Annotated in this window: 50 protein-coding genes and 7 pseudogenes (1 of these 57 only partly in view); 34 read left to right on the top strand and 23 right to left on the bottom strand. The window is 70.4% G+C overall.

The window, feature by feature from the left end:
* A protein-coding gene (locus ACTYVM_RS33065; protein WP_445529505.1) for an AAA family ATPase crosses the window boundary here: on the bottom strand, positions 1-2519 show its 5' portion. It extends 670 nt beyond the left edge of the window; the window shows 2519 of its 3189 coding nt (coding positions 1-2519); its start codon is at positions 2517-2519; its stop codon lies beyond the left edge, outside the window.
* On the bottom strand, positions 2516-3838 hold the full coding sequence (locus ACTYVM_RS33060; protein ID WP_445529504.1) for a metallophosphoesterase family protein: 1323 nt from the start codon (positions 3836-3838) through the stop codon (positions 2516-2518). Before ACTYVM_RS33060 ends, ACTYVM_RS33065 begins: the two co-directional genes overlap by 4 nt.
* Before the next feature lie 134 nt (positions 3839-3972).
* On the opposite strand from ACTYVM_RS33060, the gene ACTYVM_RS33055 reads away from it, so the two are divergent.
* From ACTYVM_RS33055 to ACTYVM_RS33020, 8 genes are all read left to right on the top strand, one after another.
* Entirely contained in the window at positions 3973-4815 is an 843-nt protein-coding gene (locus ACTYVM_RS33055) for a hypothetical protein (RefSeq protein WP_351343782.1), read from the top strand.
* A gap of 50 nt (positions 4816-4865) precedes the next feature.
* Positions 4866-6011 carry a hypothetical protein gene (locus tag ACTYVM_RS33050; protein ID WP_445529503.1) on the top strand — a complete coding sequence of 382 codons (1146 nt, stop codon included), beginning with the start codon at positions 4866-4868 and terminating at the stop codon, positions 6009-6011.
* 41 nt (positions 6012-6052) lie between these two features.
* The gene (locus ACTYVM_RS33045) at positions 6053-7519 is read left to right on the top strand and encodes a hypothetical protein (protein ID WP_445529502.1); all 1467 of its coding nucleotides are present in this window, start codon (positions 6053-6055) and stop codon (positions 7517-7519) included.
* The gene (locus tag ACTYVM_RS33040; RefSeq protein ID WP_386714531.1) at positions 7509-8855 is read left to right on the top strand and encodes an AAA domain-containing protein; all 1347 of its coding nucleotides are present in this window, start codon (positions 7509-7511) and stop codon (positions 8853-8855) included. Before ACTYVM_RS33045 ends, ACTYVM_RS33040 begins: the two co-directional genes overlap by 11 nt.
* Positions 8856-9138: 283 nt before the next feature.
* Complete coding sequence (locus ACTYVM_RS33035; RefSeq protein ID WP_351343770.1) at positions 9139-10623, top strand: DUF2397 family protein; 1485 nt, start codon at positions 9139-9141, stop codon at positions 10621-10623.
* Positions 10620-11915, top strand: coding sequence for a DUF2398 family protein (locus ACTYVM_RS33030; RefSeq protein ID WP_386714525.1), 1296 nt, complete (start codon positions 10620-10622; stop codon positions 11913-11915). The genes ACTYVM_RS33035 and ACTYVM_RS33030 overlap by 4 nt, the downstream gene beginning before the upstream one ends.
* A complete protein-coding gene (locus ACTYVM_RS33025) occupies positions 11912-16921 on the top strand; it encodes an SbcC/MukB-like Walker B domain-containing protein (protein ID WP_445529501.1) in 5010 nt (1669 codons plus the stop codon). The genes ACTYVM_RS33030 and ACTYVM_RS33025 overlap by 4 nt, the downstream gene beginning before the upstream one ends.
* On the top strand, positions 16921-18156 hold the full coding sequence (locus ACTYVM_RS33020) for a DUF2399 domain-containing protein (RefSeq protein WP_445529500.1): 1236 nt from the start codon (positions 16921-16923) through the stop codon (positions 18154-18156). Before ACTYVM_RS33025 ends, ACTYVM_RS33020 begins: the two co-directional genes overlap by 1 nt.
* Before the next feature lie 131 nt (positions 18157-18287).
* Here ACTYVM_RS33020 and ACTYVM_RS33015 read toward each other — a convergent pair whose 3' ends face one another.
* Complete coding sequence (locus tag ACTYVM_RS33015; protein WP_445529499.1) at positions 18288-19016, bottom strand: hypothetical protein; 729 nt, start codon at positions 19014-19016, stop codon at positions 18288-18290.
* A 520-nt stretch (positions 19017-19536) separates the two neighbouring features.
* On the opposite strand from ACTYVM_RS33015, the gene ACTYVM_RS33010 reads away from it, so the two are divergent.
* From ACTYVM_RS33010 to ACTYVM_RS32995, 4 genes are all read left to right on the top strand, one after another.
* The gene (locus tag ACTYVM_RS33010; RefSeq protein WP_445529498.1) at positions 19537-19800 is read left to right on the top strand and encodes a helix-turn-helix transcriptional regulator; all 264 of its coding nucleotides are present in this window, start codon (positions 19537-19539) and stop codon (positions 19798-19800) included.
* A 160-nt stretch (positions 19801-19960) separates the two neighbouring features.
* Positions 19961-20851: a DUF6083 domain-containing protein gene (locus tag ACTYVM_RS33005; protein ID WP_445529497.1), complete on the top strand. Its 891-nt coding sequence runs from the start codon at positions 19961-19963 to the stop codon at positions 20849-20851.
* A gap of 560 nt (positions 20852-21411) precedes the next feature.
* On the top strand, positions 21412-22986 hold the full coding sequence (locus ACTYVM_RS33000; RefSeq protein WP_445529496.1) for a UvrD-helicase domain-containing protein: 1575 nt from the start codon (positions 21412-21414) through the stop codon (positions 22984-22986).
* Positions 22987-23566: 580 nt separating this feature from the next.
* Positions 23567-23746, top strand: coding sequence for a hypothetical protein (locus tag ACTYVM_RS32995; protein ID WP_364515454.1), 180 nt, complete (start codon positions 23567-23569; stop codon positions 23744-23746).
* A 124-nt stretch (positions 23747-23870) separates the two neighbouring features.
* Here the strand turns inward: ACTYVM_RS32995 and ACTYVM_RS32990 are convergent, their stop codons facing one another.
* Positions 23871-25124 carry an SAVED domain-containing protein gene (locus ACTYVM_RS32990; RefSeq protein ID WP_445529495.1) on the bottom strand — a complete coding sequence of 418 codons (1254 nt, stop codon included), beginning with the start codon at positions 25122-25124 and terminating at the stop codon, positions 23871-23873.
* A gap of 43 nt (positions 25125-25167) precedes the next feature.
* Here ACTYVM_RS32990 and ACTYVM_RS32985 point away from each other — a divergent pair.
* A pseudogene (locus tag ACTYVM_RS32985) lies at positions 25168-25509 on the top strand (hypothetical protein); the annotation flags it as partial.
* Between the two features lie 313 nt (positions 25510-25822).
* Here ACTYVM_RS32985 and ACTYVM_RS32980 read toward each other — a convergent pair.
* The 4 genes from ACTYVM_RS32980 to ACTYVM_RS32965 form a co-directional block, all read right to left on the bottom strand.
* Positions 25823-26029 carry a hypothetical protein gene (locus ACTYVM_RS32980; RefSeq protein WP_445529494.1) on the bottom strand — a complete coding sequence of 69 codons (207 nt, stop codon included), beginning with the start codon at positions 26027-26029 and terminating at the stop codon, positions 25823-25825.
* An 87-nt stretch (positions 26030-26116) separates the two neighbouring features.
* Complete coding sequence (locus tag ACTYVM_RS32975; RefSeq protein WP_445529493.1) at positions 26117-26569, bottom strand: hypothetical protein; 453 nt, start codon at positions 26567-26569, stop codon at positions 26117-26119.
* Complete coding sequence (locus tag ACTYVM_RS32970; protein WP_445529492.1) at positions 26566-27582, bottom strand: metallophosphoesterase family protein; 1017 nt, start codon at positions 27580-27582, stop codon at positions 26566-26568. The genes ACTYVM_RS32975 and ACTYVM_RS32970 overlap by 4 nt, the downstream gene beginning before the upstream one ends.
* Entirely contained in the window at positions 27579-27875 is a 297-nt protein-coding gene (locus tag ACTYVM_RS32965) for a plastocyanin/azurin family copper-binding protein (protein WP_445529491.1), read from the bottom strand. Before ACTYVM_RS32965 ends, ACTYVM_RS32970 begins: the two co-directional genes overlap by 4 nt.
* 694 nt (positions 27876-28569) lie before the next feature.
* On the opposite strand from ACTYVM_RS32965, the pseudogene ACTYVM_RS32960 reads away from it, so the two are divergent.
* The 4 genes and pseudogenes from ACTYVM_RS32960 to ACTYVM_RS32945 all read left to right on the top strand — a co-directional run bounded on the left by ACTYVM_RS32960 (position 28570) and on the right by ACTYVM_RS32945 (position 31472).
* Positions 28570-29072: pseudogene (locus tag ACTYVM_RS32960) on the top strand (sigma-70 family RNA polymerase sigma factor).
* A gap of 25 nt (positions 29073-29097) precedes the next feature.
* Positions 29098-29886: an anti-sigma factor gene (locus ACTYVM_RS32955; protein WP_445529490.1), complete on the top strand. Its 789-nt coding sequence runs from the start codon at positions 29098-29100 to the stop codon at positions 29884-29886.
* 455 nt (positions 29887-30341) lie between these two features.
* Complete coding sequence (locus tag ACTYVM_RS32950) at positions 30342-30770, top strand: ATP-binding protein (RefSeq protein ID WP_400036336.1); 429 nt, start codon at positions 30342-30344, stop codon at positions 30768-30770.
* Between the two features lie 285 nt (positions 30771-31055).
* Positions 31056-31472, top strand: coding sequence for a hypothetical protein (locus ACTYVM_RS32945; RefSeq protein ID WP_445529489.1), 417 nt, complete (start codon positions 31056-31058; stop codon positions 31470-31472).
* A gap of 600 nt (positions 31473-32072) precedes the next feature.
* Here ACTYVM_RS32945 and ACTYVM_RS32940 read toward each other — a convergent pair.
* Positions 32073-32411 (bottom strand): hypothetical protein, encoded by a 339-nt coding sequence (locus tag ACTYVM_RS32940; protein WP_376653126.1) that lies wholly within the window; start codon positions 32409-32411, stop codon positions 32073-32075.
* Positions 32412-32749: 338 nt separating this feature from the next.
* Here ACTYVM_RS32940 and ACTYVM_RS32935 point away from each other — a divergent pair, with 338 nt between their 5' ends.
* The 3 genes and pseudogenes from ACTYVM_RS32935 to ACTYVM_RS32925 all read left to right on the top strand — a co-directional run bounded on the left by ACTYVM_RS32935 (position 32750) and on the right by ACTYVM_RS32925 (position 34395).
* The gene (locus ACTYVM_RS32935; RefSeq protein ID WP_445529488.1) at positions 32750-33088 is read left to right on the top strand and encodes a hypothetical protein; all 339 of its coding nucleotides are present in this window, start codon (positions 32750-32752) and stop codon (positions 33086-33088) included.
* Between the two features lie 7 nt (positions 33089-33095).
* Positions 33096-33742, top strand: a pseudogene (locus tag ACTYVM_RS32930) (transposase).
* Between the two features lie 77 nt (positions 33743-33819).
* Complete coding sequence (locus ACTYVM_RS32925) at positions 33820-34395, top strand: hypothetical protein (protein ID WP_445529487.1); 576 nt, start codon at positions 33820-33822, stop codon at positions 34393-34395.
* A gap of 323 nt (positions 34396-34718) precedes the next feature.
* Here ACTYVM_RS32925 and ACTYVM_RS32920 read toward each other — a convergent pair whose 3' ends face one another.
* Positions 34719-34874 (bottom strand): DUF6131 family protein, encoded by a 156-nt coding sequence (locus ACTYVM_RS32920; RefSeq protein WP_400036327.1) that lies wholly within the window; start codon positions 34872-34874, stop codon positions 34719-34721.
* Positions 34875-35085: 211 nt separating this feature from the next.
* Between ACTYVM_RS32920 and ACTYVM_RS32915 the strand changes: the two genes are divergently transcribed.
* Together ACTYVM_RS32915 and ACTYVM_RS32910 are read left to right on the top strand one after the other, a co-directional pair.
* Positions 35086-35487, top strand: a complete 402-nt coding sequence (locus ACTYVM_RS32915) for a SpoIIE family protein phosphatase (RefSeq protein ID WP_445529486.1) — start codon at positions 35086-35088, stop codon at positions 35485-35487.
* 65 nt (positions 35488-35552) lie between these two features.
* Positions 35553-36911 (top strand): FAD-dependent oxidoreductase, encoded by a 1359-nt coding sequence (locus tag ACTYVM_RS32910; protein WP_445529485.1) that lies wholly within the window; start codon positions 35553-35555, stop codon positions 36909-36911.
* 335 nt (positions 36912-37246) lie between these two features.
* Here the strand turns inward: ACTYVM_RS32910 and ACTYVM_RS32905 are convergent, their stop codons facing one another.
* Positions 37247-38503 carry an MFS transporter gene (locus tag ACTYVM_RS32905; RefSeq protein WP_445529484.1) on the bottom strand — a complete coding sequence of 419 codons (1257 nt, stop codon included), beginning with the start codon at positions 38501-38503 and terminating at the stop codon, positions 37247-37249.
* 130 nt (positions 38504-38633) lie between these two features.
* Here ACTYVM_RS32905 and ACTYVM_RS32900 point away from each other — a divergent pair, with 130 nt between their 5' ends.
* Positions 38634-39518, top strand: a complete 885-nt coding sequence (locus ACTYVM_RS32900) for a winged helix-turn-helix transcriptional regulator (protein ID WP_445529483.1) — start codon at positions 38634-38636, stop codon at positions 39516-39518.
* 275 nt (positions 39519-39793) lie between these two features.
* Here ACTYVM_RS32900 and ACTYVM_RS32895 read toward each other — a convergent pair whose 3' ends face one another.
* The 4 genes and pseudogenes from ACTYVM_RS32895 to ACTYVM_RS32880 form a co-directional block, all read right to left on the bottom strand.
* Entirely contained in the window at positions 39794-40084 is a 291-nt protein-coding gene (locus tag ACTYVM_RS32895; RefSeq protein ID WP_445529482.1) for a hypothetical protein, read from the bottom strand.
* A 180-nt stretch (positions 40085-40264) separates the two neighbouring features.
* Positions 40265-40444 (bottom strand): annotated as a pseudogene (locus ACTYVM_RS32890) (telomere-protecting terminal protein Tpg); the annotation flags it as partial.
* Positions 40434-41144 (bottom strand): annotated as a pseudogene (locus ACTYVM_RS32885) (helix-turn-helix domain-containing protein); the annotation flags it as partial. The pseudogenes ACTYVM_RS32885 and ACTYVM_RS32890, both read right to left, overlap by 11 nt.
* A 340-nt stretch (positions 41145-41484) precedes the next feature.
* Positions 41485-42474 carry an alpha/beta fold hydrolase gene (locus tag ACTYVM_RS32880; RefSeq protein WP_445529481.1) on the bottom strand — a complete coding sequence of 330 codons (990 nt, stop codon included), beginning with the start codon at positions 42472-42474 and terminating at the stop codon, positions 41485-41487.
* A gap of 140 nt (positions 42475-42614) precedes the next feature.
* Here ACTYVM_RS32880 and ACTYVM_RS32875 point away from each other — a divergent pair, with 140 nt between their 5' ends.
* Positions 42615-43223: a helix-turn-helix domain-containing protein gene (locus ACTYVM_RS32875; protein WP_445529480.1), complete on the top strand. Its 609-nt coding sequence runs from the start codon at positions 42615-42617 to the stop codon at positions 43221-43223.
* Positions 43224-43391: 168 nt separating this feature from the next.
* Here ACTYVM_RS32875 and ACTYVM_RS32870 read toward each other — a convergent pair whose 3' ends face one another.
* Both ACTYVM_RS32870 and ACTYVM_RS32865 read right to left on the bottom strand, forming a co-directional pair.
* A complete protein-coding gene (locus tag ACTYVM_RS32870; RefSeq protein ID WP_445529479.1) occupies positions 43392-44288 on the bottom strand; it encodes an RNA polymerase sigma-70 factor in 897 nt (298 codons plus the stop codon).
* Between the two features lie 92 nt (positions 44289-44380).
* Positions 44381-45589 (bottom strand): NAD(P)/FAD-dependent oxidoreductase, encoded by a 1209-nt coding sequence (locus ACTYVM_RS32865; RefSeq protein ID WP_445529478.1) that lies wholly within the window; start codon positions 45587-45589, stop codon positions 44381-44383.
* A 268-nt stretch (positions 45590-45857) separates the two neighbouring features.
* On the opposite strand from ACTYVM_RS32865, the pseudogene ACTYVM_RS32860 reads away from it, so the two are divergent.
* The 3 genes and pseudogenes from ACTYVM_RS32860 to ACTYVM_RS32850 form a co-directional block, all read left to right on the top strand.
* Positions 45858-46195: pseudogene (locus ACTYVM_RS32860) on the top strand (MMPL family transporter); the annotation flags it as partial.
* Between the two features lie 161 nt (positions 46196-46356).
* On the top strand, positions 46357-46779 hold the full coding sequence (locus ACTYVM_RS32855; protein WP_445529517.1) for a hypothetical protein: 423 nt from the start codon (positions 46357-46359) through the stop codon (positions 46777-46779).
* Positions 46776-48089 carry an MFS transporter gene (locus ACTYVM_RS32850; RefSeq protein ID WP_445529477.1) on the top strand — a complete coding sequence of 438 codons (1314 nt, stop codon included), beginning with the start codon at positions 46776-46778 and terminating at the stop codon, positions 48087-48089. The genes ACTYVM_RS32855 and ACTYVM_RS32850 overlap by 4 nt, the downstream gene beginning before the upstream one ends.
* A 71-nt stretch (positions 48090-48160) precedes the next feature.
* On the opposite strand, the gene ACTYVM_RS32845 is transcribed toward ACTYVM_RS32850, so the two are convergent.
* Positions 48161-48307, bottom strand: coding sequence for a hypothetical protein (locus ACTYVM_RS32845; RefSeq protein ID WP_445529476.1), 147 nt, complete (start codon positions 48305-48307; stop codon positions 48161-48163).
* A gap of 14 nt (positions 48308-48321) precedes the next feature.
* On the opposite strand from ACTYVM_RS32845, the gene ACTYVM_RS32840 reads away from it, so the two are divergent.
* Positions 48322-48513 (top strand): hotdog family protein, encoded by a 192-nt coding sequence (locus ACTYVM_RS32840; protein ID WP_445529475.1) that lies wholly within the window; start codon positions 48322-48324, stop codon positions 48511-48513.
* A gap of 117 nt (positions 48514-48630) precedes the next feature.
* Here the strand turns inward: ACTYVM_RS32840 and ACTYVM_RS32835 are convergent, their stop codons facing one another.
* The 4 genes from ACTYVM_RS32835 to ACTYVM_RS32820 all read right to left on the bottom strand — a co-directional run bounded on the left by ACTYVM_RS32835 (position 48631) and on the right by ACTYVM_RS32820 (position 51644).
* The gene (locus ACTYVM_RS32835) at positions 48631-49407 is read right to left on the bottom strand and encodes an ABC transporter permease (protein WP_445529474.1); all 777 of its coding nucleotides are present in this window, start codon (positions 49405-49407) and stop codon (positions 48631-48633) included.
* Complete coding sequence (locus ACTYVM_RS32830) at positions 49404-50369, bottom strand: ATP-binding cassette domain-containing protein (protein WP_445529473.1); 966 nt, start codon at positions 50367-50369, stop codon at positions 49404-49406. Before ACTYVM_RS32830 ends, ACTYVM_RS32835 begins: the two co-directional genes overlap by 4 nt.
* A gap of 31 nt (positions 50370-50400) precedes the next feature.
* Positions 50401-51069: a DUF4097 family beta strand repeat-containing protein gene (locus ACTYVM_RS32825; protein WP_445529472.1), complete on the bottom strand. Its 669-nt coding sequence runs from the start codon at positions 51067-51069 to the stop codon at positions 50401-50403.
* A gap of 236 nt (positions 51070-51305) precedes the next feature.
* Positions 51306-51644: a hypothetical protein gene (locus ACTYVM_RS32820; RefSeq protein ID WP_445529471.1), complete on the bottom strand. Its 339-nt coding sequence runs from the start codon at positions 51642-51644 to the stop codon at positions 51306-51308.
* A gap of 163 nt (positions 51645-51807) precedes the next feature.
* On the opposite strand from ACTYVM_RS32820, the gene ACTYVM_RS32815 reads away from it, so the two are divergent.
* Together ACTYVM_RS32815 and ACTYVM_RS32810 are read left to right on the top strand one after the other, a co-directional pair.
* Entirely contained in the window at positions 51808-52176 is a 369-nt protein-coding gene (locus ACTYVM_RS32815; protein ID WP_445529470.1) for a transposase, read from the top strand.
* Positions 52112-52984 carry an IS3 family transposase gene (locus ACTYVM_RS32810; protein ID WP_445529469.1) on the top strand — a complete coding sequence of 291 codons (873 nt, stop codon included), beginning with the start codon at positions 52112-52114 and terminating at the stop codon, positions 52982-52984. The genes ACTYVM_RS32815 and ACTYVM_RS32810 overlap by 65 nt, the downstream gene beginning before the upstream one ends.
* An 82-nt stretch (positions 52985-53066) precedes the next feature.
* Here ACTYVM_RS32810 and ACTYVM_RS32805 read toward each other — a convergent pair.
* Positions 53067-53153, bottom strand: a pseudogene (locus ACTYVM_RS32805) (IS5/IS1182 family transposase); the annotation flags it as partial.
* A 74-nt stretch (positions 53154-53227) separates the two neighbouring features.
* Between ACTYVM_RS32805 and ACTYVM_RS32800 the strand changes: the two are divergent.
* From ACTYVM_RS32800 to ACTYVM_RS32785, 4 genes are all read left to right on the top strand, one after another.
* Positions 53228-53608, top strand: a complete 381-nt coding sequence (locus tag ACTYVM_RS32800; RefSeq protein ID WP_445529468.1) for a hypothetical protein — start codon at positions 53228-53230, stop codon at positions 53606-53608.
* A complete protein-coding gene (locus ACTYVM_RS32795; protein WP_445529467.1) occupies positions 53605-54021 on the top strand; it encodes a transposase in 417 nt (138 codons plus the stop codon). Before ACTYVM_RS32800 ends, ACTYVM_RS32795 begins: the two co-directional genes overlap by 4 nt.
* Positions 54022-54054: 33 nt before the next feature.
* Complete coding sequence (locus tag ACTYVM_RS32790; RefSeq protein WP_445529466.1) at positions 54055-54456, top strand: hypothetical protein; 402 nt, start codon at positions 54055-54057, stop codon at positions 54454-54456.
* 197 nt (positions 54457-54653) lie between these two features.
* Entirely contained in the window at positions 54654-55943 is a 1290-nt protein-coding gene (locus tag ACTYVM_RS32785) for an Ig-like domain repeat protein (protein WP_445528196.1), read from the top strand.
* Positions 55944-56082 lie beyond the last annotated feature (139 nt).

Raw genomic sequence — 56082 nt, 5'->3', positions numbered from 1 at the left:
GGGTGGAGCGCTTCGGGTGTTGTCAGATCGGCGTGGGTATCGAAGCCGTCGACATCGGTAAGTGCGGCGGCGCACTCGCTGAGGCTGTTCTGGGCAGTGGCTGCGTGGTCTGCGGCGGCGACGGCACGCTGGGTGAGCTTGTCACTCAGCGTTGAGGTGGTCGTCGACAGTTCGGAGGGGTACGTGCGGACTTCGGCGATCTCTGACTGGGCCGGTGCCTTCGGCGCCTGGTGCTGGTCGGAGGCATCGAGATGCGTGAGGGCCTGAGTGACGGCCTGCGCCCACACGTCCAGTCGGCCGCGCAGTTGGTTCAGCGGGTGCTCCAGCCGGACCTGAGTGTCCTTGTCGAGGGCACGCTGTTCGCCAAGTACCTCGGCGTTCTCCGCCCTTGCCTTTTCCCTCTGGTCGAACAGCTCTTGGACTTCTGCCTGCCGGGTGGTGACAGCGGCGGCGGCAGCGGCTGCCTCATCGGCGAGGATGGCGATCGCGTCGTGCGGCAGCATCGCTTGGATGCGGGAGGGCAGCGTGCTGACCTGGGCGGTGGTCCTGGCCACGGCACGGGTGTGAAGCGCGGAGGCCTTCGCGGTGTCTTCAGTGTGGCGTTGATGGGCTCGCGTGCGCTCGGCCAGCGCCTTGCGGCCGGCTTCGACCTCGGCGATGCGGCGATGCCCTTCGGCCTGCAGTTGCTCGGTGTGCCTGACGGCTGCCTGCTCGCATGCGGCGATCGCGTCGGCGATCGGTGCTGTGTTCTGCTCGAGTGGTGCAGGGCCATCAGCGGTCGGGGCAGCCAAGGCTGCGGTGGCAGCGGTCAGTGCGAGTGATGCTGCTTCGGCGTCGAAGCCTGCGTCGGTTTCGGCGGCCAGAGCAGCGAGGTCTGCGAAGGCGCGCACCGCGTCTGCACTGGTCTCCTGTGCTGTCTGCTGTGCGCTGTGGTGCTCTCTCTCGCGTGCAAGGACCGCCTCTTCGGCGGCGGTCATATCGGCGCGGGCTTTAGCGAGCCGTTCGACGGCCGTGTCACGTGCGGTTTTTGCCCGGCTCAGCCGGTCCGTCGCCGCGGCCAGCTCGGCCGTATGAGTATCCGTCGGGGGTGCGAAGTAGTCCGGGACCTGCTGGTGGCATACGAGACAGTCGTCCCCGGGGCGCAGTTCGGCGGCGAGCGCAGCAGCCGTGTTGCGTTGTCGCAGCGCCTCCAGATGAGTGTCGGCTTCCTTGACAGCTTTGCGTGCTGCCTCTGCTTTCGCCTCCACTGGGCCGAGATCGTCACGGGCGGATGTGCGCCGGTCCACTGCGGCGGCGTGTGCGCTCGCGGTGCCGGCGACGCGGCGGGCTGCCGTGAGGGCTGTGGTCAGCGCGGTGCGGACGGTGGTGGCGCACGTGCGGATCTGGTTGCTCGTCTTTGCGGCGGCACTGGCCTGCTCGGCCAGCGGTTTTGCTTGTTCGGCGTCCTCGTCCAGTTCTGCCTCGGCTTCGGTGATGGCGTCGCGTTCGTCGGCGAGTTGTTCGGCGAGTATGGCGAGCCGGTCACGCTCACTGCGGTGTTCCTCGGCGTCTGCCGCGAGGGTTTTCAGGATCATGGCGGCTTGGGCGAGCGCGTCCTGGCCTTCTCCTGCCGCGTCTGCCGCGGTGATCGCTGCGGTCAGTTCGAGTTCACGGGTTGCGGCTTGTACGGCGCGTTGGTCCAGGGCGTCGTGGCGTGCGGCGATGTCGGTGGCGACGGGCTCGAGTGCGTTGAGGACGGCTCCGGCGTCGGGCACTGCGCACGTTGACAGTGTTTCGGCGGTGCTGGTGGCCGACGCCGCGGTGGCCCGGGCTGCCAAGACCTCGCTCCGCAGTGCGGTGATGCGCTCGATGGCGGTCTTCAGCCGTTCAACATGGGCGGTGGCTGCGTCGGCTGCTGCGCCGGCTTCTGCGGCAGTCTGCTTGGGGTTGTCCGGCATGGGGGCGCGTTTAGCTCTCGCGTCGCTCAGCAGTGCCTGGAGAGTGTGGCTGTGGCGGGCGGCCATCTGCTGGACCAGTTCCAGTGACTCGGCGCCGAACAGTTCCCGCAGCCGTGGGCTGCGTTCCTTGGGTGTGGCGGTGAGGAGTTGGTCGAACTTTCCTTGTGGGAGCAGTCCGACGCGCAGGAAGGTGTCGTAGCCCATCTGCAGCACCGCTTTGATGCGGTTGTCGACGGCGGTGGCGCCGTCGGTCTCCTCGCCGGTGTCCAGGTTTTTCAGGTGGTGCCGGGCGGCGTTCGGGTTAGTGGCGTGCATGGTCCGGTGTACGTGCCAGCGTTGTCCGTCGTGCAGGAAGGTGAACTCGACGCTCATGGCCTGTGCACCATCGGCGATGAGATGCCGGGGTTCTCTGGCATCCCAGGTGCTTTTGCGGAACAGGGCGAAGACGACGGCGTCGAGCAGGCTGCTTTTGCCGGCGCCGGTGTCGCCGAGGGCTGCGACCAGGCTCTTGCCGGTGAAATCGATCCGGGCCAGGCTGGGGTAGCTGCGGAATCCGGTGAGAGCGAGTACCAGCGGTTTCATCGTGCCGCCTCCGCTGTGTTGGTGTCGGTGCCGGTCAGCAGGCCGGAGTGGTCGATGCTGTCGAGGGGGCGGCCTGCGATGGCGGCGGTCAGCAGGTTCTCCTCGCAGCACGGTGCGGGATCGTCGGGGTCGGGTTCGGCCTGCAGCTGGGCGAAGGCGGCCATGACACGGTCCAGGGCCAGCCCGGTGGTGCCGCGGCCGGGCAGATAGTCACGCAGCAGGTCTTCGATGCCCGGCAGTTCCCTGGTGGAGGTCTCCCGGTCCAGCACGCGGTGGGCTGCATCGGCGCGGCGTTCTTCGACGTCGACGATCGTCGCGTGCGGCAGCATCGCAGTAAGGGTGTTGGACAGGGACGGGTTGAAGGCTTCGACGTTCACCACTGCTTTCACCCACGCGTCTCCGACCCGGCCAGCGCGCTGCGCGATCTCTTCCAGAGTGCCTTCCAGGCGGATCAGACGACGGCCGGCGGTCAGCGGCACAGTCTCGATGAGGGGCTCCCTGCCCGGGCCGATCTCGGCCAGCACGACGCTCTTGGTGTCGCCCCTCTCGCCGAAGTCCATCTGCAGCGGACTGCCGGCGTAGTAGGCCGGGAATCCGGCGCGGGCGACGCGCTGCGGCTTGTGGATGTGGCCGAGGGCCCCGTAGGCGACGCCGGGCATGTCGGTGGCTGCGGCGGCGTAGTCGTCGGCGATGGAGATTTTCCTCTCCGAGTAGGAGGGGGCGGCTCCTTCGACGAACAGATGAGCGGCGAAGACCAGAACGTCCCCGGCGCCGCTCCCCGCGGTCAGGCGGCGGTAGGCGTCGGCCTGGACGGTGCGCATCCGCTGGGCGTAGGTCGCGGTCGTCAGGGCGGGATCGGCGAAGTCATAGGTGAACCGGTTGGGGTGCAGGTAGGGCAGTGCGCCGATGCGCAGCGTCAGGTCCCCGTCGTTGGCGGGGTAGTCGGCGACGAGCAGCCGGCCGGGGCGGGCGTCAGTGGCGAAGCGGACCCGGGCCTGTTCGTGTTCGCGGCTGCCCATGTCGTTGAGGACGTACTCCACGAATGCCAGAACGTGAGTGGTGTCGTGGTTGCCGGCGACGACGACCACGGGCGCGATCGCGCCGAGGCGGCGCAGTGCCTGTGCTGCGCGGCGTATGTCGTCCAGGCCCGGGCGGGAGCTGTCGAACAGGTCGCCGCTGTGCACGATCAGGTCGGGGGCGAACTCGTCGGCGATGTCGATGATTTCGTCCAGGACGGCATCAACTTCGGCGTCGCGTCGGTAGCGGCCGATCTGGCGGCCCAGGTGCCAGTCGGAGGTGTGGAATACGCGTGCCGTCACGGGGGCGCCTCCAGGGGGACGGTCGGCGGGCGGCCGCGGCTGCGCCGCTCGGCCGGAGGTTCGGTGGCGCCGACTGTACACCGAACCTCAGGAAGGAGTCTGGAAAACTCTGGAAGTCTGGTAGCGTCTGGGGCATGAGTGATCCGCTGGACGCCCTGGAGAAGAGCATCAGCACCCTGCGTCGTGCGATCCGCGACGCTTCCGCCGCCGGTGACACCGAGCGCGCCAGCGAGCTGCGGGCGCAGCTGCGCCGTGCCGAGCGGGCCTGGGACGCCCTCCTCGACGCCGACGAACCGGCGCCCGCACCGCCCCGGCTCGCGCTGGAAGCGGCCCCGGCCGCCCGGGGAGCGCAGCTCCCGGCACGTGAGCACGTCCACCGCGCCCTGATGCTGCTCGGGACCCCGGCCGCCCCCAAACTGATCGTCGGCGTGCACGAGGCGTTCTTCCCGGGCGAGTTGTCCGCGTCGAAGCTGTCCAGCCTGCGCCGGGACGAGGAGCGCTCCTACCGCTCCAGCCCCGGCGCCCGGCCGTACTACCTCCCCCCGGCACTGGCGCACGACCTGCTGACACCGGTGCGGGCGCTCGTCACCATCAGCACCTGGACGCTGGAACAGCGCATCATCGGACCGCACTCACCACGCGTCGACTTCCTCACCGGCGCGATCCGCATCGCCGAGGCGGTACACACCGCGGCACAGTCCGCGGGAAGCGGGCCCAGCCCGGAGGCGCTGCGGCTGCTGTGGCGCTTCGCCGTGAACATCCCCGACGCAATGCCGAAAAGCGCCTCCGGTCACGAGAATGCTCTGGATCCGGAGCAGGTGATCGAGGCCGCCCAGGCCGAGCTGGACGTGCACGCCGACGCCGACCGAGCCGCCCGGGCCGAGGCCTCGCGGCGGGCCCGCAAGTCGCTGAGCGACGACCAGCAGCTGTTCGGCGCACCCTCGCAGGGCGTCACACACCTGCGGGCCCGGGCCTGACCCTCTCCTTCAACAACAATCCCCTCTCCCCTGCAAGGATCTCCGACACCGTGAAAGCACCCGTCGACGACCGACTGGACGCGCTGCGCGGATCCGCAAAGCGCCGGCCCTACAACGCCCGCTCGCTGGCCGCCCTGGAAAACAACCCGCGCTGCACGCTGCGGGCCCTGCTGGACGCCTCCGGATCCGACAAGGCCGCGATCGCCGAGCACGCCGGCTACCCCTCCCCCTTCGGCCAGTCCGCCTTCGCCTTCGCCCGCGGCAACACCTTCGAAGCAATGGTGAAGGACAACGGCTGCGCGGAACTCCTGCGCGTCCTGCGCGAGACGCTGAAGCTGACGCTGCCCGAGGTGGCATACCGGGACCTGAACGACGTCGGCGGCGACGGCAGCAACGAGACCCGCCGCGACCACACTGCCGAGGCACTGCTGCAGGCAGCCCAGGGCACCGGCGACGGCACCCTGTTCGACCACCCGATGCTGTACCTCGAGGTCGGCGGGCAGGAGGCGTTCCTGGAGCCGGATCTGGTGGCCTTCCGTATCGACGGCCGCTTCTACATCGTGGAGATCAAGAGCTTCCCGATCATCGACGGGCAGGCCGACCCGGCGCAGGTGCGGTCGGCGACCACACAGGCATGCGCATACGTCATCGCCCTGCGCGCTCTCCTCGAGGAGGCCGGGATCGGCCCGGAGGCCGTGTCCGACACCATCGTGCTGGTCGCACCGAAGGACTTCACCAACCGCCCGACCGCGGCGTTCGTCGACGCCCGCAAGCAGGTATCCGCCCTGACCCGTCAGCTGGCCCGCATCGAGCGCATCAGCGACCTCGTGGACCTGCTGCCCGAAGGACTCACCTTCGACCTCGACATCAACAAGGACAACAAGCGGCCCCGCCGCCCGGCCGAAGAACTGGCCGAGGCGCTGGAACAGGTGCCCGCGACGTACCGCCCGGACTGCCTGAACCACTGCGAGATGGCGTTCTACTGCCGCGCCCGCGTCCGCGCGGAAGCCTCACTGGACGTCCTCGGCCCGGCGGTGCGCGAACAGTTGGGCGGGATCGACACCGTGACCATGGCCCTCGGACTGGCCCGCGGGCAGCTGACACCGACCGCGGACCAAAGCGACATGGCCGCCGCGCTGCGACACGCCGCACGGCTGCGCGCCGAGCTGACCGGAGCGTCCGGGGGTGCCGCGTGAGCATGCTGTCGGCGTTGGCGCACGTAGAGGCAATGGAAACCATGGAGGCGGTACACCAGACCGAGTTCCGCCACCGGCGCCTGTCGGGCCGGCCACTGGTGATCATCCCGCTGACCATGGCCGGAGAAGCCGGAGCTCCGCTGGCGGCCATGGTCGGCACCGCCAAGAGGGACATAACGCTGCTGGTCGTGCCGCAACCCCGCAACCGCGATCAGAGGTTTACGTTCGCCGCCGACCTGGGCCAGATCGTGATGAGGTACATCGACTCCTACCGCCAGGACCGCCGCGGCGACGGCGAGCGCTCCCATTACAGCGACGCGCCGCAGATCCTCGTCCCCAACCACGGCGGCATCAAAGCCCTGGCCGACCTCGGACGCATGTGCCGCTTCCGCTCGACGTCCGGCCCCTACGCCGTACCGGACGTCGTCCCCGAGTTCGGCATGTGGCTGACGTACCTGGTCGACACCGCCGAAATGGTCGGCACCTCCATGCTGCTGCCCGTCACCGCGATGCTCAGCGAGCACTGGGCCACCGGCCAAAGCACGCTGGAGGACCAGAACCTGGCCTCGCTCATGGCCTGGATCGCGCCCCCGGACGGGCTGAGCGTCGAGCAAGCCCTGGCCGACGCGGAGAATCCGGACATCTGCCCGCCGGCGGGCCCGGCGACGTCCCCGGAGTTCGACAACCGGCACCTGGCACCTGCGATCAAACGGTTCGACGCGGCCCACGCCCTCGGCGACCCGCACACGCTGGCAACTGCCCAGGCCGAGTTGCGCGACCTGGTCGCGGAACAGGTCAAGCCCACCTGGCGCATGATGTGGACAGCCATATCGCTGCTGCGGTCCGTCCCCGAAGCGCCGCGGACCGCCAAGCGCTTCGAACGCGACTGCGTGTCCTTCACCTCCTACTCCGACTACCGGGATGGCGGCGGCTTTCCCCAGCGCAAGCGGGACACCGCGATCGGCGCGGCACAACGCCTGAGCCGGCTGGAGCGAGCGCTGGCCGACTTCGAAGCCGATATGGCGTTCGACGACCCGTTCGTGCTGGCCGACCGGCGCAGCGCCGGGGAGGCGTTCGCGGGAACGGTCGAGGAGAGCGAGCCGGGCCGGGTGGTCACCACGGCCAAGAACAGGCGGGTGCCACGCCCGTACGTCACCGTCCGCACCGACGACCCCGTACGGCTGGCCGCCGGCACCAAACTGATCAGCCCGTCCATGCCGGCAGGCCACAAGGCCGTCATCGCCTCCGTCCACCCCGACGGCGACGCCACGCTGGTCACCGTGGAGGTCACCGGCGGCATGGGACGCTCCCGCACCCCGAACCCGGGCACCGTCCCGGAGCCCGGCCAGCGCCTCGCCTACCTTCCCGACCCGGGCTGGCGCCCGACACCCGTGTTCCCGGCATCCGATCACACCCCGTGGACACACAGCCCCGGCCCCGACGAGCCGGACACCGACTCCGCCGTACCCGAGGACGCCGCCGCAGAGGAGTGGGGCCATGAGGACTGACGACACCACTGCACCCGACCCGGCAGCGTCCGCAGACGCCGCCACCGCGGCGATCCTCGCCGACCTGGCCGACACTCGGCACAAGGCCGTCGTCGTCGACTCCCCGCCCGGCGCCGGCAAGAGCACCCTGGTGGTCCGCGCCGCCCAGGAACTCACCGCATGCGGCGAACGCCCAATCATCGTCGCCCAGACCAACAACCAGGTCGACGACCTGATCGAGCGCCTCGCCACGACGCACCCCGACCTCCCCCTCGGCCGCCTGAGCGCCAGCGACTACAGCCCGCCACCGGCCCTGGGTGCCCTGGCGAACACGACCGTCGGCCGCACCCTGGGTGACCTGGCCGGATGCCGGATCATCGTCGGTACCGCCGCCAAGTGGGCCACCGTCCGCGACAGCAAGTTCGGCTGGGCGATTCTGGACGAGTCCTACCAGATGCGTTCGGACATGCTGCTTCAGATCGTCGAGCGGTTCGACCGTGGTCTGTTCGTCGGCGACCCGGGCCAGCTGGACCCGTTCACGATCGTCGGCACCGAACGCTGGATCGGGCTGCCGCACGACCCGACGCAGAACGGCGTCAGCGTGATGCTGGAACACAACCGAGGCATCCCCGTGCACCGGCTGCCGGTGTCCTGGCGCCTCCCGTCCTCCGCCGCGCCCACCGTCAATGAAGCCTTCTACCCGTTCACCGGCTTTACCGCCGGAACCGCCCACGGCACACGCGCCTTGGAGTTCCGCACCGCCGGGTTCGGCAGCACAGACCTGGACGAGACCCTCACGATGGCGTTCACCACCGGCTGGGCCCTCCACGAACTCAAGCGCCGCCACGTCCCGCGCACCGACACCGAAACCATCCAGACCGCGGCCGACCTCGCCGGCCGGTTGCTGGACCGGGGAGCGGTCGCCACCTGCGAGCGCCACCGCGGCGGCCGCCCCCTGAACGCCGGCGACATCGCCATCGGCGTCGCCCACCGCGACCAGGCCGACCTGGTCCGTACCGCGCTCACCCGGACCGGCAACCCGGACGCTCCCGATGTGGCGGTCGACACCGCGAACCGGCTGCAGGGCCGCGAGTTCGAAGTCGTCATCGTCGTACACCCGCTGTCCGGCCGCCGGGACGCCACAGCCTTCCACCTGGAGACCGGACGGCTGTGTGTCCTCGCCTCCCGCCACCGGCAGGCATGCATCGTCGTCGCCCGCGAAGGCATCGCCGACCTCCTCGACAGCCACCCCTCGATGGATCCGGTGCACCTGTCCGTGCCGGCCAAATTCCCCGACGGCTGGGAAGCCAATCAGGTCATGCTGGCAAAACTCTCCCAGCACCGCGTCGCCGCATGACTCCCGGGCAACACCCTGACGCGGGCATGCAGCTCTCACGTCGAAATCGAAAATCCATTCTTTTTCTGGGATTCGTCAGTACCGGCGGCCGGGACGGCGAAGTACTGATGGGTGGCGCTTTGTGTCCTGGCGGGAAACGGCCGTTGTTCCCAATTCGTGGGAGATCTGTCAGCGATGGCCTTCAAGCTAGGAAGCTCTGTACACGTGGGGAACGTACGAGGCGAGGGGTGGAATGGATCAATCGCGACAGTGGTGGCGGAGCGTTCTGTCCAGCGACTGGACTGTGTTCGCCCTGCCCGAGGACCTCGTGCGGGAACGCTATACGGCCCTGCTGGCTGCGTTGGAGGAATTGTCTACCCGCGGCCCGATGTGGACACCGGCTCAGATCCTCGAGCAACTACGCACCGTGGGTTACCACGATGGGCTGGCCGAGGAGCAGTTGCTGTCGTCGCTTGAGCAACTGGCCAAGTGGGAGCTGGCCAAGCCGTTCAGGGACTATGCGGCGCCGGTGCGCAACTATCGCGGGGTGATCTCGCGGCAGGAGGCCTGGGCGTTGACGCTGCGGGGTCGGGCGCTTGTAGCCGCCGTACGGGCAGCGGTGCTGGACTCCCGTCGTGCACTGCAGCTGCCGAGCCGGCTGCTGGACGGTGTGGAGCAGACGGTCCGCCGGATGCTGGAGCATTTCACGAGTGATCCTGGGCTGCTGACAGGTGATCTCGATGATGTGCGGACCCGGATCGACGAACTCCAGCGGGTTACGGCCGACTTCTACGGTGCGCTGGCGCAGATGGTCCAGTCCGATGTCACTGACGACGACGTGTTCGGCAGGAACCGGGACCGGGTGCTCGAGGCGCTGCGGCAGTTCCCGCGGGAGTATGGGCGGGCGCTGCGGCGGGTGGGGGACGCGCTGGCGGCGTTGCGGGAGGTGGGCCACGGTCCGGTCGTGGAGACCGCGGCCGTGCACGCGGGGCTGGTGGATCCGGCCGAGCAGCAGCGCTGGGTGGACGAGCGGATGCGTCGCTTGGCCGACTTGGAGGCGTGGTTCACGCCGGACGGGACGGTTTACCGGTTGATCGCTTCGGCGACTGGTGCTGTGCACACGCTCCTGATCGCGATCGACCGGCGATACGCGGCCAGGAGGCGGGGTGCGGATCTGGGGGCTGACTTCCGCTCTGTGGCGCGCAGTTTGCACCGGCAGGGCGGCGAGGAGCAGGCGCGGCGCGTGTACGGGGCGGCGTTTGGGGACTGGCCGGCGTGGCACGCTCAGATCGGGCCGGCCGAGGAGGACGTGGCGCATGCGACGGTGGCTGCAGCCGGACTCACGGTGCACCGCGTAGAGGTGACGCTGCGTGAGCATGAGCGGGTGGGGAAGCCTGGAGGCAGGCCCCGGAAGCTGGCGGACACCACCGTGGACCGGGAGGGCGCGCTGGCGCAGGCACGCGAGGAGGCGCAGCTGCGCCGCCGGTTTGCCCGGGTGCTGGTGACGCCCGGAGAGGTGGGGCTGGAGCATTTCGCGGGGTTGGCAGCGGATGCCTCGGTGATCTTGCTGCGGGCGGTGGAGGCGGCGCTGCAGGAATTCGACCCGGTGCTGGGGTTCGGGTCTGCGGTGGCCGAGGGGGCCAACGTCGTGGTGCGGGTACGGCCGGGGATGGCAGACCGGCAGGTCCGGGTGGAGTTGGCCGAAGGGGTGCTGACCGGCCCGGATCTGCGTATCCGTGTCGATGCGAGCGAGCGGGCCGACGAAGCGGATGTGCAGGGGGCGGCATGAGCGGCGAGGTGTTGGAGGCCGATCTGCGGGATGCGGCCCGGGTGCTGGCGGATCGAGGACGGCTTCGCGCCGAGGCTGAGCCGGAGCTGTACCGGGCGGCTGTAAAGGGGCAAGCCTCGTTGGCGGGGCTGTTCCGGTCGGAACTGGGCTGGACGTTCGAGGTACTGGAGGTGGCGCAGCTGGTCCGGCTGCACAAGCGGCGTGTGGATGTCCCTGGCGACCGGGGGCCTTCGGTAACCCGCGGCGGAGGCCGTCCGGTGCTCCTGTCCCAGGAGGCGCTGGTGCTGGTGTGCCTGGTGTGCGAGCAGTTGTGGCGGCGGCCGCGGTTGAGCGTGCGGGAGTTGATGCAGGCGCTCGCGCAGGTGTGCGCAGAGGAGGCTACCTCTGGTGGGCTGCCGCGGGTGCAGTGGGTGGCAGGGGAGGGGACGTCGAAGCAGGAGGCCCGCTGGCACCGGCAGAACCTGGTGGACGCGTTGCAGGTGCTGGAGGCCGAGGGTTCGGTGGAGGCCGACTCCGACCTGGAGCGGGTCGTGATGGACGAGGACGCTGACCTTGTGGTGACGGCCTCGAGGGACCGGCTGGCGGCACGGTTCTCGTCACTGTCCCCCGCGCTGCTCGGCCTGGACGCGCTGCCTCCGCAGGAGCACGCGGCGGCATTGTCGACCGCTTCGCTGCTCGACCCGATGACGCCGGAGCCGGATCAGACGGCGTCGTTGGAGGAGCGGCGGCTGCAGGCGCTGCGGCGGCTGGTGGACGACCCGGGCGTGGATCCCTTCGACGAGCAGACGCCGGGGACGGCATACCTGCACACGCTGGCCGGCCGGGAGCGGGGGCTGGCACTGCTGGCCAGCCTGGGATTGGGGGTGACAGTGCGCCGGGACTGGTGGGAGGTCACCAATCCCAGCGGGCTCGGGACCGCAATGGACTTCCCCAACGGGCGGCGGATGGAGCGGCAGGCCGCGCTGGCGCTACTGGCTCATCTGTCCGAGCGGGGCCGGACTGGTTCGGTGGTGCAGGTGGGCGACGTAGTGGAGCTACTGGAGGAGGTGCGGGCGGTGATGCCGAACTGGGCGGCCGGTCACAAGGCGCAGCTTCCCGCGTTGGCGCGGGCAGCGATTAGTGAGCTGGCGGCCGCGCGGCTGCTGGTTCCGGTGGTAGGTGAGACGGAGCAGTGGCAGGCGACGCCCGGGGTGCACCTGTGGCGGGTGCGGGTGGCGCACGCCGCCCGTGGAGCAGCGGGGCCGGAGCCCGGCGAGGCGTCCGGTGCCGAGCCGGCTGAGGGGGACGTGTGAGGATCGCCGGAAACGGGCCCCTCCAGGCCGGTGGTCTTGGGCTGGGAATGCCGGTCGCGGAGGGCCGCTGGCAGCCCACACGGGCCGGAGTGGTGAACTCCTGGGCCTGGGCCGAGGAGGAACTCCTGTTCGCCAACGGGTGGCTGACACTCGCGGGACCGAACGGGTCGGGGAAGTCCTTGTCGGCATCGATGCTGGTCACGGTGCTGTTGGACGCGGATGTGTCGCAGACCGCCTTGTCGGTGTCGGGGAAGGCAGCGGGGACGTTGCTGAGCCGGCACACCGACCGGGACGAACAGCAGGACCGCACGGGGGTGTGGTGGCTGGAGTACGGGCGGCGCACCGATGGCGGGACTGTGGAGTATGTGACGACCGGGTTGTGGCTGAGGGCAGTCGGCAAGACGGTGCACCGGGTGTTCTTCCTGGCGCGGGGACGAGTCGGGGAGCAGCTGAGTCTGCAGGTGGACCGGGAGCCGGTGCGGATCGGTGACCTCGCAGCGCAATTGGCTGCCTGTCAGGGGCAGGCCTTCACCTCCAGCTCCTCGTCTGCGGCCTCGAACCGGGCGCGGTTGTCGGAGCATCTGCGGGTGGTCGGGGACGAGCACGACTACCGGCGGGCGGTACGCGAGGAGTTGTTCGCCCCGCTGGACGAGGTGCAGTTCGACGCGCTGGTGGGAGTGCTGCGCAGCCTGCGCAGTGTGCGCACTGCCGAGGCGATCTCCGCAGCCGAGATGGGCCGGCTGCTGTCCAGCGCACTGCCTGCGCTGGACAGCGAACGGCTGACGGTGATCGCTCAGGCAATGGAGCGGATCTCCGAACTCGAGGACCAGTTGGAGCGTGCCCAGGCGGAAGAGAAGCTGCTGCAGGGCGCGGAACGGGCGTATCGCCGGTACGTGGAGGCGGTGGCGGTGGTCGAGGCCGCCTCGCTCATCGCGGCGAACACCGGGTTCGACGCTCAGACCAGGCGTGAGCGCCAGGCGAGTGAGGAGGCGCAGCAGGCCGGGGCGCGGGAAGCCGAGGCCGTGGAGCTGCTGGCCGGGACGCGAGCCGAGATCGGGGAGTTGGAGGGTCGCAAGAACGCGGCGGAGGAGGAGCTGCGTGGACACGCGGGCGCGGTCCTTCCGCAGCGTGAGCAGCGGGCGGTCGAACTGGCCGCTGCCGCCCGCACGGCGGCCAAACGGTCGGACGAGGTCGGCGGCGAGGCTTCCCGGGCTGAGGGCGCCGCCCGGGAGTCGGCGGATGGCGTCCGGTCGGCGCAGGGCGCCGTGTCGGCGGTGTCCGGGCCATTGCGGGTGGTGGGGGGCCGGCTGGGCGCGGATGCGGCCCTGGAGGGACTGCTCACCCTCGACGAGCGGCTGGTGGCGGCCGAGGCCGCGGCAGTGGCTGCAGGCGTGGTCGACGAGGCGTGCGCGGCACCGCTGGCGTGGGTGGACACCCGGATCTCCCAGATGCGGAAGGTAGAAGCCGCGCTCGGAGACCATGCGACGGCGCAGGGAATGGAAGTCGCGGCGGCGGCCGATCTGCGCGAGGCCGAAGGGGTCGAGGAAACGGACCGGGCCACGGCCGACCAGAAGGGCAGGACGCGGGCGCGGGCCGAGGACACGCTGCTGGACGAGATGCGGCAGTGGGCAGATGAGGCAGTGGAGTTGCGCGGTCCCGCCCTCGAGCTGCTCGTGCGGGACGGTCGCGGCGACGGGGAGCGGTTGCCCGTCGGGAAACTGACAGCAGGGCTCGCTCAAGTCGCGGGCGAGGCGCGGGCGAGGATCGACGCGGCAGGGCACCATCGGCAGGCAGTCGCGGACCGCGCGGTGGCCGAGCAGGCGGCCGGGGCATGGGAGCAGGCACGCACGCTGTGGGAGCAGGCACTCAGCGCGGCCGAGCACGCCTCGAAGGCATTGCGCGGGGCGCAGGAGGAGGCCCTGGAGCAGGACGCGGCCGAGCAGGTGGCCCGGGAGCAGCACCAGGAGACGCACCTGCGGCAGGTCGCACAGGCGGAGGCCGCAGTCGCGCAGGCTCAGGAGGCAGCGGACGGGGCCGGATCGGCGGCCGTGGCGGCCTGGGAGCAGTGGCAGGGCCTGGTCGGCCGGTGGCGGCATGACGCGGTACTGATCGACGTCGGCATGGTGCCGGAGCCAGCCGGGGACGGGACCACGGTCGACGCCACGCAGACAGTCGCGCAGATCCAGGTGTCCCTGGAGCGAGCGCACGCAGCGGCCGCCGGACGGCTCCAGCGTGCGGTGGACGCCGCCGACCAAGCGGCGGGACTCGCGCAGGAGACAGTCCGCGACCTGGAGCAGCAGCTGGAGCAGGCCCGACAAGCGGCGCCGGTGCCACCGGCACCGCTGTGGCGCAGCCGACAGCCCGTGGACGGCACCCCGTTGTGGGCGCTGGTGGACTTCGCCGAACACCTGACTGACGAGGCCAGAGATCGCCTCGAGGGTGCTCTGCTGGTCAGTGGCCTGCTGGACGCACTGGTCCGTGCCGACGGACAGGCGGTGGCAGGGGATGTGACCCTGCGACCTGGAGCTGCGGCGGCGTCGGGAGCGAGTCTGGCGGACGTACTCCGGCCCGACGCGCAGGGCCGGATCGCCCCCGAGCGGGTCCACCAGCTGCTGCAGTCGATTCCCCTGGACCCGTCGGCGGACGATCAGGTCACGATCGCGGTGGCGACCGCGGTCGCACCGGCCGGCTACCAGGCGCGGTTCATCGGGCAAAGTGCCCGCGAACGCGCCCGGCTCCAGCACGTAGCCAGCCTGGAGCAGCAACTCGACCATGCGCAGGGGGCATTGCATCGGGCACGCGAGGAGACTGCGCGCGCTCGCGCCCGGGTGAACGCCGCCGCGATGGAGCGGGACCGGTTCCCCTCCCCCGCCGGGTGGGAGCAGGCCCGTGAGAGGTGGCAGGGCCTCCTCCGGGCGCTGCAGGAGACCCGCAACCGGTCCGCCCAGGACATCCGCCTGGCCGAACGCGGGCTGGCGCAGGCACTACACGCCCTGGACGCGGCTGCCGCGCGGCGCCGCAGCGCGCTGGAGCTGCTGGCCCAGGAGGCACGGCACACCGAACAGGTGGCGACCGCGGCACTGGCCGCAGCCCGGGCGGCTGAAGGCACGGCGCGGGAGACGGCCGGGACCGCGGCCGCCAGTCACGCCGGGTGGGAGCAGGCAAAGGACGCCCAGGCGCACGCCGATGCCGAGCAGGCCGGTTTCCCGCCGCTGGATCAGGTCTTCTCGGCCCAACAGCAGGAGGACGACGCGAGCGAGCAGTTGCAGCACTCCATCAGGCGCACGGCCGACGCGCGCGAGCGGCACCGCCGGGCCGGCGAGGCCGTGCGTCAGGCGCTGCGGGCGTTGAACCGGGCAGCCGACGCGGGGGGCGGCACCGTACTGCCCACGGATCCGAAGGCGGCCGATGCCCACCGCGAGGACACCACCTTGATGTTTCGGCAGGTCGAGGCCTGGCGGGGCGCCGCAGGGCGGGTGATCGACCTCGCGGGACGGGCACGCCAGGACGCGGCAACCGCCGAACGCTGGCGGACCCTGGCGGCCGACGCCGCCCGGGAGGCAGAGCAAACCGCCGTGGACGCGGGACGCGAGAAGGCGGCTGTCGAGGAGATGCGGCGCCTGCACGGCGCCGAGTACGAGGAGCTGCGCGCCTCGCTGCAGGAGGTCACCGGTGCGCTCGACCGCGCCCGGGCACGGGTGGAGGAGCTGCAACGCGCCAAGGAAGAGGCTGCTGCTGACGCGGCGTCGGCTCGGGCGCGGCTGGATGAGGTCGCGCCGCTGCGTCAGGCGGCCGAGGAGCACCGCGATGCCTGCCTTACCCGGTTGGGCCGGCTCGTCGACGAGGGCCTGGCCCTGGTCGGCGAGGACATCTCCACCGGGCCGGAGGGCCGGCCCGCGAACCTGACCGCGGGACTGGCCTGGGCCAGGCACCTGCTGGCCGACCGCCCCACCGGGCCAGGCGCGGGGGTGGGGGCGGACCGGCTCGCCGCGGCGTCCCGGGCCCGGGACGCTGCGCTGAAGACCCTCGAGGGCGCCGCCCGCACCGCCAACAGCGCACTGGCCCGGTTCAACCGCCAGGTCATCCTCACCAACATTTCGGGCACCGGTTGGCAGCGTGCCGAGGTCGCCGACCCGGCCGCCGCCCGCGGCCAGGACCTGCGCGCAGCGGTGGAGGCACTGCGCGCGGCAGTCGCCCAGCTGGAGCAAGACCTGCGCGCCGACATCAAGAAGGCCATCAAGACCAGCATGTTCGCCCAGCTGCAGCGCGACGTTCAGGTCCGCCAGGATCTCGCGCAGCAACTGGTGCGGCAGATCGGCCAGACCCTGGCGGACGTGCGTACCGGGGTGGCCCGGGTCGGCGTGAAGGTCGAGTGGGCGGTGCGCAAGGACGCGGACGCGAAGGCCATGGTGGAACTGGTGAAAAGTCCCCCCTCGGACGAGATGTTCGAGCGGATGTATGACGTGCTGCGGCAGCGGATGGACGAGTCCGTCGGGGACACGTGGGCGGATCGGGTCGCGCACACCTTCGACTACCGGGCCTGGCACGAGTGGACGATCTCGGTGACACACTCCTCGTTCAGCGATGGGGACGGTGACCGCTTCAAGGAGGTCAAGCCGCGCGGCATGAACCCGCTGGAGACGTTGTCGACCGGGGAACGGCGCCTGGCCACGATGCTGCCCCTGCTGGCGGCCGCGTGGTCGATGTACAGCGGGGAGTACCGCGGGCCGCGGCTGCTGTCGATCGACGAGCTGGATGCGGCGTTCGACGACGCGAACCTTCGGCAGATGCTGGGACTGCTGCGCCGGTGGGAGTTCGACGTGCTGGCGACCGCCCCCTCGATGACCCCAGTGATCAAGAAGGAGGCCGGGCAGGTCGTCATCCACCAGGTCATCACCAGCGGGAAGCACCGAGTGACGGTGCCGTGGCTGTGGCAGGGCCACGGCGAAGCGCAGCCGCTGACGCTGGACCTCGGCCTGGGCTTCGACGGCGGGATGGCCGACTGATGGGCACGACATGGGAATGGGTCGCGGACGATGAGGCACTGGCCCCGCTGTGGTCCGCCGTGCACGACCGGCTGTGCGCCGGGACGGATCCGGCAGCAATGGCAAGTGTGCGGGTGACCGGGCTGCCGCCGGCGGGGATAGCAGCGTTGCGGGCGTGGCTGGACGACGCAGGGCGGCTGCGGCGCGGCACCTCCGCAGTGGTCGTGGACGCCCGCGGGGCGCGAGTGCCGGTACGAGCGCTACGCCAGGTGCTGCAGCTGGAACCACAGGACCTGGTGGCACTGGTGGAGCATGCCGTGGGACGGCCGGTGATCGACCGCGCACGGCAGCGCATGAGCGACGCGGCGCTGCGCCAGGATGTGTGGCAGTACGCGGCCGCACAGCTGCCAGCATGTCCGGGGCTGGTCGCGCGGATGCGCGCCGCCGGGATCGGCGTCGACGATGGCACAGGGGTGCGCAAGCTGGTCGACGCCCTCGCCGCTGTGGCAACACGGCTGCCGGCCGACCCTCCGGTCTCGCTGCCCAAGCTCGCCCACGACACCGCCGGCGATCCCCATTTCTTCGACCTCGACACCCTCGCCGGCAGTCGACTCGTCACACTGGTCGCCGAACTGACCGGACAGGTCGAGCCGACACGGCCGGACCGCATCCGTGCCCTGCTCGAGCAGACCGGAGTCGTCCCTGACCGGCTCACCGCCACCGTGCTGCTCCACCACGTCCAGGCCATCGGCGACGGACCGGTCGACCAGCGCCTACGCGACGCCGTCGCCCCGGTCGCACTGCACCTGTTCGACCTCACCCGCACTTCCCCACGGCTGGACCCGACCCAGGTCCTCACCGTGGTGGAGAACCCCTCCGTCCTCGAAGCCGCCCTCGCCTGCGGCCACACCGCGCCGCTGGCATGCACCAGCGGACAGTTGCGCGCCGTCGACCACGCCCTGCTGCAACTCGCCGTCGACCAGGGCGTGGCGCTGCGGTATGCAGGCGACCTGGACGGGCCAGGTCTCGCCATCGCGCACACCGTCGCCCGCCTGTACGGCGCCAGACTCATCGCCATGGACCTGGCCACACTCCACGACGCCGGAATCCACCCATCCGCAGTGTTACTGGGCCCGCTACCCGCCGAAGACATCGACCTGCAGCTCGCCCGCGAACTGCGCAACGTGGGGCGGGTGGTGTTCCAAGAACACGACGCCGTTCTGGACCGCCTCCTCCCACCCGCTTCCACCTACTGAGCTTGACTCATGAAGTCGTTGGGGTGAGGGACAGTCCGGTCCCGGTGAGGCCGGCCGTCCGCCAGACAGACGACGTCCTGTTCAAGATCAAGCCTGCCACGGTCTCTTTCGCCCGAGCGGCTGTCGCACACTCAAGATCGTGCTCCTGCCTCATCCGTATTGTCTGGAGCGGCTGTGTCGTACTGGCGGCTGGTGTCGTGGATTCCCCTTCCGCGCGCGAGGGTCCAGTGCAGGTCTCCCGAGTCTGGGCAGGCCTGCCATGACCTGAGCAGCCCGGTTGCTGCCAGTTGGTCAAGCAGGGTGGGCAGTTCCACGAGCGGGACGCCACAGGCGCGCGCCATCTGGTCGAACTCGCTCAGGCCGCTGCCTTCTTGCGGGTTGGCGTGTGCCGAGAGGTAGGCGCTCGCCAGTTGCGGCAACGGTCCGATTACCTTTGCTGTCGAGGAGGAGCTGACGCGCAGCGCCCAGTCCGCGGCACGCATCCGATCGGGGCGGGCCGGGGCTTGGCCTAGCAGCGCAGCGTCGAGTAGCTCGGCAACAACCTCGTTGGCCGCGTTACCGGGGATGATGCGCAGCCATCGCGCGTGCTCCAGCTCGCGCCACGGGTCCTGGACGGCGTTGAGGCGGAGGCTCCGCAGCACGCCATTGGGCAGCCGGACGTGCATTCTGATGTTCACGCGGAGCGCGCACTGCAGCGCGAGCAGGCGCGCGGCGGCCGAAGTGCCGGCTGGAAGGGCAGCGGCCAGGTAGCTGAGGATTTCACGTACCCGGGTCTGTTCGCCGGGCCCCTTGGGGCGGCGTCTGCGCCGCCGGGCGGTTGTCGGGTGCAGCGGTACGTGGGCGAGGACGGTGTCGGGCACTACGGCGGCCTGTGCTGTCGCTGCGGCGCAGGCGCTGCAGGCGTCGGCGAGCCGCCATAGTCGTCCGCCCCTTTCGCGTGCGAGGAGGAGGCGGATGGGGCCAGCGCAGCCGCGGTGGCGGGGGTGCCAGTGGCAGCCACGTTCATGACATTGGCAGATCCGTAGGTGCGAGGGGAGGAGGTTGCCGCGTGCGTGCCGTGCGAGGTGGGCGAGGGCGGTTGCGCGTGCGGACGCTGCGGTGATCTGCCCGCTGGCGTGCGGGCATTGCCGGCATACGAGAGCAAGCCCGCCGGCGTGCGGGCGCAGTTCCACGGTCCAGGCGCGTGGTGTCGTCGGACATGCTGGGCGCAGCCTCATGGGCGCGTGTTCCTCCTTGTCACGTCCGCGCCGGTCCCGTTCTTGGGTGGGGCGGCCGCTAACCGTAGTGCAGACCTCTGCCCTGTTGCGGGCGCTGTCACCTGGGAAAATAGGGCAGAGGTATGCACTGGCAGTGCAGGGGCCTGCACCGTCGGATGGACGGGTGACGATCTTGCCGCCCGATCCGGACCTCACTGCGCTGCGGTTCGAACTCGCGCGCCTGCGGGCCGCGCGCGGGTGGAGCCATGACGAGCTTGCCTCCCGCAGCGGCCTGGCCAGACGCACCGTCATCGAGATCGAGCAGGGCCGCACCATCGGCACGCTGAAGACCTGGCACGCCCTCGCTCACGCCCTGAACACCCCGCTCGACGAGCTCTTCAGCACCCTGTGTCGCGGGCACGACCTGCCCGGCCCGGCCCAGGACTGACTCCCTGCCCGAGCGCCTGTCGCAGATCACCCGAACCGGCGAGACCCTCTCGAACACGCAATCATGCATTCGCACTCCAGTCGCACCGTATGAGGCTGACCGGGCGATCCGGCATAGCTGCTGCCGCGGATCCAGCGTGTTGGCTGGCAGGTTCGTCCGCATGCGCTCCACACCTCCTCCCCCGGCCCGGCGCTGGGACGGAAGCCCTCTCGCCCACCGCGTGCGCCGTTCCCTGCACGTCTCCCCCGACGGCGTCAGCCGGCTGCTGCGCTGCGGCCAGGGCGACCGGTGCCGCGAGTGCGGCAACCGGATCGAGTGGTACCACCGCGGCACTCAGCGGCCCGTCCGCCTCCATCCGCACGAACTTCCGGCCGCCCAGGTGCCCGCCGTGTGCCGCTGGCACGTCAGCTCCGGTGTCGCCTACCCCGGTGGAGACGGCAGCAGCTGGTGCCGTCTGCCGCACGCCGCCGTCTGCCCCGCCCGCGACACTCCCCCGCCCCCTCCCGAGCTGATGGGGCTGCGTCGGTCGCTGGCCGTAAACACCCGTCGTCTGATCGACGCCAGCGCCTTCACTCCGTGCCCGGCCTCTCCGGGCAGCCCGGCCCAGCGAGGGGACGCGGCGGCCTGCCGCCCGGCCCGCCCCGTCGTGCAGCTGCTGTACGTGCGCTACCTCGCCGCCCGCCCGGTGGACGAGATCCAGTGCATCGCCCAGACCCGGCGCCGTCACCGCTGCACCAGCACTCTGCTCTCCCCCGAGACCCCGGCCGGCACCTGGAGGCTGGTCCCGGCCACCGCGACGAGCGGGCAGCTGGCCCTGCCCTCCGCGGTTATGGCCATCTACGACCTCAGCGCCACCCCGTACGCCGAGCAACTACGCTGGCGCACCCAACGCTGCCCGCAGCACGCCACCATCCCCACCGCCGCCGACCTGGCAGTGGCCGACTGGGAGCCCTTCGACCCCCTGGCCCACCACGAGCACATCCACAACCGCCTGCCCCGCACCCGACGCCCAGGCCCCACCGGCAGGACACGCGAGACAGCCCGCCCATGACGCCCTTCCACGCCCTCGAGCTCACCCCACCAAGGCCCGCCACCTGCACCGAGCTCGGCACGCCCGGGCAAGCGTCCGGCCGGCCGCGAACGCGGACCGTACCCGGCTGATGACGGTGCAGAGCGCGCAGCCCCGGCGGTGCCCTGCACGTGCCACGGCACCAACGGGGCACGCAGTTGCCGACCGGCATCCTGGCCACGCACTACCCCAACCGGCGCGGCCTGATCCTGCTCAACATCGCTCTCGGCCCCTTGAGCCGTTGCAGGCCCGGGCGGCGTCCGCAGGATGCGCTCAGCCGGTGCGTTGCCGGGGACCTTGCCCAGTATGAGCAGGAACGCGCTCGGCGCCCGGCGAACCGGCTCGAGAGCCTGCCCGCCCCCCCCACTGTCGAGGAAGTCCTGGTCTGCACGGTCCGAATCCTGCACAGCCGGCATCACCGCTGCATCCCGGCAGCGGCATCTGGGGCGCTGGGCCTTGCCGGGACGGCAGTCAACACCGCAGACCTCGCTCATCGCCCTTTCCCTCGTTCGATCTTTTTCTTCTCTTTCGCGGAGTTCTTGTTGCACACGCCTACCGACGAACAGGCGCACGCTGCCGACGCCTTCCGGGCCGGTCACCATCTCATCCTGCAGGCCGGCGCCGGGACGGGGAAGACCAGCACCCTCGGCCTCCTCGCGGCCGGAACCCACCGCCGCGGCCGCTACCTCGCTTTCAACAAGAGCATCGCCCAGGACGCCGCCGACCGCTTCCCCCGCACGGTGCTGTGCAAGACCGCCCACGCCACAGCCTTCGCCGCCGTCGGTCACCGCTACACCCGCCGCCTCAACAGCCCCCGCCAGCCCGCGTGGAAGACCGGCCAGGCGCTCGGCATCACGCGTCCGGTCCGCATCGGTGCTCACGAGATCGGCCCCCGCGCGCTCTCCCACACCGTGCTGCGCACCGTCACCCGCTACTGCTACTCCGCCGACCGCACCCTGACCGGCCACCATGTGCCACGACTGCGTGGCCTGGACACACCCGGCGACCATGCCCGACTTGCCGACGAGGTCATGCCGTTCGCAACCAAGGCCTGGGCCGACCTGCACAACCCCGACCAGGGGGCGGTCCGTTTCGAACACGACCACTATCTGAAAATGTGGGCCCTGACCGAGCCGAAGATCGAAGCGGACTTCCTCTTCCTCGACGAGGCCCAGGACACCAACCCGGTCCTGGAAGACGTCTTCGCCGCCCAGCGCAGCCACGCCCAGCTCGTCATGGTCGGCGACTCCGCCCAGGCCATCTACGGCTGGCGCGGCGCCCGGGACGTGATGACCGGCTTCGACGCCACGCCCCTCACCCTGACCCGCTCCTTCCGCTTCGGTCACCTGATCGCCGAAGAGGCCAACCGGTGGCTCACCCTCGCCGACGCCCCCATCCGCCTGACCGGCAGCGACACCATCCCCACCGACATCGGCAGCCTCGACCGGCCGGACGTAGTGCTGTGCCGCACCAACATCGGCGCCATGGCCGAAGTCATGCGCCTGCTCGCCGCCGGCCACCGCGTCGCCCTCACCCGAGGCGGCCAGCAGCTGGCCGCGCTCGCCCTCGCGGCCCGCGACCTCAAGGACGGCCGCCGCACCTCCCACCCCGAACTCGTACTCTTCGCCTCCTGGGGCGAACTGCAGGACTACGCCGCCCACGACCCCGCAGGACGCGACCTCCAGCCCTTCATCGACCTCGTCGACACCCACGGCCCAGACGCCATCCTCACCGCCGTCGACCAGCTCACCGATGAACAGCACGCCGACGTCACCGTCTCCACCCCGCCCAAGGACACCGACCAGCACGACGCCCAAGGACGCCCCATCCCGGAACCCGTCAGCGACACCGACGCCCGCCTCGCCTACGTCGCCGTCACCCGCGCCCGCCACCACCTCGACCTCGGCGGCCTCTCCTGGATCAACACCCACCCCCCCCTGCAGCGAGCGCGGGCTGAAGCCCGCACAACGGGTAGCGTCATGACCTGCGCGGGGCTAACGCCCGGCTCCCCGCCGAGCAGCAGGCCCACCGGCCAAAGGAGGCCACACGATGACATTCACGTCTGCGGAGCGAGAGGCGATCGCCGCCCACTCTGCTGCTCTGGGCCTTTCCGCTGATGAGTACATTCGTCAGACGGCAGCCGCCCGGGCCCTGTCCTGGCAACGCGAGCGGGAAACTTTCCACGCGATGGCACAGCGACGCGGCTGCACTGCCGACGAGCTCGTGCATCGCGGAACCCTCACCGACAACAGCCACTAACCAGCCCGCGTCCATAGCCGCCGGGGCAAGCTGCCACCCGAGAGGTGCGGCTCGTCCGACAACGCCACTGCCGGTGGCCGACCCGCCTGTTCAGCCCTATTCGCGTGCTCCGCCTTGCCCTCCGGCAGAAGGCACTGCTGACGGCCGCCCGGACCACACGAGTAAAACTCTCTATCGATAAAGTCGGCCTCGCAGGTCAGCAAGGGGCCATCCCCACGTAAGTAGGGGTCTATCCACGGCCGCACCACCGGCGGCGTCACCACCTGGTTCTTCCCCACGTGGGTGGGGGTCCTCCCTCAACGAACGCGGCCAACCGGCTGCTGAGCAGTCCCCACGGCTTCCCCTGCTGTCACGGCTCCACGCTACGAGGGGAGGCTCAGGGTGGCCCAGGCGGCGCACTGCAGTCGTCTGTCGGGGCGTCACGGCGGTCAGGACGGCTTGGTCAACCTCCTCGACGACGCTCTGCTCTCCCATCGCCTGGGCCAGGAGCACATCGTCGGCCCGCGCGAGGCGTTCCGTGCCACCGGCGGCACCCCGCCGCTGCCGCCCGTCGCGGCCTGGGCACCGGACCGGTTCAGACCGGCCGGCCCCGGCCTCTCCCCCGTCGACCTGGTGTAAGGACTTCTGCTGGCCCTGTTGTTATGGAGACATCCGAGGTTGGCGGGCTCTCGCGCTCGGTCGCTGGTTCTTTTGTGCGCGCCGGAGCGAGACCGGTCGGCACGCTGCGCGTGTATCGCCGCGCCTATTGGCCGAGCAGGACCTGGGTGATCGGTCCGCCGGTCACACCTGGCTCAAGCACGAGAGCTGGGGTGTAGCGGGGCCTCCCAGGGGTCGCGCCGTCCCACTCGTAGACGACGGTACGCAGCGTGTTGAGGTATCGCCCTACGAGTAGGGCCATCGTGTACGGGCCGTGGAAAGCGAGATGCACCTCCGCACGGCCGCTGCGTGCGGCCAGCGCTTTGATCTGTTGCGCGGCAGCCGCGCTGAGGCGTGCGGCCTCGCGCGGGTCGAGTCGGTCTTCGCCGACGACGGAGACTACGGCGGCCGCCGCGAAGCGGTCGCTGGACTCGTGCAGGAGCTGCTCGAAGGCGGTCCGATCTGGAGCGGCAGTCAGGCTGATGAAGATCGCGATGCGGTCGTGGCTGTCGCACGTATCCGCTTGTTCGAGGTCAACTGGTTGCGTATGAAGTTCGCTGGTCAGCGGGTCGTCACCAGCTTCTGTGGACGTCCACAGAGCGCCATGGGCATCGACCACCTCGACATTGCCGATCTTGGTCTCGGGCAGGGCGGCTCCCAAGGCCAGAGCTACCGACAGGTGAGCTCCGCCGGAGACGCGTACCGCTTTCGCATCGGCTGCGTACACGGCGTCGCTGATCAGGGGCAGCGTGGTCTGCAGGAGTGTGAGTCCCTCGCGCGAGGGCAGACGTCCGTCGCCGGCGGATCTGATGCGGATGTGCAGGTCGTCCTCGCCCGCGTCCATGGCGAAGGGTGCGGGGCGGGTCTGTACTCGGATCGTGAAGGCGCGGTTCTCGCTGCGGATGGCGGACTTTCGTTGTTCGACTCGGTGCATCAGCAGGTCCCGCACGATCTCGCTCTCGCCGGACGGCTGCAGCATGTTGCTTTGCTTCTTGTCGGCGAGGGTCCGAGAGGGAGCGAGTCTCAGGAGTCGGTCCGGTGCCTCGTAGTCGCACTGTGTATTGCTTCCCGCTCTGGCAATCTTATTCGCGATGCACAGGCTGAAGGCGGGGTCCTCGTCCAGTTGAAGCAGCCGAGGCAGCTCACGTTCTCGGATGATGTCGCTGTGGACGATCTCCGGTGTCACGACGAGCACGGCTGCTGAAAGCCCTGTGGTCAGGGCTTGTTCGAGGCGATCGGTCGTCGTGCCTGGGCGCAGGTCGGTACGGTCTCTCCACACGACGAGACCGGCGGCCCTGAGCAAGCTCTCGATCGAATCGGCCTGCGGGGAGCCATCCGACTGCCGGTAGGAGATGAACACCGCGCCGTCACGCCGAACCGCATCCCCCGAACGTGATCGGTGAGCGCATGTGACGGCCTTCGTGGTGCGCCGGTTCGTCGACCGCGGTCTCCTGGTCGACCTGAGCGCGAACCCGGACGGGGACGCTGCACCACCCCGACCAGGTCGACCAGGTCTGCCGCCGCGAGGACCTGGCGGACCTGGTCGCCGCCGACATCCCGCTCGGACCCGAGCGGGCTGCCACCCGGCTCCGAGTGCGCCGTGCCGACTTCGACCGCATGGTCCGGCTCGGATGGGTCCGCTCCCCGCAGTCGATCGAGGTCAGCTTCGGCACCAGCCGGGCCGGGCCGTCGACGTCACGCTCTGCACCACGGCCTCCGTCGACGCGGTCGTCGCCCATCCCGATGGGTTATCCACAGGCCCCAACGTGGTCGGCGGTTCCTCCGTGACAGTCGATCATCCGCCGGCGATCCCCACCGAGACCGGCGCGAGCGCGCCAACCAACCCTGCCCGTGCCAGCCCTCTCCAGCCCGTTCCCTGGCCAGTGGTGATGGTGGTCAGGGGTCCTTGGCGAACAGCCGACGTCAGTCGTCGGACTCCGGCGACGGGTTGTGGGCGCCCGACACGTCCTCCGACGCGAAGCTCTTGCCCTCGCCAGGGGACGGCTTCTTCCGTGACCCTGCCCGACTGCACACGGCCGGGCGACAGCACAGTTCCGGTCAGTTCCGCCGGTGGTGGAGCAGGGCGGCCCGTAGGTCGTGCTCGGTGATGTGGTCGGCGGGGCGGTGGAGTGTCCAGCGGTGGGCCTCGCCGTCCATGGGGAGCACGGTGACGACGGTTTCCAGTGGTGGGTGGCCGGGCTCGGTGTACGTGAATTGGCGGATGACGACGGCGGTGTCGTCGTCAAGGCCGAGTATGGCGCGCACGGTGTCCCTCAGTGTGCGCAGGCGTGGGCTCAGACCGGCGGTTGCTGGTCGCGGTTGCGGTGGCATGGGGGAGATCTCCTTGGTTCGTCACTTTGGTGGTGTGCGGGTGGTGGCCTGGTCCCGGACAGGTGCCTTGAGGGGAGGCCGGGCAGCGCGGTGTTGTCCGGTCACGATTGCCTGCCGGATGGCGAGGAGCAGCAGCGTGGCAGTTTCGGCCAGGATGCTGAGCAGGGCCTGCGGGGCGGGCCGCAGGCCGTGTTCGGTGAATCCGAAGACGCCCACGGTGCGGGAGGCGGCGAAGCCGCCGAGGGCGCCCAGCGCCACCCCCGCGGCGGCGAGCCTGACCAGTGGAGGCATCCCGATCAGCAGCAGTGCGGCGACCGCGAAGGAGACACTCGCCTGGAGCAGGAACAGGGGGCCCACGATATGGATGAAGCGGTACTCGTCGATGTAGAGGCGGGCGTGGATGTATCCGCTCCCGGCGAGCGTGGCGGCGATCGCGACTCGCAGGGCCGGGGCGAGGAGTCTTCCGAGGGTCATGTCAGCCTCTCGTCCTTGATCGCCAGGTTTCGGTCGCCCTGCCGGTAGCCCACGGTGCGGATGCCGAGTGCGTCCTTGAGCTGCCGGGCGGGTACGACCTGGGGAGTCGGGGCGGGGGCCCGGCCGGGCTTGGGCAGCGGGTAGGCCGTGGTGGTGGCGGAGTGGAAGGTGATGTTGCCGTCCGTCTTGGTGAACAGCTGGTGGACATGCCCGTTGAGGCAGGTGACGGAGGAGAAGCGGCGCAGGAGCGCGATGACGCGCAAGGCGTCGTCCGTGCTCCAGCCCCACTGCGGGTACATGGCGAACAGGGGGATGTGGCTGAAGACCACGATGGGTGTGTCCGGCGGCAGTCCCGTGAGGTCCCTGCGGACGAAGTCGATCTGCTCGTTGCCGAGATGGCCGAGCTTCTCCAGGCTCAGGGTGTTGACCAGGGCGATGAAGTGCACGCCGTGGGTGTCGAAGCTGTACCAGCCGTCGCCGAGTGTGCCGTTGCCGAAGGTCTGCCGGTAGGCGCGGCCCGCGTCGCCTATGGAGTCGTGCTCGCCGGGCACGGTGAAGACGCGGTCGGTCCGCATCCCCGTCATCATCTGCCTGACCTGGTCGAACTGCGAGGACGTGGACAGGTGGGTCAGATCGCCGCTATGCATGACGAAGTCGGGTCGGAAACCCAGTGAGTTGACCTGGCGGATCGCTTCGGAGAAGGAGCCGGCCACGTCCATGTTCGCCGGACCCTGAAAGCCGATGTGGCTGTCGGAGACCTGCACGAACCGCAGTGTGCCGCTCGTCGTCGTGCCGGCTCCCGCGGCCGCGGTTCCGGCGGTGGTCCCGGCGATGCCGCGGCTGTCGGCGATGTGGCTGATCACTTCTCCGCCGGCCACGGTCAGCACCACGGCCCCGCCGAACCACCCTGCGTGCCGGAGGAGTTGGCGTCGGGACATGCCGTGTTCGTCGGGTACGGGCGGTTCGTTGCCACCGATCGGTGATCCCTGGTGAGGGTCGTGGTACTCGGTCATCGGGTCACCTCCACGGTGGCGGTCATGAACGGATGGATGGTGCAGAGGTAGTGGTAGGTGCCGGGCTGTGTGAACCGGTGGCTGTACGTGGCGTGAGTGGCCAGGGCGGCCGAATGCAGCGGGCCGCCCGATCCGGCGCTGGTGACGGTGTGGGCGTCGGTGTCCTGGTTGGTCCAGGTCACCGTGGTGCCCGCTTTGACCTTCAGCGTGGCCGGGGCGAACGCGAAGTTCTTGATCGCCACGGCGCTCCCGGCCACCGGCGCGGTCGGCTTACTGGTGCTCGGAGGGCTCATGGGCATGGTCATGCTGGGCATGGGTGAGGCGCCGGGAGCGGAGCCCGCCGCGTGTCCCGGTCCGGAGGCGCCGGGCATGCCGGCCGTCTGGTGCTGACCCTGTCCCGGTGTAATGGCACCGGCATGGGGGGACGAGGAGTGCGACGACTGGCCGCATGCGCTCAGGAGCCCCAGTGCGGCGACGGTGGCGACGGCAAGCCCAGCCGCAGCGCGTGATCGCCGGCCTGGTGTACGAAGGTGCGGGTACATGCTGTTCGTTCCTCACGATCAGGTTGAGATGGGCAGTGCGCCGGCCGAGTGCGCAGACGAAGCGAAGTCGCAGGCGGCATACGGCAGTTCCCCGTCTGCGGGCCGAGAATGGCTTGGGCGTGGGCGAGAGATGCCGCGTATGTCGGCTCTTGTCTGACTCCACGGGTGGCGGGGGTCGTACGGTTCGGTCGATTCGCAGCTTTTATGACACTTTCTTCAGGTCACCGCAGATCGATCAGCCCTCCGGCGCCCCGCGCGCGGTCCTGGCAGTACTCACAGAGGGTGACCATTTCGATACGGAGCATCACAAGGCAAGCCAGTAAATACGCGCAATGATCGCCTTATGCCCTGGAGTTCCCGAAAACGTGACCCAAGGACCGATCCGGATCGCTCCGCGGACCGTGTCTCTGGTAAAGGGACGCTTTCGGACACGGACGAGGAACTGCTGCGCACCCTGTACGCCGAGCACGCGGGCCCCCTGCTCCACTACGTGCTTCGACTGACCTCAGGAGACCGGCAATGGGCGGAGGAGATGTCGTGCAGGAGACGTTGCTGCGAGCGTGGCAGCATCCCGCCGCCTTCGACCCCGCACGAGGCCCGGCCCGGGCATGGCTGTGCACGGTCGCTCGGCACCTGGTTGTCGACGCCCGCCGGCCTCGGCAGGCCAGGCCTGCCGAGGCCGGCGGCGAGGCACTGGAGCGGGCCGCCGAGCAGACACCGGGAGAGGACGAGATTGAGCAGGCACTGCAGAGCTGTGCAGTTGCCGACGCCTTCCGGACGCTGTCCCCGGACCACCGCGCGGTCCTGCTGGAGACCTACTACCGGGGCCGGACCATGGCGGAGGCCGCCGATGTGCTGGGCATTCCGCTGGGCACCGTGAAGTCACGGACGTACTACGCCCTGCACGCCCTCAGGCTGGCGCTGCTGGAGCGGGGCATCGAGTCATGACCATGCGATGCAGGAGGTGGCGACCATGAGTGCCGAGCACGACGCCCTCCGGCTGGCGCTGGGAGGATACGTCCTGGGCGCGCTGCCCCCGACGGAGATGGAACAGGTGCGCGACCACCTCGCAGGATGCGCCGAGTGCCAGGCGGAACACACGCAGCTGGCGCGACTGCCCGCACTGCTGGCGACGGTGACCGCGGCCGAAGCCGCAGGCCAGACGATGTCGGCTGCCGACGGAGACCTGGCCGATCGGCTGGTGGCGCGGGCAACTGAGAGCACGCAGGGCTCTCCGCCCGCGCGGCCCGCCGCGGCCGGGGCGCCGCATGCACGCGAGGCGGGGGTACTGGAGAGGCTGCTGCAGCAGGCCGCGGCCCGGCGCCGCAAGACGTGGCGGCTGCAACTGGCGGGCGCCGCCGCCTCCCTGATGCTCCTCGCGGGTGCGGTCGGCGGCACCTGGCTGGCGACCACCGGGTCCGTGGTCAGTGAGGCGACGCCGCCCGGACCGACCACCCCGGCTCCGTCGCGCACCTTCTCCGGAAGCGATCCCACCACCAACGTCTCCGCCTCGGTGAAGGTCTCGCCCTCTGCCTGGGGCAGCGTCCTGCAGGTCTCCGCCAAGGGGGCGCCTGCCGGGATCACCTGCCGGCTGCAGGCGGTCGGACCCGGCGGGGCCAGGGCGGACGGCGCCACCTGGCGGGCGGGCGAGTACCCTCCCGGCACCACGATCCCAGGGGCGGTTGCCATGTCTCCGGGTGCCATCGAGCACTTCGAGATCGTCGCCGGCAACGGTCAGAAGCTGGTCACCATGCGGGCGTGAGATCGCCAGGAGTCCGCCCGACCCCGCGTCAGGCGGGCTCCTGGCACACCGGACCACGGTCGTTTACAAGACTCCGGCCCGCTCCCCTCCTGCGCTCGCCGAACCAGTGGGACCGGTCGCCCTCGCCGCCGATTCCCGCGAAGAAGGCCAGCCCCTGGCCGACTTGACGCGTAAGTGCCCAGCCCGGGGCGTGCAAGTCCCCCGATCACCGGCCACCCGACGACCGGTGTCCTCGGCTCCCCTGACCGAGGCGAACGAGTCAGCCTTCCACCGACCTTGACCTGACCCACAGGAAGTGGAGCAAAAGGTGTGAATTGCTCGAACCGTTCGGCATGCGTCGTCCGTGGAACTGAATGAACACTCCGATGCAGGATCCGGCATACCGACCCCTCTTCGAATGCCTTGGCAGTCTCCACGTTCCGGTCTCCGCACATCCACAGAAGAGTCAGAAGACCATGTTCGTAACCGATTCCCCCCGCCCGAGCCCACCGCTCTCCCGGCGTTGTCGCCACGAGGCACTGCTCACCCTGCCCGCGCAGGAGGCACACGTCTCCGCCGCTCGTCACCTCGCGGCCGATCTGCTGGAGACCTGGTGTGTTCCCAAGAGCGAGCGCGAGTCCGCCGTTCTCATCGTCGACGAACTCGCAGCCAACGCCGCCCAGTACGGCCGCGAGCACATGACCCTGCGGCTCGTCCTCGACCACGGCACCCTGAACATCGTGGTCAGTGACTCCGGAACGGCCGTGGAGCGCCATCGCCCCGACATCGCCCCGGACGAGCACGGCCGCGGCACCGGCATCGTCCAGCACCTCGCACAGTCGACCGAGGTCCACCAGACACGCAGCGGCCGCGAAGTCCGCGCCTGCCTGAGGTGCTCGCCATGACCCGGCCGGACGTTCGGCACGAGGAGCTGCGACCCCCTGCCGGTGCTGGCACTGCAGCACAGCGACGAGTCACCAGGGGCGGCAGCGCCGGGTCACCCGACGCCCCCACCGAGTGGCCTTCGCCACCCACAGGCTGTGCCCCATCGACGGCTGCCCGGGCCCGGCCCAGGTTCCCATGCGGTCCGCGGCACACCCATCGACCCTCGATCACGGCGACCCCGACCACGACACGGTGCTGTGTCAACGCTGCGGCGCCGGCCCCTACGAACCGGCGGAGGTGTGAGGGTGAACGCCACCCCGAACAGCGGCGAGGGCATCAGCGCCCCGCCCCCGCACGAGGCGTACGCGAATGCGCCAAACCTGCGCCGCGAGATGCACCGAGTGCTCGCTCTCGGGGCCGAACGCGACGGCCGCGAGGCCAGGCCCGTCACCGGCCCCCCGGTCGACGCGACGGCCGCCGAACGCGCCTGGCGGCTACGCCGGGCGGTCCTCATGGACCGGATGGCCCTGGATAACCCCGGCCCCGGCCCGGTCGCAGCCGCCGCAGAAACCGCCGAGCAACTCCTCCTGCACGACCGCCGCCATCCCAACCTGGTGGCCGGCCCGCTCCACCCCGACGCGATCACGCTCGCCCCCAGCCGCCGCCTCTACGTCCGCCAGGAGTACGCCGCCTGGACGGCCGCCGGGCGCCCTGCAACCTGAACCGCCCCCGACCCGATAGGAAGACGGACACATGACCCGCAAGGACAACACCCGGCACGCCCCCGCAGCAGCCGGCCAACTCCACTCGCCTCGCCTTCCACGCCCGACAGCCACGCGTGCGCACCGCGCCAGTCTGCAACAGGAACGGTCACTCCAGGGAAAACCGATGAACGCACCGTGGTCGAACGCGAAGACCCATCGGCTGTTCCAGGTACCCGAACGTGGTTGCTCCCAGGGGCAGCGACTGAGCCTCCATCGGGCCCAAACGCCCCCGCACACTCCGCGGGCCAGGCAGCCGGCGCAGGTGGCCATGCAGGTCACAGGCGGACCTCGACGGCGATACGCGCATTTGACCGGCCCCCGGCCGCCAGCCTCGATCTTGCATGAGGGTCCGTCAGCAAGCTGACGGACCCTCATGCAAGATCGAGGTTAAGGAGCAGCCGACCGCCGAGGAGACCGCGGCACAGATCAAGAACCTATCCGACCTCGCGGCCTACAGTGGCACGTTGAAGCGCGTGGTCAAGGTGCTGTCCGTCCTCACGAATCGGCCAATCTGAGGCGTGTTCGTGCTCCGAATGCGCGCACAGGCCCGCTGGGGAACTACTTCCATGCGACGGCCACGACGACTGCGGCCGCCGTGAACGTCCCAACGGCGTAGAAGGCCCACGCCTGCTTGTTGCGCATGCCCACCAGCGCCGCCACCGCTACCAGGACGTCCAGGGCCAGTTTCACCCCCATCTTCGCGTTGTCCACTGGAAGGTCCAGGGACGTCCGGGTCCATATGAGTCCCGCACCGGTGACCAGCTGAACGACCGCACTGATCGGCATGTAGCTGCCGGTCACCGGGTCCTTCCCTCTCAGCTGGTAGAAAAGGCCGCCCATGATCGCAGCAAACCCGAAGAGGTGGAAGACGAGGAACACGTACCGAAGAATCTCCATGGCGGTGATCGTTCCATAGGATCAACGCAAGTTGACCAGCTCTTGCACGAAAGCTCGACCACGTCCGCACCACCCTCGCGACCGCCACCGCCATGGTCGACGATCTCAACGAGTGGCACGAGCTGCGACCGGGCGGGCGCCTTCCTCAAGGAACGGGTCGGTTCGGCAGTCGCCGCCAGCGGCATGAACGCCGATGCGCAGACGCATTTCCGCCACCCTTCCTCGCCCCGCTTCGGCAGAGCCTTGCCGGCGAGGGGCCTGCGGCTATCGAATCCGGCCACCACTGGAGCGTGGCGATCGGCGAGACTCTGACACGGCGGCTATGGCAGCCTGCGGACATGTCAGAGCTGCGTGTTCATGCAGGCCGTCACTACGCCCTCCAGTTCCACTACGCCTTGCCGGACGATGCCTGGTGTGTGGAGCTGAGCGAGGCCGTCCCGGCGCCAGCCTCGTGGGCTGAGGTTCCCAACGCAGAGACACACCTGCCGGGAACTGCCTTCCTGGTGGCCGTGATGTCCGACGAGGATCCTGGCCTGGAGCCGACCGTTCACATCCACAGCTACGACGAGCACGTCATCCCCTACGAGATCATCCGCTGGTTCATGGAGCAGGTGGCCGAACAGGTCGAACGCTGCCGCATCGCGTTCGAGCGGAGAGAACCCGAAGCAGTGAAATGATCACGGAGTGACCGGTGTGATCACGGCGTCAGAGCCTTCCTGGATAACCCCGTTCAGCGGACTGAGCCCACGGCAGTTCGGCAAGCTGATCACCGCGCTGCGGCGCGAGGGCGTAGACCCGGTTCGCAAGGGCCGGCCGTGGAGCCTGCCGTTGGAAGACCGGGTGCTTCTGGTTGCCGCGTACTGGCGGACCAACCTGACGTGGACGGCTCCCTGGTCCCCACCCGCGACCACACCGTCGCCGAGCAGTCGAAGAACTACCGGTACTCCACCAACCACCAGGTCGTCATCAACGCCGACACCCGGCTCGTCGTCGCCGTCGGCCGGCCCCTGCCCGGCAACCGCGACGACTGCAAGGCGTGGGAGCTGTCCGGCGCGAAGGACGCCGTCGGCCGCACCACGGTCATCGCCGACGGCGGCTACCGCGGCACCGGCCTGGTCATCCCCCACTGCCGCGAACCCGGTCAGACCGAACTTGCGGCCTGGAAAGAAGAACACCACCGCTCCCACCGAAGGGTCCGCGCCCGCGTCGAGCACACCTTCGCCCGCATGAAGACCTGGAAGATCCTCCGCGACTGCCGCCTGAAAGGCAACGGTGTCCACCACGCCATGCTCGGCATCGCCCGCCTGCACAACCTCACCCTCGCCGGGTGACCGGGAAACGACGCTGGTCATGCATGGCGTAGATCATTTACGGGACAGCACTTAGTGATCGTTAACGGATTTGTCAGATGCGGGTCCAGATGCCCGCGCTTCCGGAAAAGGGAAAGCTCATGTGGAGTGCTCAGGACGTGGCGCGGGATCAGGTCCGGCGTCAGGCGAGTGGCCTGGACGTCGCTGCCGTTGCGGAGAAGATCGCGGAGGCCGCTGTCCGTGAGCGGGAAACCGCGGAGCAGTTGAGGGGGAACGGTTCCTTCTACGAGTTCGAGATGGATCGGGAGCGGCTGGCTGCCATCTGGCTGGCCAAGCATGCTGAGTGGCGGCGCGTCAGGGACTTGATGACTGCGGTCGGTTGGAGCGTGTACGAGCCGGAACGGGATGCTCAGGGCTCGGTGTGGGCTCGCGAGCGTGAGGAACGGTTTGCTGGTGCTCTTGCGCCACAGGCCGCCTTCGGGGAACGGCGGCGGGAGGGAGCGGATGAGTTGCGAGCGGAGGTCTGGCTGTCCGCCGCGTCCAGTCGGCTGATCCAGGTGATGGCGGACCGGGCGGGGCTGCGCCCCTCTCAGGTCCTGGCCCAGCTTGCCGAGCGGATCGTCGTGGGTGAGGACGGCACGGTGTCCGTCCCGCCCTTCACGCCGTCCCTGTGATTTCCGAAGCGAGGGGATGAGAAGGCAGAGGAGGAGTGCGGGGATGCTGGGTATTCAGCTTCGGGAACACCAGGTGGCCCAGAAAGCGAGTTTCCGTAAGTGGGTGGGCACGCACCGGTCAGCGGCGGCAGCCCTACGAGGCTCGCCGCCTTCTCGGGCAGCAGCTCAACCGTGCACACCCGGGCGTCGATCCCGCCCCCACTGAGGCGTGCTGAGGTGACGCCAGGAATGCCGCAGGTCTCGCCAACGTCGGCACCCTCTGAGGCCGTAGGGATTTCGTCAAGTCGCCAGCTGCGAGGGTGCCTTGGGCGGTCCACCGGCGATCACCAGTAGTGACGTCGTCCGCCGACAGCGTGTCCGAGTGCTCCGAGGACCCACAGGATGGCACCGATCACCAGCAGCACGATCCCGATGGTCCACAGGATGGAGATGCCGAACACGAAACCGAGGATGAGGAGGATGACTCCGAGCGCAATCACCGGGGCCTCCGATCTTCCAGGAGGAGGAGTAATACCGTCCATATGCCCGGTTACTTATGATGTAGGCCCATCTCGCGCGGAACCCGCGGACCGCCCACGCCTGGCCTGCTGGCGGCGCCCTGCTCCCATCGGTTCACCCTCGTGCGTACGGGGCAGAAGGCCTCAGGCATGACCGTGATGACGTGCGTGGCGCTGCCCTGGGCACCTTGGGGTGGTGGCGTTCGCCGTTGCCGCCACGGTTGCGCGCTTCGCCGGGGCGCGGGTCGTGCAGGGTGCGACCGCCGGGGAGCTGCGGGTCGCCCTGGTCGTCGGCGACGTCATGGGCACTTCCATGGCCTCGGCCGCGGTCACGGGCCGGCTGCGTGTCGCCGCACGTGCACTGGGCAAAACCGCCCTCCGGCCGGCAGAGGCCTGGAGCATCGGCTGGCGGTGTGAGGTGTCGGCCAGAGATCTCACACCAACGGGTGAAGGACCCGCACAGGGCGATCTGCCGGTTGAGATGCGGATTCCTGGCCATCGGGTCGCGGGAAGCGCCGGAACGCGGCCAACGCGCCCTGTGGAGCGGGATACTGGTGTCTTCCGACGACGGGGCGACCAGGGGGCGCATCAGTGAAATCTACGGGAAGGACGGGGCGTTGGAGTGGGGGCGGCGGGCGGGGCGCTCGGCATGCGGTCGTCGTGGGCGGAAGCCTTGCGGGGCTGCTCGCGGCGCAGGTCCTCGCCGAGCACGCCGACCGGGTGACCGTCGTGGAGCGCGACCGGTTCCCGGACGGCACGATGGCGCGGCCCGGTGTACCGCAGGGCCGGCATCCGCATGTCCTGCTGGAGGGTGGGCAGGTGGCCCTGGAGTCGCTGCTGCCGGGCTTCCTGGCACAGCTGCGGGCGGCGGGTGCGCCCCGTGTGGGCATGCCGTCGGACATGGTGCAGAGGCAGGACGGGCGCTGGTTCCGGCGGCTGCCCGCGACGACGCACATCTACACGGGTTCCCGCGCGCAACTGGAGGAACTGGTGCGACGGCGCGTCCTCGCCGATCCGGTGATCAGCGTGGTGGAGGGGGCCGATGCCGTCGGGCTCCTCGGTGACGCCTCGCGCGTGCGGGGCGTGCTGCTGCAGGACCGCTCCGGCGATGCCCGAGGGGAGCAACGGGCCCTCGAGGCCGACCTGGTCGTCGATGCCTCCGGCAGGGGCACGAAGGCCCGGCAGTGGCTCACGGCGATCGGGGCCGAGTCCCCACACGAGGAGACCATCGACACAGGTCTCGCGTACGCCTCCCGCGTCTACCGCGGCAGGAGCGGCGTCCTCGACGGCGACACTTGCGGCTACTACGTCTACCCCAGTCCCGCCCAGGTCCACGGCGGTGGTGCGCTGCCCTTGGAGGACGGCACCCACCTGGTCGTCGTCTCGGGGCTGCGCGGTGACGAGCCGCCCACGGGCGACGACGAGTTCGTGACGTACGCCAAGAAGCGGCTGCCGCATCCGCTCCTGCACCAGTGGCTGGACGAGGCCGAACCTCTCTCACCGGCGTTCGGCCATCGTCGGACCTCGAACATTCGCCGCCGCTACGATCTGCCCGGCCGTCGCCCTGCCGGATTCCTCGCCACCGGCGACGCTCTGTGCGCGTTCAACCCGATCTACGGGCAGGGCATGGCCGTCGCCGCGATGAGCGCCCTCGCCCTGCGTGACGCACTGGCCGATCCGCGCCGGACCCCCACGACGCGGCGCGTGCAGCGGGCACTGCTCGCCGCGTCCCGGCAGGCGTGGGACATCTCCGCCGGAGCGGACCGCAACATGCCGGGCGCGGTGGGCACTGCGGCAGCCGCCGGAGCTGCGGACCGCGTCGCCGACTGGTACTTGCAGCGCGTCCTGGAGCGCTACCCCGGCGACCCTGTAGTCGGGCCCGCCTTCCGCTCCGTACTGACCCTCCGCACGCCCGTCGCCGCCCTGTTCACCCCGCCCGTGGCCCGGGCCGTCCTCCTCCGCCCGCCCGCCCCGACGCCCACCGAGCCGCCGACGGCACCAGAGGAACCGGGAATCTGAGCGAAGCCGGCCGCTGACGGCAACCAGCCGATACACAGCTCGGTGCCGATCAGCAGCAGGCCACCGTCATTGACCGGACCACGCTGCGCGATCTTCGACACATGGTGAAGAACATGGAGCGGGGTGTGGCCCGCCGAACCAGCCCCTCGCCGGGACGACGGCCAGTGGATCACCTCCCCGGTACCGTCGGACGGCACGGTGACGGACCGTCCGAAACGTGCCCGGTGCCAACCGGCGACCACCGTCGAAGTCGACGACGGCGCCGCCCGTCGCCGATGCCGGCTCTACCCACCCCCGAAAGCCTGCGCTGCCGGCCCGGCCTGGGGTGTTTGGTGTCAGGCGAGGTCCCGGCGGCGGCCCACCGGGACCGTGAGCAGGTACAGCGGCGGCAGGAGCGCGGCTGTGCACACCGTCCACAGGGCCGCGTGCGTCCCCGCGTAGGTGGCGAGCAGGCCGGCGATGAGGGCGCCGAGCGGTTGGGCGCCCCAGGAGACGAAGCGGACGGTGGCCATGACACGGGAGAGGAGCTCAGGCGGGGACTCGGCCTGGCGGTGGGTGCGGGTGGTGATCGACCCGATGACGACGCCGAAGGCGAAGCCGGCGTTGCCCAGGGCGAACCAGTACGTGTTGGCTGCGGACGTGGTCAGCGGGGCCAGCAGGGCGGCAGTACCGCCGGCCAGCGCGGTCCCGACGAGTCCCCGGGCGGTGCCGAACCGTCGGGTCAGTCGGACCGCCACGGCGGATCCGGCGAGCGCGCCGATTCCGTCCGTGGCGAGCACGAGGCCGAGTTGTACGGGCGTCAGTCCGGCCTCACGGACCAGGTAGAGGGGCGTGAGGGCGACCAGGGCGGCGCAGACGAAGTTGGTGGCGGTGGCCCAGAGCATGCAGGGCAGCATCACTGGGTGCCGTGTCACGTACGTCCAGCCCTCGCGGATCAGCCGGAGGGCGCCGTCGCCGGTGCGGGAGGCGGGACGGCGCTCGGGCAGGGTACGCAGCAGCACGGCGGAGAGCAGGTAGCTGGCCGCGTCCACGAGGAGCGCGCCGACCGGGCCCGCGGCGTGCACGAGGAGGCCGCCCCCGGAGGGCCCTGCGGTCTCGGTGACGGCGTGTGTGCCGGACATCAGGCTGTTGCGGGCGGCGAGTTGTCGGTTCGGGACGATGGCGGGCAGAAAGGTCGAGTTGCCGATGTCGAAGAGTACGGTCGCGGCGCCGGTGACCAGAGCGGCGAGCAACAGGTGCGGGTAGCTGAGCCGGTCGAGCCACCAGGCGAGCGGGAGGGATCCGACGGCGACGAACCGTACGAGATCGAGGGTGACCTGGAGGCGGCGGAGCGGGACGCGCTGGGCGATCACTCCGGCCGGGAGGCTGAGCAGCAGCCAGGAGATCTGTCCGGCGGCGGCGAGCAGGGCGGCCTGGAGGGCGGTGGCGTCGAGGACGGTGAGGGCGACCAGGGGGAGGGCGAGGGCGGTGACGGCGGTGCCCGCGTTGCTGACGGTGGCGGCGGTCCAGTAGCGCCAGAAGACGACCGGGGGCGAGGTCGCGTGGTGGGTGCTGCGGCGATCGTGCTCCGGGACCGTCGGTGTCTCGCTCATGCGACGCCCACCCTCCAGTGAGTCTCTCATGGGAACTTACCTGGTTGCGATTGAGTTCCTATCGGGAACTGACCGCATGGCGCAAGATGGTTTCGAAGACGGGACGTTGTATCCGGAAGACGGGAGACCCATGGTCAGGTCGGTGCCCGAGCGGGACGCCGCGTGTGCGATCGCGCAGGCGGCGGCGGTGGTCGGCGATTGGTGGAGCCTGCTCCTGGTGCGGGAGACCGCACGCGGGCACCACCGGTTCGACGCGCTCCAGGAGGAGTTGGGAATCTCCCGCAAGGTGCTGACCGAGCGCCTTGCGCACCTGGTGGAGGCGGACGTCCTGGAGAAGGTTCCGTATCACACCGGCCCGGTGCGCTACGAGTACCGGCTGACGGAGAGCGGGCGGGGGCTGCTGCCCGTGCTGCTCTCGATGCAGGACTGGGCGGACCGCTGGCTGCTCGGCAACGGCTCGCTGAGCGGCACGGCCGACGAGGAGAGTGCCGAGGCGCGGCGGGTGGCGGGCCTGTTGGGCGAGCGGCTGCCGCGCCTCGAGTTGCCGGGGCACTGGGACGGTGAGCCGCTGGACCCGGTGGCCGAGGCTGCGGCCACCGTCCTGTTCTGCTACCCGGCAACCGGTCGCCCGGGCCCGTTGCCGGACGACTGGGCCGACATCCCGGGTGCCATCGGCTGCACGCTGGAGAACCGGCTGTTCCGGGACGCGTACGACGACTTCCGCGCGGCGGGCGCCGAGGTGCGCGGCGTGAGTACGCAACGCCCGGATGAGCAGCGGGTGTTCGCGGTCGAGGAGGGCATCCCCTTCGTTCTGCTCTCAGACGTCGACCTGCGCCTCGCCGCCGCTCTGCGGCTGCCGGTGTTCCGCGCCGGGCAGGCACTGCGGCTGAAGCGGGCGGTACTGGTGGTGGACCGCAACCGCGTGGTGCGCCAGGCGCGCTTCCCGGTGACGGACATCCCGGGGGCAGTGCGCGAGGCGCTGGCGGTGGTACGGCGGGTGGCGGCGGGGAGCTGACGGGCGCGGGCGCGGCGACGGCACATCGCCCACCTTTCCCGGGCCAACGGGGGTGAATCAGATCGGTCTTGACCAGGCCGGTCCTCGACCTGGTGGGCGCGGGCGAGAGGCTCCCGGGCCGCCGATCCTGTGCCTGCCGCACGGCCGGTGGCCCTCTGGTCTCTCCCGCGGACGGCTTGCCGGATCAGCGGCTGACCCGTTCCGGGTGATGTCGCCCGCGGCGGTACGGGGATTCGACACCGATCTCGCCCCACGGCCCGCCACGAACGCCGAGCTCAGGATGTGCCCTCGGCCTCGGCGCCGTTGTCGCTCCCGGCCGTTTCGTCCCGTGTCATGCCGAGGAAGCGCCGGACGGCTTCGACCGGCATGTCGAGTCCCTCGGACGCGGACTGCTCGTCGCCGAAGACCTGCACTGCCTCAGTGACCGCCACGGCCAGTTCGACCTCCGCCTTGCGGACCTTGGCCTCGGCCTTGTCCACGGTGTCGACCACCGCCAACTGACGGCGCTGCCTCTCCTGAAGTCTCTGTTTACGGGAAGGGGTTTTGTCAGGGTTCTGCACAGTCATGACCAAGATCATAATCAGTTGGGTGCACGCCCATGAAATCGGCAACTCACCGGCATTACCGGGGCGTTCACGGCTCGAAGGCTCAGCACCGGCGGCCCCGTGAAGCTGTTGCCCAAGGCAGGTGCGGTGCCGGGGCGTCGTCACTCGGTCCGGGCTCGCGGGCTGTTCGGGGTGCGGCTGCTACAGGTCGAACTCCAGGTGCTCGATGTCCGTGAAGCGGACCTCCTCCAGCCGGCCCGCGCGGCGGCCGTTGTCCTGGAAGTACACGTCCTTGAGCGCTTCGGCGGCGATCTCCTCGAGGCGCTGCTCGGTGGCGCCCTGCTCCTGGGCATCGAAGAGGCGGGCGGCGTAGCGGGTCGGCGTCCTTGCCCGGACCCGACAGCTTCGGCTGCCCGAGCTTCGCTTCCTTGAGAGCCCACTCCACCAGGGACGGGATGGTCTTGGCGGGCACGTTCAGGACCAGGCCGCCGACGCCGTACGCGTACGCCTGGCCCTCGGCGTCGACGTCGACGACCACGAGCGGACCGTTCTCGAACCGCGTATCGGTGCTACCGGCTGGGGTGCCGGCGAGGGCGGCTTTCCGCGCGGGCGGGCGGCGCGATGTCGGCCTGGTCGCGGCCGCCGGATGCGGTACAGCGGCGGGGCGCAGTGCGGTGTTCTCGGACGCAGGCTCCAGGATCGGGCCTGTGGGTTCGGTGCGGGCTTTGGGCGGTTCGGTGCGGGCTTTGGGCGGTTCGGCTCTCGTTGACGCAGGAGCGGATGGGACGGCAAGCGTCTCGGGGACCGCCGTGTCCGTCGCGGGCGCCGCGGCGTTGGGGTCGGCGGGGTAGAGCTGGGCGAGTTGCTCGAGCATGCGGGCGTAGGCGTCACGCTCCGGCGGCCGCGGCTCGGTCCTGCCTGCCTCCCAGCCGCTGACCGTCGCCCGCCGCACCCGCAGTGCGGCGGCCACCTCGTCCAGCGTCAGGCCATGTGCCTGGCGCAGCCGCCTGCGCTCCGCCGGGGGCGGCAACGGGGAACGGGACGCGATGAGCGCGTCGACCGCGTCGAACAGCTCGGACATGCAGAACCTCCTGTCCCCGACCCTAGCGTGAAGCGCACATTTCGCGTACGGAGCGCGTACGGACAGCGTTCGCGTCGTGATCTCGTGAAGCTGGGCAGCGGCCAGGACCGGCAAGAGCCCGGTGGTGGTTGTTGCTTGGTGAGCCCCTGGCTTGGCAGCAGCGTAGAAGACGGGGTGGGCGAGGTTCGCGCAGGCCGGGCGGGAGTGGCTGGGGCCGCTGGCCGGCACCGACTACGGTGGCCCGCTGACCTCCTGGATGGGCAGCGTCATCCGCCTCCGCCGCGGGGCGGCCGGCGGGCCGCCCGGAGCAGGCGCGGTGACGGCGGGCACGGCCGGTGATTCAGCCCTGGAGGGAGGCGAGCCAGGCGGTCAGCAGGCGGTTGACCTCCTCGGGGCGCTCCTGCTGGATCCAGTGCCCGCAGCCGTCCAGGATGTGGGTGGAGGTCAGGCCGGGGAGGGTGGCTGGGTAGGCGTCGATCGCGTCGGCCATCCAGGTCGTGGAGGCATCCAGGGCGCCGCCGATGAACAGGGACGGCTGCTTGATGGGGGCGCCGCGGTACTGGGCGAGGTCCTCCCAGTCGCGGTCCATGGTGCGGTAGCGGTTGAGGGCGCCGGTCATGCCGGTGCGCTCGAACTCCCCGGCGTACACGTCGAGGTCGTCCTCGGTCAGCCAGGTGGGCAGCTTGCCGCCGGGGAAGCGGTCACGCAGCCGGCCGCCGGTGCGGGACACGAAGTGCGGGTCGGGCTCGCCCTGGGCGGGCATGGTGTCGGCGGACAGGGCCGCGTAGAAGCCCGCGAGCCAGCCCCGGACGTCGGGCTCCATCTCCGCTTCGGCCCGGCCGGGCTCCTGGAAGTAGGAGACGTAGAACTCCTCGTCGCCGCCCATCTGCGCGAAGACGTCGGTGGGGCGGGGGCCGCCGGGCGGCGCGTAGGGGACGCTCAGCAGTCCGACGGCGCGGAAGACCTCGGGGTGGAGCAGGGCGGAGGCCGCCGCGATGTTGGAGCCCCAGTCGTGCCCGACGACCACCGCCTTCTCCTCGCCCAGGGCGCGCACCAGGGCGACGTTGTCCTCCACCAGGTCGAGCATCCGGTAGGCGTCCGTCGCGGCCGGTTTGGAGGAGCGGCCGTAGCCGCGCACGTCGAGCGCCGCGGCCCGGTACCCCGCCGCCGCGAGGGCCGGGAGCTGGCGGCGCCAGGAGTACCAGGACTCGGGGAAGCCGTGGACGAGCAGGACCAGCGGTCCGGTGCCCTGCTCGACCAGGTGCAGGCGCCCGGCGGGTGCCTCGATGGTGCGGTGGCTCAGGCCGGCAAACGGCGCGGACTGGTGCATGGCTTCTCCTTGGTTCACGGGTGGCCGCGGTTGTCCACCGATCATGTGGTGCTGTGGCCACCCGACGCGAGTACTCTTGCCATGCTGGCAAACTGGCAGGTCAGGGTGGTGGAAGCGGCACGGCCGGAGGGAGCGCGGTGATGGTGACGGACGACGGCGTAGCTGACACGCTGGCGGCCATGGGCCCCCGGCTGCGGGCCGCGCGCGAGCAGCGCGGCGCCACGCTCACCGGTGTCAGCCGTGCGACCGGGATCTCGCTGAGCACGCTGTCGCGGATCGAGACCGGCAGGCGCAAGCCGACCCTGGAGGTGCTGCTGCACCTCGCGAAGGCGTACGGCATCTCCCTGGACGAGCTGGCCGGCACCGCGCCCGTCGCCGCGGCCGGACCGCGCACCCCGATGTTGCAGCGTCCCGGCGACAAGGCGGTGCTGCCGCTGACCCGGTACGTGGGGGGCCTGCACGCCCACAAGCACGTCCTGCCCGCCGTCGGCGCGCCGCCGACGCGGCCGCGGCAGGTCTCCCACGACGGGTACGAATGGCTGTGCGTCCTGTACGGGCGGCTGTGGCTGGCGCTCGGGGAGCAGGACCTCGTCCTGAGCGCCGGGGAGGTGGCCGAGTTCGACACCCGTACCGCCCATGGAGTCACCAACGCCGGACCCGGCGGCCCGGTCGAGTACCTGATCATGTTCGGGCCGCAGGGAGAGCGCCTACGACCGCGCGCCCCAGCCCCCGGCCGCGGGGTCCGGTAGTGCGGAGCACAGCGTCCGGGACCATCCCCCCGGCGACAGTGGTGACCGGTGACCACCCAGCCGTCGGTGTCCTTGACGTCGACCACCCCGAAATCTCCTGCAGCAGAGCCCGCATGCAACAGGACCGAACTCGCTGCTTGACGTTCGCGTGTCGGGGATCGGTGGTGTTCAGCGCAGGGTGAGCGGGGTCGTGGATGCGACGTGGGACAGTTTCTCCGGGTTGCGGACGTAGTAGAGGCTGGTGACGCGGGCGTCCTCGATGTGGATCGCCATGACGCCGTCGATCTCGCCGTCCAGGCGGACGAGGAGTGCCGGGTTGCCGTTGACCACGGTCGGTTCGGTGGTGAGCGTGCCTTTGAGCTTGCCGATGCCGCCGGCGAACATGCGGGCCACCTTCTCGGCGCCGGTGACCGGCCGCAGCGCGGCGTGTTTGATGCCGCCGCCGTCGCTCATCAGGACGACCTCGGGGGCGAGCACCTCGAGGAGGGCCTGCGGGTCCCCGGTTTCGAGCGCGTGCTGGAACGACTTCAGGACCGCCTGGCTCTGGTTCGCGGAGACCGGCCGGCGGGGGCGGCGGGATTCGACGTGTCGGCGGGCGCGGTGGGCGATCTGGCGGACGGCCGCGGGGCTCTTGTCGACGGCGGCCGCGATCTCGTCGTAGCCGATATCGAAGACCTCGCGCAGCACGAAGACGGCGCGCTCGGTCGGTGACAGCGTCTCGAGGACGAGCATCAGCGCCATCGACACGCTCTCGGCGAGTTCGACGTCCTCGGCCACGTCCGGCGCGGTGAGCAGCGGCTCGGGCAGCCAGGTGCCGACGTATGCCTCCCGGCGGCGCTTCATGGTGCGCAGCCGGTTGAGTGCCTGGCGGGTGGTGATCCGGACCAGGTAGGCGCGCTGGTCGCGTACCTGACCCTGGTCGGCCTTAACCCATCGCAGCCAGGTCTCCTGGAGGACGTCTTCGGCGTCGGCCGCCGATCCGAGTATCTCGTAGGCGACGGTGAAGAGCAGGTTGCGGTGGGCGAGGAACGCCTCGGTCGCCGGGTCGGTGGCGTCGTCGCTCATCTCTCGTCCCTCTTCCTCGTCCTTCGCGGTCGGCCCTGGCGGCCGACCGCGTTCGCGTGCGTCCACGGCAAGATCCTGGCGGCACCCGGCGGTCAGGTTGCCCGGTCGGCGACGGCAGGTACCTCGGCGCGGTGGGCACGCAGCAGTTGCCGGCGCTTGCCGGCCCCTCCCGGAACGCGGTGCAGGCTGTACGAACCGGGCTTGTGCGCCTCGTCGGACAGGTGCTTGGGGATGCCCTTGCAGACCGTTTCCTTGATCCTGGCGCCCAGGCCGTCGTCGATGTGCAGCCACACCGCGACGTCGGACCTGTTGGCGAACTGGAAGATGCCCGCGCTGCGGCCCAGGCTGACGCACTGGGCGGAGAACGACTGGTGGAGGTTGTCCGGCTGCTCACCCGCGAGTCGGCTGAGCACGGTGTCGGCGGCCCGCGCGCCCAGCGGGATCGCGTTCAGGCAGCTCATCCGCAGTGGCAGGCCGGTCGGTGCGGCCGAGTCCCCGGCCGCGACGATGTGCGCGTCGTCCACGCTCGTCAGCGTCTCGTCCGTGAGCAGGCGGCCCACGGCGTCGGTGCTCAGCCCGCTGCGGGCGGCCAGGTCCGGAACGCCGAAGCCGGCGGTCCAGACGGTGACCTCGCTCGGCAGCTCACGGCCGTCGGCGAGCCGCACGGTGTCGCGGGTCACCGCTGTCACCTTCGCGTGGGGGCCGTCGATGAGCGTCACTTTGAGCTCGGTCAGCCGCTGGGCGACCGAGCGCCGGCCCCGGGTGTGCAGGTACGGGCCGAGAACGCCGCCGCAGACCAGGGTCACCCGGCGGCCCTGTTCCGCCAGCTCGGCGGCGGTCTCGATGCCGGTGGGACCGGCGCCGACGACCGTCACCGGGGCCGTCGCGGGAGCGGCGTCGAGGACCGGGCGCAGCCGCTGTGCCGCTTCCAGGGAGGCGATCGGGTAGGCGAACTCGGCCGCGCCCGGCACGCTCGGTTCGGCGCTGCCGCTGCCCACGGCGTAGATCAGGTAGTCGTAGTCGAGCGTGCCGTCGGTCGCCAACGTCACGCTGCGCTCGGCCGCGGCGATCCGGGTCACGGTGTCGACCACCAGCCGGACGCCCTCGGCCAGGACGTCCTGGTAGGCGATGACTGCGTCGTCGGACCCGCCCACCAGTTGGTGCAGGCGGACCCGGTGGACAAAGTCCGGGCGCGGGTTGATCAGTGTCACGGTCACGTCGTCGCGCAGTGTCAGCCGGTTCGCGGCCATCACGCCCGCGTATCCGCCACCGATCACCACCACATGCGTGTTCCCGGTCATTCTGCCTCCTCCGTTTCCACGTGTTCGGCCTCAAGACACCGCGCCATCGGCCGCTGTGACAGGGTGTGATCCGGATCACTTCACTGGGGCTCGACCGGAGCTGGGGCCGCATTGGTTCGCCCGGTCGGGTCGGGCTGCTGTTGTGAGAGTGGGGTCCGCCCCAGAGGGTGCCCTTCTCGCTTCGGATGCGGGCTCGCTTTCGCGTTCGGCGGCCAGGACGTCGCGGTGGCGGGCGTCGTCGACCATCAGCTGGTAGCACGCCACGCTGGAGGCGTCAGCGGGTGCCACCGAGATCCTGGTGACCGGCCGGACCGTGCTGTTCATCGACTTCTCCCGCACCCTGTCCGACGCACTGCTGCCCTTCCTGGGGCTGGTCGCCGGCCTGGCCTTCCTGCTGCTGCTGCTCCTGGTGTTCCGCTCGATCCTGGTGCCGCTCAGGGCCGCCCTCGGATTCCTGCTCTCGGTCAGCGCGGCGCTGGCGCGATGGTCGCGGTGTTCCAACTGGGCCGGGGTGCCGACGTCTTCGGTATCGAGCAGCCCGGTCCGATCATGACGACGATGCCGATCTTCATGATCGGTGTGGTCTTCGGCCTCGCCATGGACTACGCCAAGCACCGCGACGGCCCGGCGCGTCAGTTCCCGACCTGCCTCGGTGCGCAGCGTCGCCGATCCGCCGTACGAGCTCGACGCGCGGTGCGCCTGCGGGCGCGGTCTGCGGGCCTACGGCGGCGGGGACGGGTGCCGGCGGTCACCGACACCGTGCAGTGGTGTGCGCCCGCCGCGGCGACGTGGCCAACTCCCTTGCGGACGCGACCGGTCTGCGGGTGAAGGCGCCGGACGGCATCGCCGCCAGCGGCACGCTGGACCTGGTGGTCGAGACGGTCGCGCGACGGGCCGGAACGGTCAATCTGGGCACTGTGCTACCGGTCTACCTGGACGCTAAGGTCGGCCCCGTGCTGCGGCGCGTGGAGGCGACGGCGCCGGGAGAGCGGGTGCACGCCCCGTTCACGGTCCGGGTGGCACCGGGCGCGACCCCGCAGGCGTACTCCTTCTGCCCGTACACGGTGCAGGATCTCGGGATCACGGCGGCGCGGGTGCACGTCACGGTGCGCCCGGCACCGGACACGGGCACACGCACGGACACCAACGCCTCGTTGGCAGCGGCCGGAATGGAGCGCACGACAGTATGAACATCACGGACAGCGCGACGGATACCCCGGCCGGCGGGCGCTCCTGGGCGCCTCTGAGGCACCGGCCGTTCCGGCACCTGGCGGCCGGACGTCTGCTGGTGTACTTCGCCAACGCGATGGCCCCGGTCGCGCTGGCGTTCGCCGTCCTCGACGCCACGGGACGGGCCACCGACCTGGGCATCGTGGTGGGGGCGCGTTCGCTGGCGAACGTGGCTCTGCTGCTGCTCGGCGGGGTGGTGGCGGACCGGGTGCGACGCACCCTCGTCCTGCAGGGTTCGGCGCTCGGCGCGTCGGCGGTCCAGGCGGCCATCGCCCTGAGCGTGCTCCTGGACGCCACGTCCATCCCGCTGCTCGTGCTGCTCAGCGTCCTCAACGGCGCGCTCGCCGCCCTGTCCCTGCCCGCCTCCGCCGCGCTCACCCCGCAGACCGTGCCGGGCGATCTGATCCGTCCGGCCAACGCGGTGATGCGTATGGGCACCAACCTCGGTGCGATCGCCGGATCGTCGCTCGCGGGCGTCGTCGCCGCGGTGTTCGGCCCCGGCTGGGGACTTTTGGGCAATGCGGTGGCGTTCGTCGGGGCCGCGGTGTGCTTCTTCGGCGTGAAGCCGAAGGACGAGAGGCCTGCCGCCCCGGCTGAGCGGACCCGCCCGCTGCGTGAACTGCGGGAGGGCTGGCAGGAGTTCACCGCCCGCCGCTGGGTGTGGATCGTGGTGGCGCAGTTCATGGTGGTCAACGCGGTCATCGCGGGCGGTGTGCAGGTGCTCGGGCCGATCGTCGCCGACGCCACGTTCGGGCGCGGTGTGTGGGGCGCGGTGCTGGCCGCGCAGATGGCGGGGGCGGTCGCCGGCGGTGTCCTCGCCGCTCGCTCCCGGGCCCGGCACGCGCTGCTCATCGGCGTCGCGCTGGTGGCGGTCGAGTCGCTTCCCCTGGTGGTGCTCGCCGAGGCACCGGGCGCCCTGCTGCTGGGCGTCGCGATGTTCGCGAACGGCGTCGCCCTCGAACAGTTCGGCGTGGCCTGGGACGTGTCGCTGCAGGAGAACATCCCGGCGGACCGGCTGGCGCGGGTGTACTCCTACGACGCGCTCGGCTCGTTCGTGGCCTTGCCGCTGGGCGAGATGACCGCGGGCCCGGTCGCCGCGCACTTCGGAGTGCGCGCCACGCTCCTCGCGGGCGCCGTGCTGGTCGTCCTCGCGACGGCGGGGGCCCTGTGCAGCCGGCAGGTACGTGCCCTGACGACGGGCCGGCCTGTCGCGTTGGCCCCGCAGACGGCAGCGGGCGAGCGGACGACGGCCGCGGCGGCCACGCGGTGACCCGTCCTGTGGCGGTTGCCGTGGGACGGGTCCAGGGTGGGGCGTGACGCCCGGTCGCCTACCGCACGATCTCAGGAGCTGCGGGCGAAGTGGGCGTCGATGTCGCCCACGCTGGTGGCCGGGTCGGCCACCAGCGTGGACAGTTCGCCGTCGGTGTGATGGCGGGTGGCGACGGCGGGGCACCGGCGGCAGGCGGCGACGCCGGCCTGTCCCCCCACTCGCCTGCTCCCTCGTGGGCCCGCAGTCGTTCACCCCGGTGAGTGCCTCCAACAGCTTCTGGCGCTACGTCGGACTCGACCGCCCCTGCTGGATCGACGTCGAACGGGTGGCCTTCGAGAGCGGCAGCACGGTGACGGTGGAGGTCGTCGGGCGCCAGGACGGGCACAACGTCTTCTCCTCGACGCTGACGGGACGCGTGGACTGAGACAAGTCGCGCGGTCGCCCGACACGCACGGACAGGGCGGCGTACTCCGACGTGAGGTCGGGGTACGCCGCCCTGTCCATGGACAGCCGCGGGCCGGGGCCCGCGCTGTCGCGGTGGTTACTTCGGGTCCTTGTTGAACGTCGAGGCCGACCAGAAGTAGCCGAGAGCCGCGAGGCCGAGGCTCCAGCCGACGGCGAGCCAGCCGTTGTGGCCGATGTCGGTGCCCAGCAGGAGTCCGCGCAGGGTCTCGATGGCGGGAGTGAACGGCTGGTACTCGGCGATGGGCTGGAACCAGCCCGGCATCGAGTCGAGCGGCACGAACGCGCTGGAGATCATGGGCAGCAGGATCAGCGGCATCGCGTTGTTGCTGGCCGCCTCCGCGTTCGGGCTGACCAGGCCCATGCCGACAGCGATCCAGGTGAGCGCCAGAGCGAAGAGGACCAGCAGACCGAAGGCGGCGAGCCACTCCACAACGCCCGCGCCCGAGGAGCGGAAGCCCATCGCGACACCGACCGCGCCGACGAGGACCACGCTGATGATCGCCTGCAGGACGCTGCCGACGACGTGCCCGATGAGGACGCAGGCGCGGTGGATGGCCATGGTGCGAAAGCGGGCGATGATGCCCTCCGCCATGTCGCCGGAGACGGAGACCGCGGTGCCGATCGTGGTCGAGCCGATCGTCATGAGCAGGATGCCGGGGACGATGTAGGCGATGTAGGTGTCGCGGCCCGCGCCGCCACTGATGGCTCCGCCGAAGATGTAGACGAACAGCAGGAGCAGCATGACCGGCGTGAGCAGCAGGTTCAGGGTGAGCGAGGGGTAGCGCCGCGCGTGCAGGAGGTTGCGGCGCAGCATGGTGGACGAGTCACGGACGGCGAGGGAGAGGGAGCTCATCGCGCAGCCTCCATCGGCTGGTCGGTACGGGCGGGCCGGGCGGGGGCGTCGGTGAGGGCGAAGAAGACGTCGTCGAGGTCGGGGGTGTGCACGGTGAGTTCGTCGGCTTCGACGCCGGCGAGGTCGAGCCGGTCCAGAACAAAGCGCAGCGCGCGCTGGCTGCCGTCGCTGGGGACCTGGAGCGAGAGGGCGTCGTCGTCGCGGGTGGCGGTGTCCAGGGCCGAGGCGGCGCTTTGGTAGGCGGCCGGGTCGGCGAACCGCAGCCGCACGTGTCCGCCCGGGATCAGCCGCTTGAGTTCGTCGGCCGTGCCCTGCGCGGCGATCTTTCCGTTGTTCAGCACCGCGATCCGGTCGGCGAGTTCGTCGGCCTCCTGAAGGTACTGCGTGGTCAAGAAGACCGTGACGCCGCCGGTGACAAGTTCGCGGATGATCTGCCACATGTTGTGGCGCGAGCGCGGGTCGAGGCCGGTGGTCGGCTCGTCCAGGAAGATGATCCTGGGGCCGCCGACCAGGGTCATGGCGATGTCGAGGCGGCGCTTCATGCCGCCGGAGTAGGTCGAGGCGGGCTTCTTCGAGGCCTCCACCAGGTCGAAGCGTTCCAGCAGTTCGGCGGTGACCCGACGGCCCTCGCGCTTGGACAGGTGGTGCAGGTCGGCCATCAGGAGCATGTTCTCCTCCCCCGTGATCAGCCCGTCCACGGCGGAGAACTGGCCGGTCACCCCGATCGCCGCACGCACGGCCTGTGCCCGGGCCGTGAGGTCGTGGCCGGCGATCTGCGCCTGTCCTTGGTCGGCGCTGATCAGTGTGGAGAGGATCTTGACGGCGGTGGTCTTGCCCGCGCCGTTCGGGCCGAGCAGGGAGAAGATCGTTCCCTCGGGCACGGACAGGTCGATGCCGTCGAGAACCACCTTGTCACCGTACGACTTGCGCACACCGCGCGCGGCGACAGCCAGGTTCGTCATGAGCGGTACTCCTTCTTGTGGCCGCAGGCGGTCAGAGGCTGCGGGCGGTGATGTCGCCGTGGGCGGTGGTGGCGTGGACGGTGAGGGCGGCATCGGCGCCCTGGGTGCCCAGCAGGCTGTTGGTGACGCGGCCGTAGGTGGTGCCGGCGTCGAGGACGGTGGAGGTGCCGCGGGCGGTGGTGACGGCGATGTCGCCCTGCTCGGTGCGCAGGGTGAGGGTGCCGCCGACCGCTTCGGTGACCGTCAGATCGCCCTTGTGGGTGGCGAGGTGGGCGGTGCCGTCCAGGCGGCCGAGAGTGATGTCCCCGGCGGCGAGGGTCAGGCGCGCGCTCGCGGCCTCGTCCACCTCGACCGAGCCCTGGGCGCCCTCGAAGGTGACGTCGTCGAGGCGTCCGACGGCGCAAAACTCGCCGCTGGCCGCCCTGGCCTGGACGCGGGAGCCGGCGGGCAACTGGACGGTGACCTCGACAGAGCCAAAGTTCCCGAGGACGCGGTGCGTGTCGGGGACCGCGATGTGCAGCACACCGTCGTCGTAGGCGATCCGAACCTGCTCGGCGGCCTTCACGTCGCGGCCCTTGGAGGCGTCGGCGGGCAGGACCTCGACCGTGGTGTCGGCGCGGTCGGCGGCGATGAGCTGGATACGGCCGGCGGGGATGTCCAGGACGGTCGAGACCGGGGCGGGGGTAGCGAACTTCTGCATGGTTCTCTCCTTGCTCCTCGTTGCGAGCTCCACCATCCACCCGCTGTTTCTGACGATGGAAACGCTACGTTGCTTTCAAGTTTCGAGCAATATACTTGTTGCGCATGTTCGCCATTTATGCAGGTGAAGGTGATGAAATCGTTGCTCTGGCCTGTGATTTAACGCAACGAAGTGCACTTCGAACGTTGCAATGAATGAGGGTGAACGCTCTTCTCGCCATCCCGGCGCACCGGCGGTCACCACGCCGGTTCCGCGGTGCGCCCCCGCACCGGCGAGGCGGCGCCGGCAACCCGCTGGATCAGCCGGCGAGCCGCCCGCAGCAACGACGCCCCGCGAGCCGCCTGGCCCCGCTCCCGCAGCACGCGCGCGTCCTCGAACAGGCCCCGGGCAGTGTGTGCCATGAGCTCTCGGTCCACCGCGCACAACCGCCCGCGCGCACCGTCGGCCACCACCGCGAGCAGCGGGGCGGCGACCTCGGCCGGCGAGGCCCGTGCCGCGCGGAGCACGTGCGCGGCACGCAACCCGAGCCGGGCCCGGCCCGGTACACCGATGCCGGCGAGGACGGCGGCCCGCACCGCCGACTCCCTGCGACCCAGGCCATCCAGGAAGCCACACGCACACAGGACGGCCAGGCCGGGCAACACGCTGGACGCACCCCCCACCAAGGCGCCCAGGCAACTGCCGCCGCTTTGGCGGACATCCGAGATCAGGGGTTGAGTCCCCGGAAGGATGTCCACCATGGAGAGCATGGGGAGGAAGAAGCCTCGTCCTCGCCGCTCGTTCACGCCGGAGTTCAAGGCCGAGATCGTCGAGCTGTGCCGACGCGGTGACCGCTCGGTCGGCCAGGTCGCCAAGGACTTCGATCTGACCGAGACCGCGGTGCGCGACTGGGTCAAGCAGGCCGAGGTCGATGCTGGCAAGCGCGACGGCCTGACCAGCAGCGAACGCGAGGAGTTGGCTCAGCTGCGGCCGGAGAACCGCCGCCTGCGTGAGGACGTGGAGTCCTCAAGCGGGCCACGGCTTTCTTCGCCAAGGAGACCCGGTGAGCGTGCACCCGTTCATCGAGGCGGAGAAGCAGGCAGGTCACAGCGTCAAACGCGCGTGTGAGCTGCTGAAGGTCTCCCGAGCCGCCTTCTATGCCCGCCGCAGCGGCGCCGCCGGCCCCCGGGCCGTGCAGGACGCCGAGCTGACCGAGCAGATCACCGCAGTCCACGCCCAGTCCCGTGGCACCTACGGGGCCCCGCGCGTCCACGCCGTTCTCAAGCGCGAGGGCGCCGGATGCGGGCGCCGCAGAGTGGCCCGGCTCATGCGCCTGGCCGGACTGACCGGCCGGCACCGCAGACGCCGGCACCGCACCACGATCCCCGATCCGCACGCGGCCACTCGCCCCGACCTGGTCCTTCGCGACTTCCAGCCCGACCCGGCTGCGGTCGACACCCGCTGGTGCGGTGACATCACCTACATCGCCACCGAGGAAGGCTGGCTCTACCTGGCCACCGTCATCGACATCGCCTCCCGCCGTGTCGTCGGCTGGGCCACCGCCGACCACCTGCGAACCGAGTTGGTCGCCGACGCCCTGCGAGCCGCCTGCCGCACCCGCCGTCCGGCCGATCCGGTGATCTTCCACTCCGATCGCGGCTGCCAGTACACCAGCCGTAAATTCGCCCTGCTTGCCTCGGAGTTCGGCGCCCGGCTCTCAGTCGGCCGCACCGGGAAGTGCTGGGACAACGCGCTGGCTGAGTCCTTCTTCGCCACCTTGAAGAACGAGCTGACCGACGCCCGTCCCTGGCCCAGCCGGACCACCGCACGCACCGCGATATTCGAGTGGATCGAAAGCTGGTACAACTTGCAGCGGCTGCACAGCAGCCTCGGATACCGCACACCCGCCGACTACGAGGCTGCTCCGGCGGCCTGACCACCACACAGATGGTGTCTGCCAAAGCGGAACAAGCTCACCGATGAAGTTGGTTGCGTTGGGTGGGTGTCCCTTGGGAGGGAGTGATCAGCTTGCCGAACTGTCGCGGGCTCAGCCCAGTGAACGGGGCTATCCATGACGACTCCGACGCCGTAATCACACCAGCCATGCGGCAGACCATTTCAGTTGCCGACACGCCTCCCCGCGACTGATCCTGGGCACCGGACAAGCAAGGAGGACAGGATGGGGCTCATGCTCTTCCCAGGAGACGGCGACGTGACCAGCCCGGACGTCTCCTGGTCCTACACCGGCTTCAACATGTTCAGGGAGTGGCTGGCCCACGCGGAGGGACTCACCCTTGCTGAGATGAACGGATTCGGTGGAGACCACACGTGGAGCAGCATCTCCACCACGCTGGCACCGCTACTCGACCATCCAGACGATGACGGCTCTCTCACGCCCGTTCAATGCGCAGCCATGCTGCCCAGGCTGGAGGCGATCATCGATCAGCTCCAACACGAGGACAGCGACCCCGTTCTCCAGCGACGCGTCGACGACGCCCGTCAACTGGTCACCGTCATGACGTACTGCTTGGACAAGGACGTCGAGCTCATCTTCGGATGACCGCCGCAGGCAGTCTCCCGTCGGAGATGACCAGCAGTTACGGGACAGCCCTTAGGCTGCGTGTTCCCCGGCGCCGTGGACGGCCCAGGACCAGGCCCGACGTGGTCCTGGCGGACAAAGCGTATTCCTCACGTGCGATCCGCGAGCACCTGCGCAAGCGCGGCATTCGAGCCGTGATCCCCGTCCCGGCCGACCAGCAAGGTCACCGGCTGCGTCGCGGCAGCCGTGGCGGCAGCCGTGGCGGCAGGCCACCGGTCTTCGACCGGGAGACCCACAGGCAGCGCAACACCGTCGAGCGATGCATCAACCGACTCAAGCAGTGGCGAGGCATCGCCACCCGCCATGAGAAGACCGCGACCATCTACCTAGCCGGACTGCATATCGCTGGCATCTCCCTCTGGTCAGGATCATGATCAGCACCTTGCAGTCAGCCCGAGGGGTGAGCCATGCACGACGAGTACCCGAGCTTCCCGGGGTTCGAGAACGTCAGCCTGGAAGACAGCTACGTACTGGACATCGCGATCCACCCTGGTTCCTTGACCCTCCAGCTCGATCTGCTGCTCTTGCCATCACACCCCGAATACCGGACCCCGCTGCCGGAGGAACGTGCCTGCTTCCGATCAGCCGCCGTCGTCTTCTCACGCGTACGTGACCTGCACTGGACGGGCCAGAGTGCCATCAAGCCTGCAATCGACGCGAGCGGCTGTGCCGACTTCGGATCAGTTGACTCCCTGACCAGACTCGATGACGGCTACCAGATCCTCGGCGACTGGGGCGAGATCAACCTGCGGTCAGATGCGCCTTCCCTGTCCATCGATCCGGAGTCGCGCGGGATCGCCGAGTTTTGAGAGCACTCGAGTGCTTGCTTCGAGACCATGATCGTGATCTCGGACTCGGGTGGGGCCGAAGGCCGTGCCCGGGGACCCGCTGGTGTGAACCGACGGTGTGTCAGGCCGAAGGCGGGCCGTGGCCGTGGCCGGGTGATCCACAGTGGCGGAAGGAAATCCTCCGCCGAGAGGACCTCTTCCGTCTTCTGGAGTGGATCGTGACGTTCTCACTGTCGGATGCTGCCCGCCGGTCGGGACCTGGTGCCGGGCATCGTGCCGGCTCGGCCGCCGCCCGGGGCCGGGCGCTGGCCGTGGCGGCCGGCGTGTTCTGTACCGCCGCCATCGCTCCGGTGGCGCTGTCCGGGGCCGCCCACGCGCAGGGCACCTGTACGGTCTCAGGCCCCACCACCACCTGCACGTTCGCCTTCACCAGCGCCGAGCAAACCTTCACCGTGCCCAGCGGTGTCACGCAGGTCGACGTCATGGCGATCGGCGCCGGCGGCGGCGTGGAGGACAACGGCGTGAGCGGCGGCCGGGGCGCCCAGGTGTCCGGCACGCTCACCGGGCTGTCCGGCGGGCAGACCCTCTACGTCGAAGTCGGCGGCACCCCCACCAACGGCTCGTGCGCCGGCAGCGCGCAGTGCGCCGGTGGCTTCAACGGCGGCGGCAGTACCCACTTCGGCGGAGGAGGCGGCGGTGCCTCCGACGTCCGCACCCAGCCCGGCACCACCCCCCTGACCACCACCGACTCCCGCCTCATCGTGGCCGCGGGCGGCGGCGGAGCCGGCTGGGCCGGCCAGTGCACCGGAAGCCCGGGCGGAGACGCCGGTCAGCCAGGCGCGGACGCGACCTGCAGCGGAGGAGACGGCGGCGGGGCGGGCACGTCCACCCACGGCGGGACCGGCGGCACCGGCGGGGGCGGAGTGTTCGACGGTGGCCCCGGCACGCTCGGTGTCGGCGGCACCGGCGGCGGCCCGGGCAACTCCCTGACCGGTGGCGGCGGAGGCGGGGGCTACTACGGCGGAGGCGGCGGCGGCAACATCAACCCCTTCATCACTCCGAGCGGCGGCGGGGGTGGCGGAGGCGGCGGCTCGTCCCTGGTCCCCACCGGCGGCACCGGCCCCACGGTGACCAGCGCCGCCGCGGGCATCACCATCAGCTACCTCACCCCGGGCAAGCCCGTGACCACGGATCTGGTCTCGCGCCCGCACCGGACCCCACGAGTTGGCAAGACGGTGCAACTACGCGATGTGGTCTGCCCCACCGCCAGGAGCGCCAGGACAAGGCCCACCGGAACCGTGGTATTCACCGACACCACCAACCACACCACCCTGGGCACAGCTCCCCTGAGGCCCTTCCGCCGGAACTGCGCCGCCGCGATGGTCATCACCTCGTTCCGGAGCGTCGGCATGCACACCATCACGGCCGTCTACAGCGGCGACACCGTCTACCAGGGCAACAGCGGGAACCCAGAAACCCTCACGCTGACGGTGCGCCCGCGCTGGTGACGCCGCAGCACAACCATTAGGCACACCCCTACGGGCCCCTGCCGAACCACCCACCCGGCCGGGGGCCCCACACGTCCCGCCCCACCGACACGCCCTCCCGGGTGCTCTCGATTCCCACCGACATCTCCCGGCATCTCGA

The sequence above is a fragment of the Streptomyces cyslabdanicus genome (assembly GCF_052663305.1).
Note: the sequence above shows the minus strand (reverse complement) of the source record. Positions and strands in the feature narration are given on the sequence as shown.

What these genes read in the sequence shown, in the direction of transcription:
- ACTYVM_RS33055 (WP_351343782.1), top strand. Translation starts at nt 3,973, where the DNA reads ATGAGTGATCCGCTGGACGCCCTGGAGAAGAGCATCAGCACCCTGCGT.
- ACTYVM_RS33045 (WP_445529502.1), top strand. Translation starts at nt 6,053, where the DNA reads ATGGAGGCGGTACACCAGACCGAGTTCCGCCACCGGCGCCTGTCGGGC.
- ACTYVM_RS33040 (WP_386714531.1), top strand. Translation starts at nt 7,509, where the DNA reads ATGAGGACTGACGACACCACTGCACCCGACCCGGCAGCGTCCGCAGAC.
- ACTYVM_RS33030 (WP_386714525.1), top strand. Translation starts at nt 10,620, where the DNA reads ATGAGCGGCGAGGTGTTGGAGGCCGATCTGCGGGATGCGGCCCGGGTG.
- ACTYVM_RS33020 (WP_445529500.1), top strand. Translation starts at nt 16,921, where the DNA reads ATGGGCACGACATGGGAATGGGTCGCGGACGATGAGGCACTGGCCCCG.
- ACTYVM_RS33005 (WP_445529497.1), top strand. Translation starts at nt 19,961, where the DNA reads ATGCGCTCCACACCTCCTCCCCCGGCCCGGCGCTGGGACGGAAGCCCT.
- ACTYVM_RS32975 (WP_445529493.1), bottom strand. Translation starts at nt 26,569, where the DNA reads ATGACCCTCGGAAGACTCCTCGCCCCGGCCCTGCGAGTCGCGATCGCC.
- ACTYVM_RS32970 (WP_445529492.1), bottom strand. Translation starts at nt 27,582, where the DNA reads ATGACCGAGTACCACGACCCTCACCAGGGATCACCGATCGGTGGCAAC.
- ACTYVM_RS32965 (WP_445529491.1), bottom strand. Translation starts at nt 27,875, where the DNA reads ATGAGCCCTCCGAGCACCAGTAAGCCGACCGCGCCGGTGGCCGGGAGC.
- ACTYVM_RS32955 (WP_445529490.1), top strand. Translation starts at nt 29,098, where the DNA reads ATGAGTGCCGAGCACGACGCCCTCCGGCTGGCGCTGGGAGGATACGTC.
- ACTYVM_RS32950 (WP_400036336.1), top strand. Translation starts at nt 30,342, where the DNA reads ATGTTCGTAACCGATTCCCCCCGCCCGAGCCCACCGCTCTCCCGGCGT.
- ACTYVM_RS32940 (WP_376653126.1), bottom strand. Translation starts at nt 32,411, where the DNA reads ATGGAGATTCTTCGGTACGTGTTCCTCGTCTTCCACCTCTTCGGGTTT.
- ACTYVM_RS32935 (WP_445529488.1), top strand. Translation starts at nt 32,750, where the DNA reads ATGTCAGAGCTGCGTGTTCATGCAGGCCGTCACTACGCCCTCCAGTTC.
- ACTYVM_RS32925 (WP_445529487.1), top strand. Translation starts at nt 33,820, where the DNA reads ATGCGGGTCCAGATGCCCGCGCTTCCGGAAAAGGGAAAGCTCATGTGG.
- ACTYVM_RS32905 (WP_445529484.1), bottom strand. Translation starts at nt 38,503, where the DNA reads ATGAGCGAGACACCGACGGTCCCGGAGCACGATCGCCGCAGCACCCAC.
- ACTYVM_RS32900 (WP_445529483.1), top strand. Translation starts at nt 38,634, where the DNA reads ATGGTCAGGTCGGTGCCCGAGCGGGACGCCGCGTGTGCGATCGCGCAG.
- ACTYVM_RS32895 (WP_445529482.1), bottom strand. Translation starts at nt 40,084, where the DNA reads ATGACTGTGCAGAACCCTGACAAAACCCCTTCCCGTAAACAGAGACTT.
- ACTYVM_RS32880 (WP_445529481.1), bottom strand. Translation starts at nt 42,474, where the DNA reads ATGCACCAGTCCGCGCCGTTTGCCGGCCTGAGCCACCGCACCATCGAG.
- ACTYVM_RS32875 (WP_445529480.1), top strand. Translation starts at nt 42,615, where the DNA reads ATGGTGACGGACGACGGCGTAGCTGACACGCTGGCGGCCATGGGCCCC.
- ACTYVM_RS32870 (WP_445529479.1), bottom strand. Translation starts at nt 44,288, where the DNA reads ATGAGCGACGACGCCACCGACCCGGCGACCGAGGCGTTCCTCGCCCAC.
- ACTYVM_RS32865 (WP_445529478.1), bottom strand. Translation starts at nt 45,589, where the DNA reads ATGACCGGGAACACGCATGTGGTGGTGATCGGTGGCGGATACGCGGGC.
- ACTYVM_RS32850 (WP_445529477.1), top strand. Translation starts at nt 46,776, where the DNA reads ATGAACATCACGGACAGCGCGACGGATACCCCGGCCGGCGGGCGCTCC.
- ACTYVM_RS32835 (WP_445529474.1), bottom strand. Translation starts at nt 49,407, where the DNA reads ATGAGCTCCCTCTCCCTCGCCGTCCGTGACTCGTCCACCATGCTGCGC.
- ACTYVM_RS32830 (WP_445529473.1), bottom strand. Translation starts at nt 50,369, where the DNA reads ATGACGAACCTGGCTGTCGCCGCGCGCGGTGTGCGCAAGTCGTACGGT.
- ACTYVM_RS32825 (WP_445529472.1), bottom strand. Translation starts at nt 51,069, where the DNA reads ATGCAGAAGTTCGCTACCCCCGCCCCGGTCTCGACCGTCCTGGACATC.
- ACTYVM_RS32815 (WP_445529470.1), top strand. Translation starts at nt 51,808, where the DNA reads ATGGAGAGCATGGGGAGGAAGAAGCCTCGTCCTCGCCGCTCGTTCACG.
- ACTYVM_RS32800 (WP_445529468.1), top strand. Translation starts at nt 53,228, where the DNA reads ATGGGGCTCATGCTCTTCCCAGGAGACGGCGACGTGACCAGCCCGGAC.
- ACTYVM_RS32795 (WP_445529467.1), top strand. Translation starts at nt 53,605, where the DNA reads ATGACCGCCGCAGGCAGTCTCCCGTCGGAGATGACCAGCAGTTACGGG.
- ACTYVM_RS32790 (WP_445529466.1), top strand. Translation starts at nt 54,055, where the DNA reads ATGCACGACGAGTACCCGAGCTTCCCGGGGTTCGAGAACGTCAGCCTG.